This window comes from Nocardia sp. NPDC004711 (assembly GCF_053601595.1).
Genome location: NZ_JBSGCB010000040.1, coordinates 1 through 57671, shown reverse-complemented (window position 1 = coordinate 57671; position 57671 = coordinate 1). Strand labels below are relative to the sequence as shown.

The following is a 57671-nucleotide window of genomic DNA, read 5'->3' as shown; positions in this document are numbered from 1 at the left end:
TGGCCGAGTCGAGCAGCGCGGGATGCACACCGTAGCCCTGGGCCGAGGTCTGCTCGGGGAGAGCGACTTCGGCGAAAAGGTCCGCCCCGCGACGCCACAGGGCCGAAAGCCCTTGGAAGGCGGGCCCGTAGTGGTACCCGTTCTCCGCGAGTTCGTCGTAGGCCCCGTCCAACGGGACGGCCGTGGCGCCGGCCGGTGGCCACTGCACGAAGTCGGCCCAGCCGTCGTCGCCGGCCTCCTGGCCGGGGCTCACCGTGCCGTGCGCGTGGTGGGTCCACGAGAGCGACGGATCGTCCTCGTCCTTGCGCGAGTAGATGTCGAGCCCTCGGCGACCGGTCTCATCGCTATCGCCGACGATCACCTGGATCTGCACTCCGCCATGCCCGTGCAACACCAGCGGGGCCAGCAGTGTGAGCTCCTCGAGTTCCGGGCAGTCGACCTGGTCTCCGGCGTGCACGGCGAGTTCGACGAATCCGGTGCCCGGAAGCAGCACCGTGCCGAGCACGTCATGATCGGCCAGCCAGGGATGGGTGGCCGTGGACAGGCGGCCGGTGAACCTGACGCCGCCGCTCTCCGGCTGTGCCACCATCGCGCCGAGCATGGGGTGCTCGGTGGACCGCAGGCCGAGCGCGTGCGCCTCGCCGGTGTGCAGTGGGCCGGTGGCCCAGAAGCGGCGGTGCTGGAAGCTGTAGGTCGGGAGGTCGGTCTTCGTGCCACCGACTCCGGCGTAGTAGCTGGTCCAATCCACCGTCGCACCGGTGACATGCAGACGGGCGAGGCCCGTCAGCAGGGTCACGGGGCTCGCGTTGTCCCGACTGGTGAGGGCGATTGTGGTTGCGGTATCGAGGGTTTGGGCGATCATCGGGGTCAGCACCGCATCGGGACCGACCTCGGCGAACCTGGATACGCCGAGCTCGGCGGCCGTGGCGACCGCGTCGGCGAACCGGACGGTCTCCCGGACCTGACGCACCCAGTACGACGGATCCGACATCTCGTCGGTCACCCGTGCACCGGTCACCGTCGACACCAGCGGGATCCGGGGGCGGGCGAACGCCAAACCTTGTATCGCTGTGGCGAATTCGGCCAGCATCGGCTCCATGGACGCCGAATGGAAGGCATGCGAAACACGCAAACGATGCGTCCGCCAACCCTTTTGCGCACACCGCTCGACGACAGCGACGACATCGTCCTCAACGCCGGACAACACCACCGACGCAGGGCCATTCACCGCCGCGATCGACACCTCACCGGCCAGCAATGGCAGCACGTCGGCCTCGGACGCACCGACCGCGACCATCGCTCCGCCAGCGGGCAGCGCCTGCATCAACCGGCCACGCGCGGCCACCAGCACACACGCATCCGTCAGAGACAGCACCCCCGCCACATGCGCGGCAGCCACCTCACCGATCGAATGACCGGCCACGACATCCGCACGGACTCGCCAGGATTCGAGCAGACGGAACAACGCCACCTCGAACGCGAACAAACCCGCCTGCGCGAACACGGTCTGGTCCACGAGGTCAGCACTGGCCAACGCCGCATTCAACGAAACCTGCTGCCCCAGCAGCGGATCCAGCTCCGCGACAATCGCGTCGAACGCCTCGGCGAACACCGGGTACGCCGCACGCAAATCGGCAGCCATACCGGCCCACTGCGCACCCTGACCCGAGAACACCAGACCCGTCGAACCCGACGTCACGCGGCCGGTCACCACACCGGCGGCTTGCTCACCGGCAGCCAACGACCGCACGCCCGCGAGCAGACCATCGCGACTCTCGGCCACCACAACCGCGCGATGCTCGAAAACAGCACGCGTGGAGGCCAGGGAGAAGCCGACATCCGCCGGATTCAGGTCGCGATCATCGACATGGGACGCCAGGCGAGCAGCCTGACCGCGGAGCGCCTCGCCACTTCGTGCCGAAACCACCCAGGGCAGCAGTCCATCACCACGGTCCGTCGTCACCGGCGCCTGATCCACCGCCGGAGCTTGCTCGACGATGACGTGAGCATTCGTGCCACTGATACCGAACGAGGACACACCGGCACGACGCGGACGATCCACCTCCGGCCACGCGACTGCCTCGGTCAGCAACCGGATATGGCCTTCGCTCCAATCGACTTTGGTGCTGGGCGCATCGACGTGCAGGGTCTTGGGCAGCACGCCGTGGCGCATGGCCATCACCATCTTGATCACGCCACCCACACCGGCCGCGGCCTGAGAGTGACCGATGTTGGACTTCAACGACCCCAACCACAGCGGACGGTCCGCCGCACGGTCTTGGCCGTAGGTGGCCAGAAGCGCCTGGGCTTCGATGGGATCGCCCAGCGTCGTACCCGTGCCGTGGGCTTCCACCACATCGACCTCGACCGGCGAGATCCCGGCATTGGCCAATGCTTGGCGAATCACCCGGCGCTGCGAGGGACCGTTGGGCGCGGTCAGACCATTCGACGCGCCATCCTGATTCACCGCCGAACCGGCGATCACCGCGAGCACTCGGTGGCCGTTGCGCTGGGCGTCGGAGAGTCGTTCCAGCACCAGCATTCCGGCGCCTTCGGACCATCCGACACCATCGGCGGTGTCGGAGAAGGACTTACACCGCCCGTCGGGTGCGAGCCCGCGCTGACGGCTGAACTCCACGAAGGTCTCCGGGGTGGCCATCACCGCCACACCGCCGGCCAGCGCCAGGTCGCATTCACCCGACCGCAGCGACTGCGCCGCCAGATGCATTGCCACCAGGGACGACGAGCAGGCCGTGTCGACCGAGACGGCCGGGCCCTCCAATCCCAGGGTGTAGGCGATGCGACCGGAGACGAGACTGCCGGTCGCGCTGTTCCCGCTGCCCTGGGCGTAGTCGTGGTACATCACGCCGGTGAACACACCGGTCGAGCTGCCGCGCAGCACCGCCGGATCCACACCGGCGCGTTCCAGCGCCTCCCAGGTCGTTTCCAGGAGTTGCCGCTGTTGCGGATCCATCATCGTGGCTTCGTTGGGGCCGATGCCGAAGAAGTCCGCGTCGAATTCCGCAGCGGTGTGCAGGAATCCGCCTTCCCGGGTGTAGGACTTGCCCGCGCGGCCCGGTTCCGGATCGTAGATGCCGGTGATGTCCCAGCCTCGATCGGTCGGGAGGGTCGACACCGCATCCCCGCCGACCCGGACCAGTTCCCACAGCTCCTCGGGGGACGTGACGCCTCCGGGGTAGCGGCAGGCCATTCCGACGACGGCGATCGGGTCCGTGTCGACGGCTCTGCTGGCGGTCACCTCGACGTCGCGGCTGGTGCCGGCGAACTCGTCGGCCAGATATTCCGCCAGGGCCCGAGGTGTCGGGTAGTCGAACACCAAGGTCGCGGGCAGCTGCAACCCCGTGACAGCCTTGAGAGCGTTGCGGAACTCGATAGCGGTGATCGAATCGAAGCCCAACTCGCCGAAGGCTTTGTCCGCCGCGACCGCGTTCACGTTCTGATGACCGAGAATCGTGGCGACCTGCGCACGCACGATCTCCACGAGCACATCGAAACGTTCGCTCTCGGCAGTGTTCGCCAGCCGAGCCCGCAGCGCTGTGAAGGCGCCCGAGGCCGCTTTGCGGCGAGCCGGGATGAGGCCCGCGAAGAGCGCCGGCGCGGCAGTTCCCGCACTGCGGATGCTCTCGAAATCGAGACGGGCAAGAACCGGAGCCGCCACGTCGATCTCGAGGGCGGCATCGAACAGTGCGAGGCCCTGTTCCTCCGACAGCGGCAGCATGCCCGAGCGCGAAAGGCGTTGACGGTCAACGTCGCTGAGTTGCCCGGCCATGCCACCGTCCCAGAGACCCCAGGCCAGAGAAGTACCGCGGCTACCCGAAGCCCTGCGGTGTGCCGCCAGCGCATCCAGGCATGCGTTGGCCGCGGCGTAGTTGCCCTGGCCGGGGTTGCCGAAGGCACCGGCGACCGAGCTGAACAGCACGAACGCCTGCAATGGCAGTCCGGCGGTGAGTTCGTGCAGGTGCAGCGCGGCATCGACCTTGGGCCCCAGCACCGTGTCCATGCGCGCCGGGGTCAGCGAAGCGATCGCACCGTCGTCGAGGACACCGGCCAGGTGGAACACGCCCGTGAGCGGACGATCGGCGGGCACGCCTGCCAGCACCTCGGCGAGAGCGCCACGATCGGCGACATCACACGCGGCGAACTCGACCTCGGCACCCAGCTGCCGCAGCTCCGCCCCGAGTTCCGCAGCGCCAGGCGCGGATTCGCCGCGCCTGCTCAACAACAGCAGGCGACGGACGCCGCGGGCGGCGACCAGATGCCGGGCGAACATTCCGGCGAGCAACCCGCCCGCGCCGGTGATCAGAACGGTGTCGTCCGGATCGAAGGCGGGAGCGACGGTCGCCGCGGTGGCGGCCGCTCGGCCCAACCGCGCGATGTGCACCTGCCCGTCGCGCACGGCCAGCTGCGGCTCGGCGGCGGCCACGATGCCGCCGAGCAGCCCGTCGAGTGCGGAGTCGCTGTCGATCAACACGATCCGGCCGGGGTTCTCCGCCTGCGCGGCGCGGACCAGACCACCCACGGCGGCTCCGGCCAAGTTCGTAATGTCTTCCCCGGCAACCGAAACCGCGCCGCTGGTCCGAACGACCAGCACCGATTCGGTGAATCGCCGGTCCGCGATCCAGGACTGGAGGATCTCCAGAACGTCGTGCGCCGCAGCATGAATGGCGGCCAGATCGTCGCCCGTGGGGCACTCCAGCACGACCACCGGCGGGACCTGCTCACCGAGATCCGGCCACACTACCGCGGTGGCCTCGGTAGGACGCACCGTGATCGGCGTCCAGTCGATCTGGAACAGCCCATTGCCGATGACGGATGCGCCCATGGTCAGCTGCGCGGGATCGATCGGCCGGGAGGCCAGGTGCCGCACGGTCGCCACCGGAGCGCCGGTCGAGTCCGCCAGATCGATGGCAACGCCATGCTCGCCGGCACGGGTGAGCCGGACACGCAGGGCATCGGCGCCGGCCGCGTGCACGCTGACACCGGACCACTCGAACGGCAGCGCCAGCCCGGCGCCCGCCGCCGATGTGTCCTCGGCAAAACGCAACGCGTGCAACGCCGCATCCAGCAACGCCGGATGCAGACCGAACCGCTCCGCCTCGGCGCGGGCCGCCTCGGGCAGTTCGACCTCGGCGTAGAGCAGCCCGTCCGCGGCGCGCCACACCGACTTCAGCGCCTGGAACACCGGACCGTAGTGATAGCCCTGCGCATCGAGCGAGTCGTACGCACCATCGATGTCCACGGCGACCGCACCGGCCGGCGGCCATTGCACCAGATCGACAGGCGCACTGTCGATTCCGGGTGCGAGCACACCCTCGGAGTGCAAGGTCCACGCCGGCGCCGCATCGACGCCGTGCTCGGGGCGGGAGAAGATCCGCACCGCGCGACGGCCGGTCTCATCGGGTGCACCGGCCACGACGCGCACCGCGAGTCCCGCGGACTCCGGGAGTGCCAGCGGAACCTGGAGGACCAGTTCCTCGAGGGTCGAGCAGCCCACCTGTTCGCCGGCGTGCAGGGCGAGTTCGACCAGACCGGTGCCGGGGAACAGTACGGTGTCCATAACCGTGTGATCGGCGAGCCAGGGGTGTGCCTGCACCGACAGCCGGCCGGTGAGGGTCACCGCGTCGGAATCCGGTTGGGACACCACCACCGAGGCCAGGGGGTGTCCGGTGGCGGCGAGGCCCATGGCCCGGGCGTCACCGCCGGCGGCGGAGCCGTCGAGCATCCAGTAGCGGCCGCGCTGGAAAGCGTAGGTGGGCAAGTCGATTCGCCCGGCTCCGGTACCGGCGTAGAGGCCGGCCCAGTCGACGTGAGAGCCGGTCACGAACAGCCCGGCCACTCCGGCCAGCACGGCCGACGCATCCGCCTGACCACGACGCGCCAGCGCCACCACCGCGGCAGCACCGTCATCGAGAGTCTGGGCGACCATCGGGGTCAGTACCGCGTCGGGACCGACCTCGGCGAATCTGGACACACCCAGACCCGCCATCGCGGTGACCGCATCGGCAAAGCGGACGGTGTCCCGGACCTGATCCACCCAGTACGACGGATCCGACATCTCGTCACCGATCCGGGCACCGGTCACCGTCGACACCAACGGGATGCTCGGGCGGGCGAAGATCAAACCCTCGATCGCCGAAGCGAACTCGGCCAGCATCGGCTCCATCAACGCCGAATGGAAGGCATGCGAGACCCGCAACCGGTGCGTCCGCCAACCGTGTCCGGCACACCGCTCAGCGACCGCCACGACAGCGTCTTCGACGCCGGAGAGCACCACCGACGACGGGCCGTTGACCGCCGCGATCGACACCTCACCGGCGGGCACGTCACCGGCCGCCAGCAGCGCCCGAACGTCGGTCTCGGAGGCACCGACAGCGACCATCGCGCCACCGGTGGGCAATGCCTGCATCAAACGACCACGCGCGGCCACCAGCACACACGCATCCGTCAGAGACAGCACCCCCGCCACATGCGCGGCAGCCACCTCACCGATCGAGTGACCGGCCACGACATCGGCACGCATGCCCCAGGATGCGAGCAGACGGAACAACGCCACCTCGAACGCGAACAAACCCGCCTGCGCGAACACCGTCTGGTCGACCAAATCGGCGCCGGCCAAGGCTTCACTCAGCGAAACCTGCTGCCCCAGTAGCGGTTCCAGCTCGGCGACGATCGCGTCGAACGCCTCGGCGAACACCGGGTACGCCGCACGCAGCTCGGCAGCCATACCGGCCCACTGCGCACCCTGACCCGAGAACACCACACCCGTCGAGCCCGGCATCACACGACCGGACACCACAGCCGGAGTCGCTTCGCCGCGCCCCACCGCTCGAGTGCCGGCCCGCAGGCCGTCGTGCTCGGGGGACAACACCACGGCCCGATGGTCGAACAGCACCCTCGAAGTCACGAGCGAGAAGCCGATGTCGATCGGGTCGTGATCGTGGTCGTCCATATGGGACGTCAGGCGGGCAGCCTGCTCGGCAAGGGCCTCGTCGGTACGTGCCGAGAGCACCCACGGCAGCACTGCACCGGCCGGGGCGGTCTTGGCCACCGGAGCCGGGGCCGCTGCCGGAGCCAGTTCGACGATGAGGTGGGCATTGGTGCCGCTGATCCCGAAGGAGGACACACCGGCACGACGCGGACGATCCACCTCCGGCCAGGCGACGGCCTCGGTCAGCAGCCGGATATGACCTTCGCTCCAATCGACTTTGGTGCTGGGCTGATCCACGTGCAGCGTTCGCGGCAGCAGGCCATGGCGCATCGCCATGACCATCTTGATGACACCACCCACACCGGCCGCAGCCTGAGCGTGACCGATGTTGGACTTCAGCGAGCCCAACCACAGCGGACGATCCGCTTCACGGTCCTGCCCGTACGTCGCCAGTAGCGCCTGGGCTTCGATCGGATCGCCCAAAGTCGTTCCCGTGCCATGGGCTTCGACCACATCCACGTCGGCCGAAGTCACCCGGGCATTGGCCAGCGCTTGACGGATGACCCGCCGCTGCGAGGGACCGTTGGGTGCGGTCAGACCGTTCGACGCGCCATCCTGGTTCACCGCCGAACCGGCGATCACCGCGAGAATCTGGTGACCGTTACGCTGGGCATCGGAGAGTCGTTCCAGCACCAGCATTCCGGCGCCTTCGGACCAGGCGACGCCGTCGGCGGCGTCGGCGAAGGACTTGCATCGTCCATCCGGTGCGAGCCCGCGCTGACGACTGAACTCGAGGAACATGTCCGGGGTGGCCATCACGGCCACACCACCGGCCAATGCCAGATCGCACTCCCCCGACCGCAGCGACTGCGACGCCAGATGCAACGCCACCAGCGACGACGAACACGCCGTATCCACCGAGACAGCCGGGCCCTCCAATCCCAGCGTGTAAGCGATCCGGCCCGAGACCAGGCTGCCGCCGGTGCTGGCTCCGGTCCCGGTTCCCTGGGCGTAGTCGTGGTACATCACGCCGGTGAACACACCGGTCGAACTGCCGCGCAGCACCGCCGGATCCACACCCGCGCGTTCCAATGCCTCCCACGAGACCTCCAGCAGCAATCGCTGCTGGGGGTCCATCATCGTGGCTTCATTGGGGCTGATCCCGAAGAACTCCGCATCGAATTCCGCTGCGGAGTACAGGAATCCGCCCCGGCGCGTGTAGGTCCTGCCTGCTTTGCCGGGTTCGGGATCGTAGATGCCGTCGATGTCCCAGCCACGATCCACCGGCAACTCACCGGTGGTGTCGGCACCCGAGACGACGAGGCTCCACAGATCCTCCGGCGACATGACGCCACCCGGATAGCGACATCCCATCGCCACCACGGCAATCGGCTCGTCGTCGGCTCGGACCCGACTGGCCGCGAGCTCTTCGACGGCTCCGGTGCCGGTGAGTTGCGAACCGATGAACTCCGCGACGACCTGCGGATTGGGGTAGTCGAAGACGAGGGTGGCCGGTAGTTGCAGACCGGTCGCGGTATTGAGTTTGTTGCGGAACTCGACAGCGCTGAGCGAGTCGAAACCGAGCTGCTGGAAGGCCTGCCGGGGTTCCACAGCTGTCATGGAGGCGTGCCCGAGAATGTCGGCGGCAGTGGACCGGACGAGTTCGAGCAGCGCGCTGTCGCGATCACTGTCGGAGAGACCGGCCAGCTTTCGCAGGAAGGCCTGACCTGCCGCGGTGCGAGTCTGGCGGCGCACGGGCGTCGGGACGACCGAACGGAGGAGCGCCGGGATCCGCTCACCCTGGGTTCGCAGGATGGCCGGATCGACTCGCAGCGCGACCAGTTGGGCGTCGTCGGTGGCGATCGCCGCATCGAACAGCGCCAGGCCCTCGGCCTCGGTCAGCGGCGGGTAGCCCTGCCGCCGCATCCGGTCGAAGTCGCTCTCGGACAGCTCAGCGCCGAGCGCGGTGGACCGCGCCCACAACCCGTAATCGATGGATGTGGCGGGCAATCCCAGGCCGCGACGGTGGGCGGCGAGCGCGTCCAGGAAGACATTCGCGGCGGCGTAGTTGGCTTGGCCGGCGGCCAGCACCAGGCCACCTGCCGACGACACCAGCACGAACAACTCCAGCGACCGGTCGCGGGTGAGTTCGTGCAGATGCCACGCGGCGTCGACCTTGGGCCGGAACACCTGCTCGATGCGGTCGGGCGTGATCGATTCGATCAGGCCGTTGTCGGCGGTTCCGGCCGCGTGGATCACTCCGGCCAGGGGGTGCTGGTCGGAGATGGTGTCGAGCAGGGCGGCCAGCGCGTCTCGATCGGACACGTCGCACGCGGCGATGGTGACCTCGGCGCCGAGCTCGACGAGTTCGTCGCGCAGCTCGGTGGCTCCCGGCGCATCCGGGCCACGACGACCCGTCAGAAGCAGTTGGCGCACACCGTGTTCGGTCACCAGGTGCCGGGCGATCACCGCACCGAGACCACCGGTGCCGCCGGTGATCAGCACCGTGCCCGACGCTGCCGATCGAACAATCGTGCCCGAAGCGTGGCGGCTCAAACGCGGCACGAGCACCCTCGTGCCGCGGAGGGCAACCTCGGGTTCCGACGCGACAGCGGCGACCGCGGTTGCGGCAGCGAACGACTCACCGTCGCCATCCAGATCGAGAAGCTGGAAACGACCCGGGTGTTCGGCCTGCGCTGCCCGGACCAGCCCCCACACCGGGGCCTGATCCAGGCGCACCTGCTCCACATCGGCGACGGTCACCGCATGCCTGGTGAGCACCACCAAACGGGAACCGGCGAACCGGGATTCGGCCAGCCACCGCTGAACGGTATCCAGGGCGCCGGTGACAACCTGCCGTGCGGCCTCCGGCTCGCGGCCGAACCCACGGGGGCAGTCCAGCAAGACGATCTCAGGGACAACCGCATCGGGGTTCGCATCCAGATCGGCGATCAATGCCGCGAGATCACGGTGGCCCGGCACCCCGTCGGCGCCCTGATCAGAACCGAGGATCGCCAGCCGATCCGGCTCGACCGTCACCCCGTCCGACAACCCGGCGGCGACCCACTCCACGCCGAAAAGGGCTTCCGACGCGCGCCGGCCGCCGAGCCGATCGGCCGACACCGGCCGGGAGACCAGAGCGTCCACCGACAACACCGGTTGCCCTTGCTCGTCGGCGAGCTGGACGGCGAACCTATTGTCCTGCACCGCGATACGTACTCGCACTGCGGCAGCACCGACCGCGTGCAGCGCCACCCGGTTCCAGGTGAAGGGCAGCACCGGCGAATCACCGCCGCCGTTGCGACGGCCGTGCACGATTCCGGCATGCAGAGCGGCGTCGAACAGTGCCGGATGGATGCCGAAGCCGTTGGCTCCCTGCGGATCCGGGAGCGCGACCTCGGCGAACAGTTCTCCATCACGGTGCCATGCGGCCTGCAAACCCTGGAACAGGGGGCCGTAACCGTAGCCGAGATCGAACAGCTCGTCGTAGACGCCGTCGATATCCATCGGCTGCGCACCGGCCGGAGGCCACGCGGCAAGATCGAAATCCGCCGCCACCTCGTCCGGCGCGAGCACACCTTCGGCGTTCAATATCCACGATGACGCGGAATCGGCGCCACTGTCGGGGCATGAGAAGATCCGCACACCGCGACGACCCGCGCCGTCCGGGGCAGCGACCACCACGCGCACCGCGACCCCGGCCGACTCCGGAAGCACCAGCGGCGCTTGCAGGACCAGCTCGTCCAGGGTCGCGCAGCCGACGTGTTCTCCGGCCTGCAGGGCGAGTTCGACCAGTCCGGTGCCGGGCAGTAGGACGGTGTCCATGACCTTGTGATCGGCCAGCCATGGCTGGGTCTGGGCCGACAAACGGCCGCTGAGCGTGACCACCTCGGAATCCGGCTGCGAGACCACGGCCGAAACCAGCGGATGCCCGCTGGCCACGAAACCCATCGACCGGGCGTCGCCACTACCGGTGGACGTCGGGGCCATCCAATAGCGCCGGCGCTGGAAAGCGTAGGTGGGCAGGTCGATTCGCCGAGCACCGGAACCGGTGTACAGAGCGGCCCAATCGACCTGGGCGCCGGTGACGAACAACCCGGCCACTCCGCCCAGGAGCGTCGTCACATCGGCCCGATCGCGACGCGCCAGCGCGACCGCCGCGGCGGCACCGTCATCCAGGGTCTGGGCGACCATGGGGGTCAGCACCGCGTCCGGACCGACCTCGGCGAACCTGGACACGCCCGAATCAGCCATCGCCACAACGGCATCCGCGAAGCGCACCGACTCCCGGACCTGACCCACCCAGTACGACGGATCACACATCTCGCCGACGATCCGAGCGCCGGTCACGGTGGACACCAGCGGGATGTTCGGGCGGGCGAACGCCAAACCCTCGATCGCCGTGGCGAATTCGGCCAGCATCGGCTCCATCAGAACCGAATGGAAAGCGTGCGACACACGCAGTCGATGAGTGCGCCACCCCTGCTCGGCGCAACGATCGGCAACAGCCACGACATCGTCCTCGACGCCGGACAACACCACCGACGACGGGCCGTTGACCGCCGCGATCGACACCCGACCGGCCACCAGCAGCGGCAGCACATCGGCCTCCGAGGCGCCGACCGCGACCATCGCCCCACCAGTGGGCAATGCCTGCATCAACCGGCCACGCGCCGCCACCAGCACACACGCATCCGCCAGAGACAACACACCGGCCACATGCGCGGCAGCGACCTCACCGATCGAATGACCCGCCACCACATCGGCACGCACACCCCAGGATTCGAGCAGACGGAACAGCGCCACCTCGAACGCGAACAAACCCGCCTGCGCGAACACGGTCTGATTGACCAGATCACTGTCGACCAAAGCCTCGCCCAGCGAAACCTGCTGCCCCAGCATGGGATTCAGCTCGGCGACGATGGCGTCGAATGTCTCGGCGAATACTGGGTACGCGGCACGCAGTTCGTTAGCCATACCGGCCCACTGCGCACCCTGACCCGAGAACACCACACCGGTCGAACCCGACACCGGGCGACCGGTCACCACACCGGGTGCCTGCACACCGGTAGCCAACGACCGTAGTCCCGCGAGGAGACCTTCGCGCCCCTCGGCCACGACGACAGCACGATGCTCGAGCACAGTGCGCGTGGACGCCAGTGAGAAACCGATATCGATCGGATCGTGTTCGCCCACAGACGATGCCAAGCGAGCAGCCTGGGCGGCGAGAGCGTCACCGCCGCGCGCCGAAACCACCCACGGCAGCGCCGCCGGAACGGTCTCGATCACCGGCGCCGACTCCGCCACCGGAGCTACCGGGGCCTGCTCGACGATGAGGTGAGCGTTGGTGCCGCTGATACCGAAGGACGACACACCCGCACGACGCGGACGATCCGTCTCCGGCCACGCCACCGGCTCGGTCAGCAACCGCACGTGGCCCTCGGACCAGTCGACCTTGGTGCTGGGCTGATCAGCGTGCAGCGTTCGGGGTAGGACCCCGTGCTGCATCGCCATGACCATCTTGATCACGCCACCGACACCCGCCGCGGCTTGGGCGTGACCGATGTTGGACTTCAGCGACCCCAGCCACAATGGCCGGTCCGCATCACGATCCTGGCCGTAGGTCGCAAGCAGCGCTTGGGCTTCGATCGGATCGCCCAGCGTCGTACCGGTGCCGTGGGCCTCCACCGCGTCCACCTCGACCGGCGAGATCCCGGCATTGGCCAGCGCCTGGCGAATCACTCGCCGCTGCGAGGGACCGTTCGGCGCGGTCAGACCGTTCGACGCGCCATCCTGATTCACCGCCGAGCCGGCGATCACCGCGAGGACCTGATGGCCGTTGCGGCAGGCGTCGGCCAGTCGCTCCAGGACCAGCACACCGGCACCTTCGGACCAACCGACCCCATCGGCGGTGTCGGAGAAGGACTTACACCGACCATCCGGGGACAAGCCCCGCTGACGGCTGAACTCCACGAAGGTCTCCGGCGTGGCCATCACCGCCACACCACCGGCCAGCGCCAGGTCGCATTCACCCGACCGCAGCGACTGCGCGGCCAGATGCATGGCCACGAGCGAGGATGAACATGCCGTGTCCACGGTGACCGCCGGGCCTTCGAGCCCGAACACGTACGAGACCCGGCCCGAGACCAAGCTCCCGGTTGCGTTGTTCCCGGTTCCTTGCGCGTAGTCGTGGTACATCATGCCGGTGAAGACACCGGTCGAGCTGCCACGCAGTACCGCCGGGTCCACACCGGCGCGCTCCAGCGCCTCCCACGAGACTTCCAGCAGCAACCGCTGCTGGGGATCCATCATCGCGGCTTCGTTGGGGCTGATCCCGAAGAATTCCGCGTCGAATTCCGCTGCGGAGTAGAGGAATCCGCCCTGACGGGTGTACGTCTTGCCCGCGTGACCGGGCTCGGGGTCGTAGATGCCCTCGATGTCCCAGCCTCGATCCGTCGGCATCTCGCCGGTGGCATCGATGCCGGAGGTGACGAGCTTCCACAGGTCTTCGGGCGAGGCGACTCCGCCCGGATAGCGGCAGCTCATCGCTACCACCGCAATCGGCTCGTCGTCGACGGCCGCGCTGGCGGTGACCTCGGTCTCCCGGCCGGTGCCGGTGAATTCGTCGGCCAGATATCTCGCCAGCGACTGCGGTGTCGGGTAGTCGAATACCAGTGTCGCGGGCAGCGATAGGCCGGTGACGGCTTTGAGGGCGTTGCGGAACTCGACAGCGGTGATCGAGTCGAAGCCCAGCTCGCCGAAGGCCTTGTCCGCCGCGATCGCGTTCGTGTTCTGATGACCGAGGATCGCCGCGACCTGACCGCGCACGATCTCCACGAGCACGCCGAAACGCTCGCTGTCGGAAGTGTTGGCCAGCCGAGCACGCAATGGCGTCGCCGCACCCGAGGCCGCTCTGCGGCGTGCCGGGATCAAGCCGGAAAACAGTGCGGGCACGGCGAATTCGGCGCCTCGCAGGCTGTCCAGGTCCAGACGGGCGAGGATGGGGGCGGGCACGTCGCTCGCGGTGGCGGCGTCGAACAAAGCCACGCCCTGGTCCTCCGACAGCGGCAGCAGGCCCGAACGCGAAATGCGGTGCAGGTCAGCGTCGCTGAGCTGCCCGGCCATGCCCCCGTCCCACAGACCCCAGGCCAGGGACTGTGAGTGGCTGCCCGAGGCCCTGCGCAGGGCCGCGAGCGCATCCAGGCACGCATTGGCCGCGGCATAGTTGCCCTGTCCGGCATTGCCGAACGCACCGGCGACCGAGCTGAACAGCACGAACGCCTTCAGCGGCAGGTCGGCGGTGAGTTCGTGCAGGTGCAGCGCGGCATCGACCTTGGGTCCCAGCACCGCATCCATCCGGGCCGGGGTGAGCGACGCGATGGCGCCGTCGTCGAGGACGCCGGCCATATGGAACACGCCGGTGAGCGGATGTGCGGCAGGCACATTCGCGATCGCCTGCGCGAGGGCGTCGCGATCGGCGACATCACACGCGACGAACTCGACCTCCGCGCCGCGCCGCTGCAGCTCCGTGCGCAACTCCGCGGCGCCGGGAGCGGCCTCGCCGCGTCGGCTCAGCAGCAACAGGCGACGCACGCCATGGGTGTCGACCAGGTGCTGGGCGAACAGTCCACCGAGCAGACCACTCGCACCGGTGATCAGAACGGTGTCGTCCGGATCGAAGGGGTCGGTCGCCGACGCGGTCGCCGCGCTGGCCCGGCTCAGCCGCGCACCGTGTACCTGCCCGGCACGCAAGGCCACCTGTGGTTCCTGTGCGGTGAGAATCCCGCCGAGCAGCCCGTCGAGCGCGGAGTCGGTGTCCACCAACACGATCCGGCCGGGGTTCTCCGCCTGCGCGGAGCGAACCAGGCCGCCGACGGCAGCACCGGCCAGGTTCGTAATGTCCTCCCCGGCAACCGATACGGCTCCACTGGTCCGAACCACCAGCGTCGACTCGGCGAACCGAGCATCGGCGATCCAGGACTGAACCACCGCGAGAGTCGCATGGGTCGCGGCGTGGATGGCCGCGGCGTCGTTGCCCTCCGGGCAATCGAACACGACCGCGGCCGGAACCTCGTCACCCAGATCCGCCCACGACACCGTGCCGACTTCGACCTCACCGACCGAGATCGGCTCCCAGCCGATCTGGAACAGCGCATTGCCGACCGCGGATGCGCCGCCCGTGAGCTGCGCGGGATCGATGGGCCGGGAAGCCAGCTGCCGCACCGTCGCCACCGGGGTACCGGTCGGGTCCGCCAGATCCAGGGTGACCGCGTGCTCGCCGACGCGGGTGAGCCGGACGCGCAGCGCGCCCGCTCCGGTCGCGTGCACGGCGACACCGGACCACTCGAACGGCAAGGCCAGCCCGGCACCCTCCGCGGGCATGCCGTCGGCGAAGCGCAGGGCATGCAGAGCGGCATCGAGCAATGCCGGATGCACACCGAACCGCTTGGCGTCCGGACGGGCCTGCTCCGGCAGCTCGACCTCGGCATAGAGCAGCCCGTCGGTGCCCCGCCACACCGAGGTCAGCGCCTGGAACACCGGACCGTAGTGATAGCCCTGCGCATCGAGGGAGTCGTACACACCGTCGATATCGACGAGTGTGGCGCCGGCGGGCGGCCACTGCGCCAAATCCGCTGGCGCGCTGTCGAATCTCGATGTGAGCACGCCTTCGGCGTTCAATGTCCACAACGGCACCGCATCGACACCGTCATCGGGGCAGGAATAGACCCGCACCCCGCGTCGGCCCGCAGCGTCCTGAGCACCGACCACCACGCGCACCGCGACGCCTGCCGACTCCGGCAGCACCAGCGGCACCCGCAGGACCAACTCCTCGAGGGTCGAGCAGCCGACCTGCTCCCCCGCCTGCAAGGCGAGTTCGACCAAACCGGTGCCGGGGAACAGCACGGTGTCCATCACCCGGTGATCGGCCAGCCAAGGATGCGTCTGCGCCGACAGTCGGCCGGTGAGGGTGACCGCGTCGGAATCCGGTTGCGACACCACCACCGGGACCAGGGGATGTCCGGTGGCCGCCAGGCCCATCGCCCGGGCATCGCCACCGACAGCGCCTGCGGCGATCCAGAAGCGCCGATGCTGGAATGCGTAGGTGGGCAGGTCGATTCGCTGAGCACCGGAGCCGGCATAGAAACCGGCCCAATCGACGTCGGCACCGGATACGAACAGCGCGGCCACCCCGGACAGCACGGAGAACGAATCGGCCCGATCCCGGCGCGCCAAGGCCACCACCGTGGCGGCGTCGTCGAGAGTCTGGGCGATCATGGGGGTCAGCACGGCGTCGGGTCCGACCTCGGCGAACCGGGACACGCCCGAATTCGCCATCGCGGCAACCGCATCGGCGAACCGCACGGTGTCGCGGACCTGACCGACCCAATACGACGGATCGATCATTTCTTCGGCGATTCGCACGCCGGTGACCGTGGAAATCAACGGGATGGTGGGACGAGCGAACGCCAAACCAGCTATCGCCGTGGCGAACTCGGCCAGCATCGGTTCCATCAGGGCCGAGTGGAAAGCATGCGACACCCGCAACTTGTGTGTACGCCAACCACGCTCGGCACACGCCTCGACAACGGCGGCGACCGCGTCCTCGACACCGGAGAGCACCACCGACGACGGACCATTCACCGCCGCGATCGACACACCACCGGCCACCAGCAGCGGCAGCACATCGGCCTCCGACGCGCCGACCGCGACCATCGCCCCACCAGTGGGCAATGCCTGCATCAACCGGCCACGCGCCGCCACCAGCACACACGCATCCGCCAGAGACAACACACCGGCCACATGCGCGGCAGCGACCTCACCGATCGAATGACCCGCCACCACATCGGCACGCACACCCCAGCATTCGAGCAGACGGAACAACGCCACCTCGAACGCGAACAAACCCGCCTGCGCAAACACCGTCCGATCAACCAGATCAGCGTCCGCCAACGCCTCGCTCAACGAAACCGACTGCCCCAGCAACGGATCCAGCTCAGCAACGATCCCGTCGAATGTCTCAGCGAATGCCGGATATGCGGCACGCAGCTCGACAGCCATACCGGCCCACTGCGCACCCTGACCCGAGAACACCACACCCGTCGAACCCGACACCACACGACCGGACACGACGCCAGGAATGGTTTCGGTGCGGCCCAGCGCCCCGACTCCCGCCAGGAGACCATCGCGGTCCTCGGCCACCACAACTGCGCGATGCTCGAGAACAGCCCGCGTCGATGCCAGCGAGAAACCGAGATCGATCGGATCATGTTCGGCCGCATGCGATGTCAGGCGAGCAGCCTGACCGGCGAGAGCCTCGTCGCTGCGTGCCGAAACCACCCACGGGAGCAGCCCACCGGCCGGGACGGTCTTCGCCACCGGCGCCTGATCCACGGCCGGCTCGGTCACCGGGGCCTGCTCGACGATGACGTGTGCGTTGGTGCCGCTGATGCCGAACGAGGACACACCGGCACGACGCGGACGATCCACCTCCGGCCACGCCACCAACTCGGTCAGCAACCGGACATGGCCCTCGGACCAATCCACCTTCGTGGAGGGCTGATCCACATGCAGGGTTCGGGGCAGCACGCCATGGCGCATCGCCATGACCATCTTGATCACACCGCCCACACCGGCCGCAGCCTGAGCGTGACCGATATTGGACTTCAGCGAGCCCAACCACAATGGCCGGTCCGCGTCGCGCGCCTGCCCGTACGTCGCCAGCAGCGCCTGAGCTTCGATCGGATCGCCCAAAGTCGTACCGGTGCCGTGGGCTTCGACGACATCCACCTCCGCCGGGGACACCCCCGCATTGGTCAGCGCCTGGCGGATGACCCGTCGCTGCGAGGGACCGTTGGGTGCGGTCAGACCATTGGACGCGCCATCCTGGTTCACCGCCGAACCGGCGATCACCGCGAGAATCCGATGCCCATTGCGCTGGGCGTCGGATAGTCGCTCCAACACCAGAACACCGACGCCCTCGGACCAGCCGACCCCATCGGCGGTGTCGGAGAAGGACTTACACCGACCATCCGGAGACAAGCCCCGCTGACGGCTGAACTCCACGAAGGTCTCCGGGGTGGCCATCACCGCCACACCACCGGCCAATGCCAGATCGCACTCCCCCGACCGCAGCGAGGCAGCCGCGGAATGCATTGCCACCAATGAGGACGAGCACGCCGTGTCCACGGTGACCGACGGCCCTTCCAGGCCGAAAACATACGAGACCCGGCCGGAGGCAATGGATCCCGAGTTCGCATTGGCCGGATAGTCGTGGTACATCATGCCGACCCAGACGCCGGTCCGGCTGCCCTTCAGCGAGCCGGGGTCGACACCGGCCCGCTCGAACGCCTCCCATGAGGTCTCCAGCAGCAGGAACTGCTGCGGATCCATGAGCGCGGCTTCATTGGGACTGATATTGAAGAACGCGGGGTCGAATTCACCTGCGGAATGCAGGAATCCGCCCTCGCGGGTATAGGTGCTGTTCGGTGTCTCCCCGGTCGCGTCGTGGAGGCGATCGACATCCCAGCCACGATTGCCGGGGAACTCCGAGGTCGCGTCCGTTCCCTCCGCGACCAGATTCCACAGATCCTCAGGCGAACTGACCCCACCCGGGTACCGGCAGGCCATACCCACAATCGCGATCGGTTCGCGAAGAGCCGCGTCGAGCTTGCGATTGCGGGCACGCAACCGCTCCGTCTCCTTGAGCGAGACGCGCAATGCCTGAGCGAGCTTCTGAGTATTGTCTTCGGGCTTCGTCATTAGTGTGCTAGCTCTTCCTAAGGTCAGCGTGACTCGTCGGCGAATCGCGCCGTCAGTCTTCTGAGGAGTTGTTGTAAGCCAGGTCGATCAGGTCGTCGATATCGAGCTCGTCGATCGATTCCTCGGTGATGCTCTGCTCGATCTCGCCGGGGCTGTCCGGCCCGCCGGCGAGTTTCATGAGGGCATCCAACAGGCCCGCGTCGCGCAGGCGGGTGAGCGGAATCGTCTGGAGAGCTCGGCGAATATCGTTCTCCGACAGATCTGTCGATTGGCCGGTGGGACGCTCGTCGGTGAACTCGTCGGCCAGGTATTCGGCCAGCGCCTGCGGCGTCGGGTAGTCGAATACCAGCGTGGCCGGCAAGCGCAGGCCCGTCACGGTTTTGAGGGCATTGCGGAACTCGACCGCGGTGATCGAATCGAAGCCCAGGTCGCTGAAGGCCCGGTCGGCCGCGATCGCATTCGCGTTCTGATGCCCGAGTACCGCCGCGACCTGACCACGAACGATTTCAGCGAGCACACCGAGGCGTTCGCTCTCGGGAGTATTCGCCAAACGAGTCCGCAGTGCCGCCGGTGCGTCCGAGGCCGCTCTGCGGCGAGCGGGGACCAGGCCGGACAGCAGGGCCGCGGCGAACCCCGCGTTGCGGAGGCTCTCCAGATCGAGACGGGCGAGGATCGGAGCCGCCGTATCGAGTCCGGTGGCCGCGCCGAACAATGCCAGGCCCTGTTCTTCGGACAGCGGCAGCATGCCGGAACGGGCCATGCGCTGCCGGTCGACGTCGCTGAGCTCCGTGGCCATACCGCCGTCGGTGCCCCACAGACCCCACGCCAGCGACTGTCCGCTACGCCCGGATGCCCTGCGGTGCAATGCCAAGGCATCCAGGCAGGCATTGGCCGCGGCATAGTTGCCCTGACCGGGGTTGCCGAATGCGCCGGCCGCCGAACTGAACAGCACGAACGCCTTCAACGGCAGATCGGCGGTCAGCTCGTGCAGGTGCAGGGCGGCGTCGACCTTGGGCCGCAGGACCGTGTCCATGCGATCCGCGGTGAGTGAAGCGATGGCGCCATCGTCGAGAACACCGGCCGTATGGAACACACCCGTGAGCGGACGGTCCACCGGGATGGCGGCCAATACCTCGGCGAGCGCGCCACGGTCGGTGACATCGCAAGCGACGAACTCGACCTCGGCGCCGAGATGTTCCAGTTCCGCGCGCAGCTCGGCCGCGCCCGGAGCGGATGCACCGCGTCGGCTCAGCATCAGCAGGTGCCGGACACCCTGGGTGTCGACCAGGTGCCGGGCGAAAAGTCCACCGAGGAAGCCGCTGGCGCCGGTGATCAGAACGGTTTCGTCCGGACCGAGAGCCGAACTCGGCGCTGAGGCGCTCGACGCCGCCGCTCGGGCGAGTCGCGCGACATGCACCTGACCGCCGCGCACGGCGGCCTGGGGCTCCCCGGAGGCCAGGATTCCGCCGAGCAGCCCGTGCAGGTCGGAATCGGTGTCTACCAACACGATCCGGCCCGGGTTCTCCGCCTGCGCGGAACGCACCAGACCACCGACGGCGGCACCGGCCAGGTTCGTAATGTCCTCCCCGGCAACCGATACCGCACCACTGGTCCGAACCACCAGCACCGACCCGGTGAACCGGTGTCCGGCAGTCCAGGACTGAAGTACTTGCAGTACACCGTGAGTCGCGGCACGAACTCCGGCGGGATCATTACTCGCCGGGCAGTCCAGCACTACGGCGGCGGGAACCTCGTCACCGAGATCCATCCAGGACACGGTGCTGATCTCGGACGCAGATACCGAGAGCGGTGTCCAGTCGACCTGGAACAACGCGTTGCCGACGGTGGATGCGCCGGTGGTCAGCTGTGCGGGATCGATCGGACGGGAGGCGAGATGCCGCACCGTCGCCACCGGAGCACCGGTCGGATCCGCCAGCTCCATGGCCACCGCGTGCTCGCCGACGCGGGTCAGCCGGACGCGCAATGCGCCCGGTTCCGCCGCGTGCACGGTGACACCGGACCACTCGAACGGCAATGCCGGTCCGGTTCCCTCCGCGGACAGGTGGCCCGCCAGTCGCAGTGCGTGCAGCGCGGCATCGAGCAGAGCTGGATGCAGCCCGAAACCCTTGGCGTCCTGCGGATCCGGAAGGGCGACCTCGGCGAATACGTCATCGCCGCGCTGCCATGCCGCCTGCAATCCCTGGAAGAAGGGACCGTAGCCGTACCCGGCTTCGAGCAGCTCGTCGTAGACACTGTCGATGGGCAGGAGCTGCGCACCGACCGGAGGCCACGAGGTGAGATCGATGGGGGTCGCCACATCGTCCGACGCAAGTGCGCCTTCGGCATTCAGCGTCCACGACATCGCGGAATCGATGGCGCTATCGGGGCAGGAGTAGATCCGCACAGCGCGACGGCCGATCTCGTCTTCTGCCGCGACCACAATGCGCACCGCGACACCCCCGGACTCCGGCAGCACCAGCGGAGCTTGCAGCACCAAATCCTCCAAGGTGGTGTGGCCGACTCGCTCCCCGGCATGCAGGGCGAGTTCGACCAAACCGGTGCCGGGGAACAGCACGGTGCCCAGCACCCGGTGATCGGCCAGCCACGGATGGGTCTCCACCGAGAGGCGACCGGTCAGGATCACCGCGCCGGAGTCCGGTTGCGACAGCATCGCCGAAATCAGGGGGTGCCCGGTCGCCGCCAGACCCATGGCCCGGGCGTCACCGGTACCCGCGGACCCCTCGCGCATCCAGTAGCGGCGACGCTGGAAAGCGTAGGTGGGCAGGTCGATTCGCCGGGCTCCCGTCCCGGCGTACACACCGGACCAGTCGACGGGAGCGCCGGCCACGAACAGTGTGGCCACCGCAGTCAACACGGCCGACGCATCGGCATGGTCTCGACGTGCCAGCGCCACCACCGTGGCGGCCGAGCCATCCCCGTCATCGAGGGTCTGGGCGACCATCGGGATCAGCACCGCGTCGGGACCGACCTCGGCGAATCTGGACACACCCAGACCCGTCATCGCGGTGACCGCATCGGCGAAACGCACGGTGTCCCGGACCTGATCCACCCAGTACGACGAATCCGACATCTCGTCACCGATCCGGGCACCGGTCACCGTCGACACCAACGGGATACTCGGGCGGGCGAACGCCAAACCCTCGATCGCCGAAGCGAACTCGGCCAGCATCGGCTCCATCAAGACCGAATGGAAGGCATGCGAGACACGCAACCGATGCGTCCGCCAACCGTGCCCGGCACACCGCTCAGCGACCGCAAGGACATCGTTCTCGACGCCGGAGAGCACGACCGACGACGGACCATTCACCGCCGCGATCGATACTTCACCGGCCACCAGTAGTGGCAGCACATCGGACTCGGACGCACCGACAGCGACCATGGCCCCACCGGCGGGTAGCGCCTGCATCAAACGACCACGGGCAGCCACCAATACACACGCATCCGTCAGGGACAGCACACCGGCTACATGCGCGGCAGCGACCTCACCGATCGAGTGACCCGCCACCACATCGGCACGCACGCCCCAGGATTCGAGCAGACGGAACAGCGCCACCTCGAACGCGAACAAACCCGCCTGCGCGAACACGGTCTGGTCGGCCAGATCACTGTCAGCCAACGCCTCCCTCAGCGAAACCTGCTGCCCCAGCAACAGATCCAGCTCGGCGACGATCGCGTCGAATGTCTCAGCGAATGCCGGATATGCGGCACGCAGTTCGGTGGCCATACCGGCCCACTGCGCACCCTGACCCGAGAACACCACACCCGTCGAACCCGACACCACACGACCGGTCACCACACCGGGTGCCAACACACCCGCAGCCAGTGCCCGCGCTCCCGTGAGGAGACCATCACGGTCCTCGGCCACCACAACTGCGCGATGCTCGAATACGGCACGCGTCGATGCCAGCGAGAAGCCGATATCGATCGGACCATGTTCGGCCACAGCCGATGTCAGGCGGGCGGCCTGATCGGCGAGCGCCTCGTCGCTGCGTGCCGAGAGCATCCACGGCACTACGCTCGGCACCGCATCCACGGCAGCCTGTTCCACCGTGGGCGCAGTCGCCGGGGCCTGCTCGACGATGACGTGCGCGTTGGTGCCGCTGATCCCGAACGAGGACACACCGGCACGACGCGGACGATCCACCTCCGGCCACGCCACCGACTCGGTCAGCAACCGGACATGGCCCTCGGACCAATCCACCTTCGTGGAGGGCTGATCCACATGCAGGGTTCGGGGCAGCACCCCGTACTGCATCGCCATGACCATCTTGATCACACCACCCACACCGGCCGCGGCCTGGGCATGACCGATGTTGGACTTCAACGAGCCCAACCACAACGGCCGGTCCGCATCACGATCCTGCCCGTACGTCGCCAAAAGCGCCTGAGCCTCAATCGGATCGCCCAGCGTCGTACCGGTGCCGTGAGCCTCCACCGCGTCCACTTCGACCGGCGAGACACCGGCATTCGCCAGCGCTTGGCGAATGACACGCCGCTGCGAGGGACCATTCGGCGCGGTCAGACCATTCGACGCGCCATCCTGATTCACCGCCGAACCGGCGATCACCGCGAGCACCTGATGCCCATTGCGCTGCGCGTCGGACAACCGCTCCAATACGAGGACACCGGCGCCCTCGGACCAGCCCACGCCGTCGGCCGCGTCGGCGAAGGACTTGCACCGTCCATCCGGGGACAGACCCCGTTGACGACCGAACTCGAGGAACATGTCCGGGGTGGCCATCACAGCGACACCACCGGCCAATGCCAGATCGCACTCCCCCGACCGCAGCGACTGCGACGCCAGATGCAGCGCCACCAGCGACGACGAACACGCCGTATCCACGGTGACCGCAGGGCCTTCCAGGCCGAACACGTAGGACACCCGGCCCGAGACCAAACTGCCCGCGGCACCGCTACCGGTGCCGGTCGCCTGGGCGTAGTCGTGGTACATCACGCCGGTGAAGACACCGGTCGAACTGCCGCGCAGCACCGCCGGATCCACGCCGGCGCGCTCGAGCGCCTCCCATGAGACCTCCAGCAGCAACCGCTGCTGCGGATCCATCACGGTCGCTTCATTGGGACTGATCCCGAAGAAGTCCGCATCGAATTCCGCTGCCGAGTACAGGAATCCACCCTGGCGGGTATAGGTCTTGCCCGCCTTGCCGGGTTCGGGATCGTAGATGCCCTCGAGGTCCCAGCCGCGGTCCATCGGCATCTCGCCGGTGGTGTCGATGCCCGAGGTGACCAGCCCCCACAGGTCTTCGGGCGAGGCGACGCCACCGGGGTAGCGGCAGCTCATCGCCACCACCGCGATCGGGTCATCGCCGGTTCGGACCCGGCTGACCGCGACCTCCTCGACGGCTGCGCTGCCGGTGAGCTGGGAGTCGATGAACTCGGCGACGATCTGCGCGTTGGGGTAGTCGAAGACGAGCGTCGCGGGCAGCTGCAGACCGGTCGCGGCATTGAGTTTGTTGCGGAACTCGATGGCGCTCAGCGAGTCGAAACCGAGCTGCTGGAAAGCCTGCTGGGGTTCGACAGCTGCCATGGAGGCGTGCCCGAGGATCTCGGCGGCCACTGATCGGACGAGGTCGAGCTGAGCGGTCTTGCGATCGGCGTCCGACAGTCCGGCCAGCGTACGCAGGAACGCCTGGCCCGCCGCCGGCGTCCGGCGGCGGACCGGGGCCGGTACGAGCGCGCGGACCAGGGCGGGAATCTGCTCGTCCCGGGTCCGGAGCACGGCCTTGTCGACCCGCAGCGCCACCAGCTGGGCGGTATCGGTCGATATCGCCGCATCGAACAGCGCCAGACCCTCGGCCTCGGAGAGCGGTGGGAAACCCTGTCGGCGCATCCGGTCGAAGTCGTCCTCGGACAGTTCGGTCCCGAGTCCGCTCGAGCGCGCCCACATTCCGTAATCCAGGGACGTGGCAGGCAATCCCAGGCCGCGGCGATGCGCCGCCAGCGCATCCAGGAAGACATTCGCCGCGGCGTAGTTCGCTTGGCCGGCAGCCAGCACCAGGCCGCCCGCCGACGACACCAGCACGAACAATGACAGCGAGAGGTCGCGAGTGAGCTCGTGCAGATGCCACGCCGCGTCGACCTTGGGCCGGAAGACGCCGTCGATGCGATCCGCGGTGATCGACTCGATCACGCCGTTGTCGGCGGTTCCCGCCGCGTGCACCACACCCGTCAGCGGATGCTGCTCCGAGATGCTGTCGAGCAGTGCCGCGAGCGCGTTTCGATCGGAGACGTCGCACGCGGCGACGGTGACCTCGGCACCGAGTTCGGCCAGCTCCTGACGAAGCTCGACAGCGCCGGGCGCATCCAGGCCACGCCGAGAGGTCAGAAGCAGATGGCGCACACCGTGTTCGGCCACGAGGTGCCGTGCGATCACCGCGCCCAGACCGCCCGTGCCTCCGGTGATCAGGACAGTGCCCGGTGTGGTCGATCGATCGATCGTGCCGGGTGCGTGACCGGTCAGACGCGGCACGAACACGCTCGTGCCCCGGAGGACCACCTCCGGCTCCGACGCGACCGCGGCGGCCACGGCCGCCACGGCGGACGGATCACCGTATTCATCCAGATCGAGAAGCTGGAAACGACCCGGGTTCTCCGCCTGCGCGGCACGCAGCAAGCCCCAGACCGGCGCCTGCGCCAGATCGATATCCTCGGAATCATCCACGGACACTGCGTTTTTGGTGAGCACCACCAGACGAGAACCGGCGAAACGAGTGTCGGACAACCAACCCTTGACGGCGTCGAGGACGCTGGTCGCGACCTGCCGTGCGGCTCGAGGCGGCACATCGTCGAAGTGCGGGCACTCGAACAACACGATCTCGGGAACGACCGAATCGGGATCGGCATCCAGATCGGCGATCAATCCCGCGAGGTGACGATGATCGACGGTCGTCGGCGACGGCGCGACAGGGACCCAATCCACCCCGAAGAGGGCTTCCGACACCCGGTCCGTGCCCAGGCGTTCAGCCGATACCGGCCGAGAGACCAAGGCCCCCACCGACATCACCGGCCGACCCTGCTCATCGGCGAGCTGGACAGCGAACCGGCCCTCTCCACGCACGATGCGCACCCGCAGCGCGGGAGCACCGGCCGAGTGCAACACGACCCGGTTCCAGGTGAACGGCAGCACGGCGGCGCCACCGTCACGGCCGTGAACGATCCCGACATGCAAGGCGGAGTCGAACAGTGCCGGATGAATACCGAACCCCTTGGCGTCCTTCGGGTCCGGCAGCGCGACTTCGGCGAACAACTCATTGCCGCGCTGCCAGGCCGCCCGCAATCCTTGGAAGAACGGGCCGTAGCCATACCCGATGTCGAGCAGCTCGTCGTACACGTCATCGACGGGCAACGGCTGCGCACCGGCCGGAGGCCAGGCGGTGAGGTCGAACTCGGCCACCACCTCGCCCGGGGCGAGAACACCTTCGGCGTGGAGCGCCCACGGGCCCTGTGCCGTCTGCTGCGAATGGACGGTCAGCCGACGACGACCGGCGTCGTCGGCCGCGGCCGCCACCACCTGCACTGCGACACTGCCGTCGGCCGGCAGCGTCAGCGGGGTGTGCAGCACGAGCTCCTCCACCACCGCGCAACCCAGCAGACCGCCGACGTGGCCGGCCAGCTCGACGAAACCGGTGCCCGGCAGCAGCACGGTGCCGAGCACGCTGTGGTCGGCCAGCCATTCGACGGAGTCCAGCGACCAGCGGCCGGTGAAGCTCACCGCACCCGAATCCGGGTGCGGCACCAGAGCACCGAGCAGAGGATGGTCCACCGCGTCGAGACCGACCGCGGTGACTCCGCCCAGTTCGGCGCCGAGCCACGACTGGGCCAGCATCTGCCGGGCATCGAGCCAGAAGCGCTCGTGCTGGAAAGCATAGGTGGGCAGGTCGATTCGCCGCGCCGCGGTGCCGGTGTAGAAACCGGCCCAGTCCACCTCCGCGCCGGAGACGAACAGCCCGGCCACCGCACTGACGACGGTCGTGGCGTTCGCGTTGTCACGCCTGGTCAGCGCGATGGCGGTTGCGGTATCGAGAGTTTGGGCGACCATCGGGGTCAGCACCGCATCGGGACCGACCTCGGCGAACCTGGACACGCCCAGGCGGGCCATTGCGGTGACCGCGGCGGCGAACCGCACCGTGTCCCGGACCTGACCGACCCAATACGACGGGGCCGACATCTCCTCGCCGATCTCGTCGCCGGTCACCGTCGACACCAACGGAATACGCGGACTGCCGAAGGTCAAACCCGCTATGGCCGTGGCGAATTCGGCCAGCATAGGTTCCATGAGGGTCGAGTGGAAGGCGTGCGAAACGCGCAGTCGGTGTGTCCGCCAACCCTGCTCGGCACACCGCTCGACGACAGCGGCGACGTCGTCCTCGATGCCGGAAAGCACCACCGACGCAGGGCCGTTGACCGCCGCGATCGACACCTCACCGGCCAGCAACGGCAACACATCGGACTCGGACGCACCGACCGCGACCATCGCCCCACCAGCGGGCAATGCCTGCATCAACCGGCCACGCGCCGCCACCAGCACACACGCATCCGCCAGAGACAACACCCCGGCCACATGCGCGGCAGCGACCTCACCGATCGAATGACCCGCCACCACATCGGCACGCACACCCCAGCATTCGAGCAGACGGAACAACGCCACCTCGAACGCGAACAAACCCGCCTGCGCAAACACCGTCCGATCAACCAGATCAGCGTCCGCCAACGCCTCGCTCAACGAAACCGACTGCCCCAGCAACGGATCCAGCTCAGCAACGATCCCGTCGAATGTCTCAGCGAATGCCGGATATGCGGCACGCAGCTCGACAGCCATACCGGCCCACTGCGCACCCTGACCCGAGAACACCACACCCGTCGAACCCGACACCACACGACCGGACACCACTCCGGCAGCCGGTGCGCCCGCGGCCAATGCCCGCACACCTGCCAGCAGACCATCGCGGCCCTCGGCCACGACCACCGCACGGTGCTCGAAAACACCGCGCGTCGACGCCAGTGAGAAACCGATGTCCGCCGGATCCTGGTCACCCGCAAGCGATGTCAAGCGCTCGGCCTGAGCGGCGAGGGCCGCGCTACCGCGCGCCGAGACCACCCACGGCAGCACTCCACCAGCCGGGACGGTCTCGACCACAGCCGGAGCCGGGTCCGCCGCCGGAGCCTGCTCGACGATGACGTGAGCATTCGTGCCGCTGATCCCGAACGAGGACACACCCGCACGACGCGGACGATCCACCTCCGGCCACGCCACCGCCTCGGTCAGCAACCGGACATGGCCCTGGGTCCAATCGACTTTGGTGCTGGGCTGATCGACATGCAGCGTCTTGGGCAGCATGCCGTGGCGCATCGCCATCACCATCTTGATCACGCCACCTACGCCCGCGGCGGCCTGCGCATGACCGATATTGGACTTCAACGACCCCAGCCACAGCGGGCGATCGGCATCCCGGTCCTGCCCGTAGGTGGCCAGCAGCGCTTCGGCCTCGATCGGATCACCCAGTGTCGTGCCGGTGCCGTGGGCCTCCACCACATCGACGTCGGCCGAGGACACCCCCGCATTCGCCAGCGCTTGGCGGATCACCCGCCGCTGCGACGGACCGTTCGGCGCGGTCAGACCGTTCGACGCGCCATCCTGATTCACCGCCGAACCGGAAACCACCGCGAGTACGTCATGACCATTGCGGCGGGCGTCGGACAGTCGCTCCAGCACCAGCACGCCGGCGCCTTCGGACCAGGCGACACCGTCAGCGGTGTCGGAGAACGACTTGCTCCGCCCGTCCGGGGCCAGCCCGCGCTGGCGGCTGAACTCCACGAACGTTTCCGGCGTGGCCATCACCGCGACACCACCGGCCAACGCCAGATCACACTCCCCCGACCGCAGCGACTGCGCGGCCAGGTGCATCGCCACCAGCGAGGACGAGCACGCCGTATCCACGGTGACCGCCGGGCCCTCCAGCCCGAACACATACGAAACCCGGCCGGAGGCAATGGATCCCGCGTTCGCGTTGACCGGATAGTCGTGATACATCATGCCGGTGAACACCCCGGTCGAACTGCCGCGCAGTTCCGCCGGATCGACACCGGCGCGCTCCAAGGCCTCCCACGAGGTTTCCAGCAGCAGGAACTGCTGCGGATCCATCACCGCGGCTTCATTGGGGCTGATGCCGAAGAACGCGGGATCGAATTCGCCTGCGGAGTGCAGGAATCCGCCCTCGCGCGTGTAGGTGGTGTGCGGCGTCTCGCCGGTGGGGTCGTACAGACGGTCGGTATCCCAGCCTCGGTTCACCGGGAACTCCGAGGTCGCGTCGGTCCCGTCCGCGACCAGATTCCACAGCTGCTCGGGAGAACTCACCCCGCCCGGGTACCGGCACGCCATGCCGACGATCGCAATCGGTTCGTCGTCGGCGGTCCTGGTGGCGGTGACGGCGATGGCGCGCCCGGTGCCGGTGAGCTCGTCGGCCAGGTAGGCGGCCAGGGTGCGCGGTGTCGGGTAGTCGAAAACGACTGCGGCCGACAGTGACAGGCCGGTGGCGGTCTTGAGCCGGTTGCGCAGTTCGACCGCGCTCAGCGAATCGAATCCCAGGTCCTGGAAGGCGGAATCGGGTTCGATCGCGGAGGCACCGTCGTGACCGAGCACGGCCGCGATGTGGGTGCGCACGGTCGCGAGTACCGCCTGCCGCTGCTGATCGGTATCCAGACCGGCAAGTCGTTGCCGGAGACCGGATCCCGCCGCCGAGGTCGTCGCCGCTGGACGCCGGGGCACGGCCGGCGCGAGTTCCCCCAGCAGTGGCGGCAGGAGTCCCGCCTCGGCGCGAGCGCGAATCGCGGTGGTGTCCACCGCTGCGATCACCGCCAGCGCCGTGTCCTGTGCGAGCGCCGCGTCCCATCCGGCCAGTGCCTGCTCGTCCGGCATCGCGGTGAAGCCGCCGCGGCTCATCCGGGCCACATCGGTCTCACCCAGGTGCCCGGTCATGCTGCTCGAGCGTGCCCACGGACCCCAGGCCAGCGATTGCCCGGCCAGTCCCCGTGCACGCCGGTGCGCTACCAGGGCGTCGAGGAAGGTGTTCGCGGCCGCGTAGTTGGCCTGTCCGGGTCCGCCGATCGTGCCGGACACCGAGGAGAACACCACGAACGCAGCCAGATTCAGATCCGCGGTCGCCTCGTGCAGGTACCAGGCGGCATCTGTCTTCGGCGCCAGGACCGTGTCCAGCCGCTGCGGGGTCAGGGACGCGATGATCCCGTCGTCGAGCACACCCGCGGCGTGGATCACGGCGGTCAACGGCTCGGGTGCGTCGGCCAGGAGTCGTGCCACCGCGTCGGCGGCGGTGACGTCACAGGCCGCGACTCGCACCTGTGCGCCCAGGTCGGTCAACTCGTCGCAGAGCGCTGGCACGCCCTCGGCCTGCGAACCGCTGCGGCTGACGAGCAGCAGCGACCGGACGCCGTGCTCGACGACCACGTGCCGGGCCACCACGGCACCCAAACCGCCTGTGCCGCCGGTGATCAGCACCGTTCCCGCGCCGAAGGCGGAAGCTTCGTCACCGCTTGCGGAAGACACGGGTGTCGGCCGGGTGAGTCGAGCGGTGTGGGTGACGCCGGCGCGCACGACCACCTGGGGTTCGTCCACGGCCAGGACGGTGGCCGCGAGTCGCTCGTCGAGGCCGGTGTCGGAGTCCACCAGGACAATTCGGCCCGGGTCCTCCGTCTGCGCGGTACGCACCAGGCCCCACACGGCGGCGCCCGCGAAGTCGGTGAGATCTTCGCCGGGCAGGGCGACCGCGCCGCGGGTGGCGACCAGCAGGGTGCTCGAGGCGAACCGGTCCTGATCCAGCCACGCCTGCACCACCTCGAGGATTCGTGCGACCTCGGTGTGGGTGGTGGTCACCACGTCGGTGCCGGTGTGTTCGTTCCAGCCGGACCCGGCCTCGACGACCACCACCGGCGGTACCGGTGACTGCGGATCCAACCGATCCCACTGGCCCACAACGGCATCCGCCGCCACGGGCTCGGACGTGGTCGGCGACCACACCAGTTCCAGCAGCGGATCGGCCGCGCCGGTCGCTCCGGCGGCGGCCAGCTGCGCCAATGGCATCGAGCGGGGCGTCACCGAACCCGACAGCACAGGTTGTCCCTGCTCGTCGCCCGCCCACACCGATACCGACGATCCGGTCGTGGTCAGACGCACGCGCAGCACCGACGCTTCGGCCGCGTACAGCGACACCGACTCCCAGGAGAACGGCAACACCACCTGGCCCGCCGCTACCGTGAACGGTGAATCCGGCTGTCCCGCAGCGTCTTCGGACACCCCGGCAAGCAGTCCCGCCTGCAAGGCCGCGTCCAGCAGTGCCGGATGGATTCCGAAACCCTCGGCTCGCATCCCGGAGTCCGTATCGATGGCGACCTCGGCGAACACCTCGTCGCCGCGTCGCCACAGCGCCCGCACACCCTGGAACGCCGGGCCGTAGTCGTAACCACGTGCCAGCAGCGCCGTGTAGGCGGCCGAGACATCGAGACCGGTCGCCTCGGCAGGCGGCCAGGTCTGCGATTCGGGTTCGGTGGCGTCGTCGCGAGTGGTCAGCAGACCCCGCGCGTTGAGTACCCACTCTCCGTCGCGATCCTGTTCGGCGCGAGAGTAGATCGATACCGGCCGTTGCGTGAGTTCATCTTCCGGCCCGCCGACAACCACCTGGATCTGGACACCGCCGGACGCGGGCAGGACCAGGGGCGCCCGCAGCGTGAGTTCCTCGATCGCCGGGCACCCGGCTTCGGCGCCGGCGCGCAGCGCCAGCTCCACGAAACCGGTCCCGGGCAGCAGGACCGACCCGGCCACCGCATGGTCGGCCAGCCAGGGATGGGTCGCCACCGACAACCGGCCGGTCAACAACACGCCACCGGATTCGGGTTCCGAGACCACCGCGCCCAGCAGCGGATGCTGCACCGCACCCAAACCCGCGGACTCGACACCGGCGGTACTCTGTGCAGCGTCGAGCCAGTAGCGGCGGCGCTGGAAAGCATAGGTGGGCAACGACACTCGCGATACCGGCCGACCGGCGAAGAACGCCGTCCAGTCGACCTCGAGGCCGACCGTGTGCGCGTGGGCCAGGCAGGTGACGAACTGTTCGACCTCGGCTCGGCCTCGGCGGGCTCCGGCGATCACCGACGACTGGGATTCGAGGTCCTCCGGCAGGCATTGCCGGGTCATGGCCGTCAGGACCGCATCGGGACCGATCTCCAGGAACCGGCGCACACCCGAGGCCGCGAGGGTCTCGACGCCCCGGGCGAACTGAACGCTCGCCCGCACCTGCTGGACCCAGTACGCGGGCTCGAGTACCTCATCACCGGCGATCCGGCCGGAGAGATTCGAGACCAGGGGAATCTGCGGGCGGCGATAGATCACTTCCCGTGCGACAGTGGCGAACTCGGCCAGCATCGGGTCCATCCGGTGGGAATGGAACGCGTGCGACACCCGTAGCCGCGAGGTCTTGCGGCCACGGTCGGTGAACCACTGCTCGAGCGTGGTCACCGCGTCCTCGTCACCGGAGACCACCACGGCCGCAGGCGAATTCACGGCGGCGATGGACGCGCGGTCCGCATGGTCGGCGAGCGCCTCGGACACCTCGCGCTCGGTGGCCGCGACGGCCAGCATCGCGCCGCCCTCGGGCAGCCGGCCCATGAGGCGGCCGCGCGCCGCGACCAGCCGGCACGCGTCCGGGAGCGACCACACACCGGCGATGTACGCGGCGGCCAGCTCACCGATCGAATGGCCGATCAGGAAATCCGGTGTCACACCGAAGGATTCCAGGAGCCGGCACAGCGCGACTTCGTAGGCGAACAGTGCGGGCTGGGTGAACTCGGTCCGATCCAGCACGGCGGCATCGGCAGCGCCGACCTGCCGGCCGGTGAACATCACCTGCTTCAGCGATCCGCCCAATAGCGGGTCGAATTGCGCACACACCTCGTCCAACGCGGCGGCGAACGCCGGAAACGCCTCGGCCAGTTCACGTCCCATTCCGGCCCGCTGTGCGCCCTGCCCGGTGAACAGGAAGGCTGCCTTGCGCGTGACCGCCTGCGCCGCCGTCACGCCCGCGGCGGTGCTCGCCGATCCGTGTTCGGCCAGCGCTGCCAGTCCGGCCAGCATGGCGTCCCGGTCGCCGGCGACCACCGTGCCCCGCCAGTCCAGCCGGGCGCGGGTCGTCAACAGCGAATGGGCGATCTCGTCGGTGGTCAGGTCGGGGTGTTCGGTCACCCACTGTCGCAGTTTGCCCGCCTGCGCACGCAGGCCGTCCTCGGTCTTCGCCGAGACCAGCCAGGCGGAGACATCGGACGCCACGGTCTGCGCACCCTGATCGGGGGCCTGGTCCGCTGGTTCGGCGGCGGCCTCCTCCGGAGCGGGGGCCTCTTCCAGGATCAGGTGCGCGTTGGTGCCGCTGGCGCCGAAGGAGGACACACCGGCGCGACGCACCCGCTCCCCCGCCGGCCACGGTTCGGCCGTGGTGAGCAGCCGCACCGAGCCCGCCGACCAGTCCACGTGCGGGGTCGGAGCATCGACATGCAGTGTGGCGGGCAGCGTTTCGTGCCGCAGCGCCTGCACCATCTTGATCACGCCGCCGACACCGGCCGCGGCCGAGGTGTGCCCGATGTTCGACTTGAGCGAGCCGAGGCGCAGCGGAGCTCCGACGCGACCGCGACCGTAGGCGGCGATCAGCGCCTGGGCCTCGATCGGGTCGCCGAGGGTGGTGCCGGTGCCGTGCGCTTCGACCACATCGACGTCGCCGGGCGTCAGACCGGCATTGGCCAGGGCCTGCGCGATCACCTTTTCCTGCGACGGACCGTTCGGTGCGGTCAGGCGATTGCTGGCGCCGTCCTGGTTGATCGCGCTGCCGCGGATGACCGCGAGGACAGGGTGGCCGAGACGGCGGGCATCCGACAGTCGCTCCACCGCGAGCATGCCGAGGCCCTCGGAGAATCCGGTCCCGTTCGCCGCCGCCGCGAAGGCCTTGCACCGCGCGTCCGGGGACAGCGCGCGCTGGCGGCCGAAGGCGATCAGCAGGGCCGGATCGGACATCACGGTGACGCCGCCGACCAGGGCGAGCGAGGTGTCGCCCTGCCGCAGCGCCTGGCACGCGAGGTGCAGGGCGACCAGCGACGACGAGCACGCGGTGTCCACCGAGAGCGCCGGCCCCTTGAAACCGAAGGTGAAGGCGACCCGGCCGGAGAGGATGCTGGAGGAAACACCCAGGTAGGCATGGCCTTCCGCCTCGGCGGTCAGGCCCGGCGAACCCACGCGGGGGCCGTAGTCCTGATGGATGACACCGGCGAAGACCCCGGTGTCGCTGCCGCGCAGCGACACCGGATCGATGCCCGCATCCTCCAGGGCCTCCCAGGCTGCTTCCAGGAACAGGCGCTGCTGCGGATCCATCGCCAGGGCCGCGCGCGGGCCGATCCCGAAGAATCCGGCGTCGAAATCGCCTGCCGCATCCAGGAATCCGCCTTCGCGGGTGTAGATGGTGCCCGGCGTATCGGGGTCGGTGTCGAACAGCCGCTCGAGGTCCCAGCCGCGGTCGGCCGGGAAGGGCCCGATGGCGTCGGTGCCCGAGGCGACCAGATCCCACAGCTGCGCCGGAGTTTCGACCCCACCCGGATAGCGGCAGCTCATGCCGACGATCGCGATCGGCTCGCCGGCCCGGTCCTCCAGATCCTGAATGTGCTTCTTGGCGGCGCGGAGGTCTCCGGTGAGCTTGCGCAGATACCGGCTGAGCCGTTCCTCGTTGCTGGTGCCGGGGTTGCTCATGCTGGGCCAAACTCCTCGTCGATCAGATCCAAGAGCTCACTGTCGGATAGCGCAGTGTCGGAATCGAATTCGAGATCGTCGTAGCCGCTGCGCGACCACGTACCGCCCAGGTGGGCGACGAGGCGCTCGTTGACGCCCCGCAATCCGGTGACGATCTCGTCGTTGTCGCTGCTGTTGGCGATGATTCGCTCGAGCAGTGCCTCGAGCCGCGCCAGGTCGTCGGCCGTCGCCGACGGCGGTTGCGCCGGCGCGGTCACCACGGTCTGCGCCAGCAGATGGTCGGCGACATCACCCGCCGTCGGATAGTCGAACACCAGGGTCGAGGGCAGCGACAGCCCCGTCACCTTCGCCAGCCGGTTTCGGAACTCGACGCCGCCGAGGGAATCGAAACCGAGTTCGTTGAAGCCCCGATCGGCTCCGATGTCGTCGGCCGAGCCGTAGCCCAGGACCGCCGCCACGTGTTCCCGCACCAGGTCCAGGACGAACCCGCGGCGCTTCGCTTCCGCCACACCGTGCAGGCGGTCTCCGAGTGACTGCGCACTGCTCGGCGCTGTGACCGACCGGGCCCGGGTGCGAACGAATCCGCGCAGCACCGCGGGCACCGGACCGGAATGCGATTCCATACGCAGTTTGTCGGTGTCCAGCCGCGCCAGCACCGGCACCGGTTCCGCCGTGGTCAGCGATTCGTCGAACAGGCGCAGGCCCTCGGCACGATCCAGCGGGGCCAGGCCCAGTCGCTCCAACCGGTTCATGGCGGCACGATCCAGGACGCCGGTCATACCGATGTCCTGCTGCCACGGCCCCCAGGCGAGCGCGAGCGCCGGGAGTCCCGCGGCGCGGCGCTGCACCGCGAGGGCGTCCAGGAAGCTGTTCGCGGCAGCGTAATTCGCCTGCCCGGCCGAACCGATCACGCCGGCGATCGACGAGAACATCACGAACGCCGACAGCTTCAGGTCGAGGGTGAGCTCGTGCAGAGTCCACGCCGCATCGGCCTTGGGGGCGAACACCCGGTCGATCCGGTCGCCGGTGAGCGTGTGGAACGCGCTGTCGTCGAGCACGCCCGCGGTGTGGACGACACCGGTCAGCGGATGCTCCGCAGGCACGGCGGCCAGCAGGTCCCGAAGCGCGTCGCGGTCGGTGACGTCGCAGGCGGCGATCCGTACCTCGGCACCGGATCGCGTCAGTTCCGCCGCGAGTTCTGTTGCACCGTCGGCACTCTCGCCGCGGCGTGAGACCAGTAGCAGGTGCCGGACCCCGTGTTCGGCGACCAGGTGGCGGGCCAGCAGCGCACCCAATCCCCCGGTACCGCCGGTGATCAGCACCGTCCCGGGACCGAACGACACCCGCTCGGCCGCCGAGGATGCCAGCGCCTGTAGTCGCGGCACCAGGACACCATTGCCCCGCACCGCCGCCTGCGGTTCTCCGGTCGCGATCACGGCTCGGATCGAGTCGGCCGAAAGGTGCTGCACACCAGCGGATTCCTCGGCGTCGAGCAGTACGATCCGCCCCGGATACTCGGTCTGGGCGCTGCGGATCAGTCCCCACACCGCGGCCGATCCGGTGTCCGGTGTCTCTTCGGGCAGCGCTGCCGCCCGGCTGGTCACCACGACCAGCTGCGACCGCGCGAATCGCTCGCCGGCCAACCAGTCCCGCACCGTAAGCCGGGCGGTATCGACCCGATCGCGTGCGGATGGCTGCGAATCATCGTGCGGCGCTGCGGCTTCGGACCACACCACGACGCCCGGAACGATCGGAGCCGAGGCGAGTGCCGCCAGATCCGGGTACTGCTCGTCGATTCCGGCCACCTGCCCGGCCCCGAGCACGGCCATGCTCCCGGCCGGGACGTCGGCGAGCACCTCCGCCGGGGCCCAGCGCAACCCGTACCGTGCCGCGCGGCCGCCGGGCAGCGCCGCCCGGAACTGCTGGACGTCGTAGGAGCGCATGAGTACTTCGTCGATGCTGACGACCGGGTTGCCGTCCTGGTCGACGGCCACGACGGAGATCGCCTCACTGCTGCGCTGGATGGCCATCACCCGCAGCCTGGTCACCGTGGACGCGGTGTGGAATTGCGTTCCGCCCCAGCGGAACAGCAGCTTGCCCTCGGACGCGTCTCCCTGGTGGTCGGGCCAGATCAGGCAGGCGAGTCCGGCATGCATCACCATGTCGAACAGCGCCGGGTGCAGCCGGAACCGGTCGGCCGGGGTGTCTTCGGTCAGGGCGACCTCGGAGAAGACCGTGTCGCCGCTGCGCCACGCGGCCTCGATGCCGAAGAACGCGGGTCCCCATTCCAGTCCGGCGGCACGCGCCACCTGGGCCGGAATCCATTCGGGGTCCACCGGTTCGGCATCGGCGGGCGGCCAGGAAGCGGCGCGCATCATGTCCACCAGCCCGATGTCGATCAACTGCCGGGCGCTGAGCACACCGCTGGCATTGCGGGTCCATTCGCCGTCGGCGGCATCGCCGGTCAGGCGGTAGTGGAAGGTGAACGATCGGCGGCCCTCGGCGTCCGGTTCGCGCACCAGGACCTGGAGTTCGACCTCGCCCTCCGCCGGCGGCAGGATCGGCGCCTCGAGGGTGAGTTCTTCCACGGCGTCGCAGCCGATCCGCCGACCGGCGACCAGCAGCATCTCCATGAGCGCGGCGCTCGGGACGAGCACCACGCCGTAGGTGGTGTGGTCGGCGATCCAGGGCTGGGCGCGCAGCGACAGCCGTCCCGTGAACAGCCACTCGTCACGGTCGGCCACCCGCACCACATCGGTGAGCAGCGGGTGTTCCGAGGCAGCGCCGCGGTGCTGCTCCGGACCGGGTTCGAGCCAGTACCGCCGATGGTCGAAGGCGTAGGTGGGCAGGGTGATTCGCGCCATCGGGCGGGCGGTGAACAGCTGGTTCCAGTCGACCGTCACCCCGGCGTTGTGCGCCTGGGCGAGCATCGTCAGGAACTGTTCGACCTCGTCGTGGTCCCGGCGGGCGGCCGCGGCGACCATTGATCGGGCCTCGGCCTCCGCGGGGAGTGTCTGCCGGGTCATCGCCGCCAGCACCGCGTCGGGGCCGATCTCGAGGAACCGGCGCACGCCCGACGCCGTCAGCGTCTCGACACCGTCGGCGTAACGCACCGCGGCACGCACCTGGGACACCCAGTACCCGGGCGCCAGGATCTCGTCGCCCGCGATCCGGCCGGAAACGTTCGACACCAACGGAATTCGCGGTGCATTGAACGTTGCGCGCGCGGCGAGGGTCTCGAACTCGGCCAGCATCGGCTCCATCCGAGGCGAATGGAATGCGTGCGACACCCGCAAGCGGTTCGTCTTGCGTCCCTGCTCGGTGAACCGACGGTCGATCTCGTCGACGGCGTCCTCGTCACCCGAGACCACCACGGCCGCGGGCGCATTCACCGCGGCCACCGCTACCCGGTCACCGAATCCGGCGATCATGGCAGCGACCTCGGTCTCGGTCGCGGCGACGGCCAGCATCGCACCGCCCGCGGGCAGCGCCTCCATCAGTCGTCCGCGGGCCGCGACCAGCTCGCAGGCGTCGTCCAGGGACCACACACCGGCCACGTACGCCGCCGCCAGCTCGCCGATCGAGTGCCCGACCACCAGGTCCGGGGCCAGGCCGAAGGACTCCAGGAGCCGGTACATCGCCACTTCGAACGCGAACAGCGCGGGTTGCGTCAGTCGGGTCCGATCCAAGGTGCCGGTCTCGGCGGCGACGCCGTGATCGTCGATCAGGTGTCCGGTGAACATCACTTGCCTCAGGGAACATCCGAGCAAGGGATCGAACCGGGCACATACCTCGTCCAACGCCGCGGCGAACACCGGGAAGGCGGCGGCGAGACCCGCGCCCATGCCGACCCGCTGCGCGCCCTGACCGGTGAAGAGGAAGGCGGTCTTCCCGGAGCCGACCGTGCCGGAAACCACTCCGGCAGAGTCGGATCCGGCGGCCAGCTTCGTCAGCCGCGCCATCAGTTCGTCGCGATCACCGCCGAGGACCGCTGCCCGCCACTCGTGCCGGGCACGTGTCGTGACGAGCGAGTAGGCCACGTCCGCCGCGTCGGCGTCGGGGTGATCGATCAGCCACCGGTGCAGTTTCGCCGCCTGTGCGCGCAGGGCGTTCTCGCTCTTGGCCGACACCAGCCACGGCAGCACCGTGCGCGGGCCGTCGGCGGCCGGTGACGAGACGACCGGTGCGGTGGGCGCTTCCTCCAGGATCAGGTGGGCATTGGTGCCGCTGACTCCGAACGACGACACACCGGCCCGGCGGGCCATTCCCCCGGCAGGCCAGGGTTCCGGACGGGTCAGCAGGCGCACCGCCCCGGCCGACCAATCCACGTGCGGGGACGGTGTTTCCGCGTGCAGGGTCGGGGGCAGGGTCTGGTGGCGCAGCGCCTGCACCATCTTGATCACGCCGCCGACACCGGCGGCCGCGACGGTGTGACCGATATTCGATTTGATCGATCCCAGGCGCAGCGGCTCGCGGTCGCCGCGATCCTGCCCGTAGGCGGCGATCAACGCGTTGGCTTCGATGGGATCACCCAGCGGAGTGCCGGTCCCGTGCGCTTCCACCGCATCCACGTCGGCGGGCGTGAGCCCGGCATTGGCGAGGGCCTGCGCGATCACGCGCTCCTGCGACGGGCCGTTCGGCGCGGTCAGGCCATTGCTGGCGCCGTCCTGATTGACCGCGCTGCCGCGAATGACGGCCAGGATGTCGTGGCCTTGACGCCGGGCGTCCGAGAGCCGCTCCAGGACCAGGACGCCCACGCCCTCGGCGAAGGCCACGCCGTCCGCCGTGGCGGAGAACGCCTTGCAGCGGCCGTCCGGCGACAGTCCGCGTTGCCGCGCGAAATCCACGGAGAGATACGGGGTTGCGGCCACGGTGACGCCGCCGGCCAACGCCAGCGAGGTCTCGCCCTGACGCAATGCCTGGCACGCCAGGTGCAGCGCGACCAGTGAGGACGAGCAGGCGGTGTCGATGGTGACCGCCGGTCCCTCGAGACCGAAGACGTAGGCCACGCGGCCGGAGACGACGGAGTGGGTGGTGCCGGTCAGCCGGAATCCCTCCAGGTCGCCGGTGACATTGTCGACATAGCCCGAGGCGCATGCGCCCGCGAACACGCCGGTATCGCTGCCACGCAACGTGATCGGGTCGATACCGGATTCCTCCAGTGCCTCCCAGGAGGCTTCCAGCAGCAGCCGCTGCTGCGGGTCCATCGCCAGGGCCTCGCGCGGGCTGATTCCGAAGAAGCCCGCGTCGAAATCTGCTGCGTCGTCGAGGAATCCGCCTCCGCGGCTGTAGACCGTTCCGGGCTTGTCCGGATCCTGGTCGATCAGGCGCTCGAGATCCCAGCCGCGATCGTCCGGGAATTCCGTGGTGGCATCGGTTCCGGACCGGACCAGATCCCACAACTGCTCGGGAGTGCGGACGCCGCCGGGGAATCGGCAGCTCATGCCGACGATCGCGATGGGCTCGTCCATGCGGGCGCGGCGCGAGACGCGGGTCGGTTTGGAACCGGATTCGGTTCCCTCGATCTTGCTGTGCAGCAGGGTGGCGACCGCCGCGGCGGTGGGGTGGTCGAAGACCAGGGTGGACGGCAGTTGGATACCGGTGGCCTTCGCCAGCCGGTTGCGGAATTCGACGCCGCCGAGCGAGTCGAATCCCAGAGCGTCGAATCGTTCGGTGGGACTGATGTCTTCGGCCGAACCGTGTCCGAGCACGGCTGCGGCGTGCTCGCGAACCAGGTCGAGCACCACCTCGGCACGGTCGGCCTCGGGCACCCGGCTCAGGCGCGCGCCCAGCGAACTCGACGGGGCGGCAGCCTGAGTCGTGGTGCGGGGCAGGAACCCGCGGAGTACCGACGGCACGGCACCGGTGCCCGCTTCGCGGCGCAGTTCGGCCGGGTCGAACCGGATCGCCGCCAGGTGCGCGGCGGCTCGGCCGGTCGCCGCATCGAACAGCCGCAGGCCTTCGTCGTGCGCGAGCGGGTGCAGGCCGAGCCTTTCCCAGCGGGCGAGGGCACTGCGGTCCAACCCACCGGTCATGCCGCCGGCGGACTTCCAGGGCCCCCAGGCCAGGGAAATCGCCGACAGCCCTGCGGCGCGGCGACGGTGCGCCAGGGCATCGAGGAAGGCGTTGGCCGCCGCGTAGTTGCCCTGTCCCGCCGAACCGATCGTCGCCGCGACCGACGAGAACAGCACGAAGGCGGACAGGTTCCGGTCACGGGTGAGATCGTGCAGGTGCCAGGCGGCGGCCTTCGCGGTGAACACGCGCCGCAATTGCTCGGCGGTCAGGCCCGCGAGGGTGCCGTCGTCGAGGACGCCCGCCGCGTGGATCACGGCGGTCAGCGGATGATCGGTGTCGAGGGAATCCAGCAGCGAACCGATGGCCTCCCGATCGCCCACATCGCAGGCCGCGACGCGGACGGAAGCACCGGCTTCCGACAACTCATGCACCAATTCGGTTGCGCCGTCGGCGGTTTCGCCGCGCCTGGACACCAGCATCAGATGGCGGACGCCGTGCGCGGTGACCAGATGCCGAGCCAGCAGTGCGCCGAGGCCACCGGTGCCGCCGGTGATCAGGACGGTGCCGGTACCGAAGGAGGATCCGGGCTCGGCGTCGTGGTCGGCTCGCGTCTTCGCCAGCCGGGGCACGAGCAAGGCTCCGGCGCGCACCGCGACCTGCGGTTCGCCGGTCCCGATCACTGCGGCGACCATCGCCTGGTCGACGGCGGGCGCGTCGGCCGACGAGTCGGTGTCGAGGAGAACGAATCGGCCCGGGTATTCGGTTTGGGCGCTGCGCATCAGGCCCCAGACCGCTGCCGCGGCGAGATCCGGTGTCTCGCCGGTCAGCGCGGCGCCGTTCGAGGTCACCACGACCAGTCGGGTGTCGGCCAGACGCGGTTCCGCGAGCCACGACTGTACCGTCGCCAGTACCGATTCCAGGTAGCCACCGACGGCCGTGGGATCGCCGGCCGCGGCGGCGTCTTGCGGAAGCCAGGTCACGAAATCTGGAATCGATTGTGCTGCAGCGAGTTCCGAGGGGGTCGGCGCGTGGGTGGCGATACCGGCGACCGGCGCTGAACCGAGCACAGCCATCCGGTCCGCGGCGGGACCCGGTGTCGCCGCTGCCGTCGGCGTCCACTGGATGTCATAGAGGTCGGCGTCATCCGCGGCGAGAGTGCCGCGCATCTGTTTCACGTCATAGGGCCGCATGACGACGGCATCGACGGAGACCACGGGCCGCCCCGAATCGTCAACGGTCGCAACGGAGATGGTCTCCGGGCCGCTCTCGACCGCGATGACCCGCAGCGTCGTCGCCTTGACCAGCGGTTGATGTAGTCGCGCGCCGCCCCAGCGGAACAGCAATCGACCGGTGTCGGGGTCACTGTCCTGATCGCGCCAGATGAGCCCGGCCAGCCCGGCGTGCATCACCAGGTCGAGCAGGGCCGGATGCAGATCGAATCGCTCCGGTTCGGGCGCGGCGGCCGTGTTCAGGGTGATCTCGGAGAAGACGGCTCCGTCCCGCTGCCAGGCGGCGTCGACACCGAGGAATGCCGGGCCGTATTCGAGTCCGGAACCCTTCGCGATTCGCTCGGGAATCCATGCGGTATCGAGGGTTTCGGCGTCGGCCGGCGGCCATGCCTCGGCGCGCAGCTGGTCCAGCAGGACGTCATCGCCGTCCCAGGCGGGGGCCAGGACACCGCTGGCGTTGCGGACCCATTCGCCCGCGCGGCCGGCCTTGCGGAAGTAGAAGCTGAACTGGCGTCGGCCGGTCGGGTCCGGCTCCTGCACCGATACCTGGAGTTCGACCTCGCCGGTTTCCGACGGGAGGATCGGAGCCTCCAGGGTCAGCTCCTCGACGACGCCGCAATCGATTCGGCTGCCTGCGACGAGCAGGAATTCGATCAGGGTCGCGCTGGGCAGTACCACGGTGCCGTAGGTCATGTGGTCGGCGACCCACGGGTCGGTGGGCAGCGAGAACCGGCCGGTGAAGACGAACTCGTCCTTACCGGCTACCGGGAATACACCGGTGAGCAAGGGGTGAGCTTGGGGGTCGCCGGTGGCTTCGCGACGCGGTGGCAGCCAGAATCGCTGATGCTGGAAGGCGTAGGTGGGCAGGGGAATTCGCCGGGCCGACCGGCTACCGAGCAGGGGTGTCCAGTCCACCCGCACACCGGCGGTGTGAGCGTGTGCCAGCATCGTCGAGAACTGTTGGGGCTCATCGTGATCCCGGCGCGCGGCCGCGGCCACCACCGACGCGGACTCGGCGTCCTCGGGCAGGGTCTGCCGGGTCAGCGCCGCCAGCACCGCGTCGGGGCCCACCTCCAGGAATCGGCGCACCCCCGAGGCGATCAGCGTCTGGATGCCCGGCGCGAATCGCACCGCGCCCCGCACCTGGCGAACCCAGTAGGCGGGCTCCATGATCTCGTCCCCGGCCAGCTGACCGGAGACGTTCGACACCACGGGAAGCCGAAGCGGGTTGTAGGTCAAATCCTGTGCAACAGACTCGAATTCGGCCAGCATCGGCTCCATTCGATGCGAGTGGAAGGCGTGGCTGACCCGCAGCCGTGACGTCTTCGCACCACGATCGGCGAACAGCGCCTCGATCTCGGCGACGGCGTCCTCGTCACCCGAGACCACCAGGGCCTGTGGCGCATTCACCGCGGCGACCGAGACGCGGCCCGGATAGCCGGCGGCAACCTCGTTCACCTCGGATTCGGGCGCTCCGACGGCCAGCATCGCGCCGCCCTCGGGCAGCGCGCCCATGAGACGGCCGCGCGCTGCCACCAATCGGCAGGCGTCCTCGAGCGACCACAGACCCGCGACGTATGCGGCCGCGATCTCGCCGATCGAATGACCGATCACCACATCCGGGGTGACGCCGAACGACTCCAGCAAGCGGTACAGCGCCACTTCGAAGGCGAACAGGGCGGGCTGGGTGAACTCCGTGCGATCCAGGACAGCGGTACCGCCATCGGCGGAACCGTCGAACATGACGTCCCGGAGCGAGCACTCCAGCAGCGGATCGAAGTGGGCGCACACCGAATCCAGCGCGTCGGCGAACACCGGGAAGGCCTCGTACAGCCCGGCTCCCATGCCGATCCGCTGGGCACCCTGCCCGGTGAACAGGAAGGCCGTCGTCCCCGCGCCGATGACACCCGTGACGACACCGGCGCCGGTTCCCGATTCGGCGAGATTCGCCAGCCGCTCGAGCAACTCGGCGCGATCGCGACCGAGGACCACAGCGCGTGAATCCAGCTGCGACCGCGAATTCGCCAGCGCCTCGGCCGCATCCGCGATGTCGATGTCGGGGCGCTCGGACAGCCAGGCACCCAATCGGGCGGCCTGCGCGCGCAGGCCCGCCTCGCCCTTACCCGACACCAGCACTGGGATGGGCGGTGCCACGCTGTCCGGCTGCGTCTCCGCACAGTCACTCTCGGCGGGCGCCACCGGTGCGGCGCTGCCCGGCTGTGCCTTCGCAGTGTCGCCCGCGGCAACCGGTGCGGCAGGCGCTTCCTCGAGGATGACGTGCGCGTTGGTGCCGCTGATCCCGAACGACGACACACCCGCCCGGCGCACCCGGTCGCCCGCGGTCCACGGTTCGGCGTCGGTCAGCAGGCGCACCGCGCCCGCGGCCCAATCCACGTGCGGCGACGGCGTTTCGGCGTGCAGTGTCCGCGGCAGGCGCTCGTGCCGCAGCGCCTGCACCATCTTGATCACACCCGCTACACCGGCGGCGGCCACCGCATGGCCGATATACGATTTCAACGAGCCGATCCGCAGCGGTTCCCGCTCGCCGCGATCCTGGCCGTAGGCCGCGATCAACGCCTGGGCCTCGATCGGATCGCCCAGGGCCGTGCCGGTTCCGTGCGCCTCCACGGCGTCCACGTCGACCGCGGTGATGCCCGCATTGGCGAGGGCCTGGGCGATCACTCGCTGCTGTGACGGACCGTTCGGCGCGGTCAGGCCATTGCTCGCGCCGTCCTGGTTCACGGCGCTGCCGCGGACCACGGCCAGGACATGGTGTCCGAGCCGCTGGGCGTCCGAGAGTCGCTCGAGGACGAGCACACCCGAGCCCTCCGACCACGCCACACCATCGGCGGCCGCCGAGAACGCCTTGCACCGGCCGTCCGGCGCCAGGCCGCGCTGGCGGGCGAAGTCCACGTACAGGTACGGGCTGGCCGCGACGGTCACGCCACCGGCGAGCACCAGCGAGCTGTCGCCCTGGCGCAGCGCCTGGCAGGCCAGATGCAAGGCCACCAGCGAGGACGAGCACGCCGTATCCACCGTCACCGCCGGGCCCTCCAGGCCGAACGCGTACGCGACGCGGCCCGAGATGACGCTGTGCGAGGTGCCGGTCAGGCGGAAGCCCTCCAGGTCGCCGGTCACCCGGCCGGCGTATCCGGACGAGCAGGCGCCGGCGAAGACACCGGTGTCGCTGCCCCGCAACGACACCGGGTCGATGCCCGCGTCTTCGAGTGCTTCCCAGGAGGTTTCGAGCAACAGTCGCTGCTGCGGGTCCATCGCCAAGGCTTCGCGCGGGCTGATGCCGAAGAATCCGGGATCGAAATCGCCTGCACTGCTGAGGAATCCACCGTGACGGGTGTAGACCTTGCCCGGCTTGTCGGGGTCGGGGTCGAACAGCCGGTCCAGGTCCCAGCCGCGATCCTCGGGGAATGCACCGATCGCGTCGCGGCCCGCCGCGAGCAGGTCCCACAGGTCCTCGGCGGAACGCACACCGCCGGGGAATCGGGCGGCCATGCCGACGATCGCGATCGGTTCGTCCGTATTCGCGCGCCGCGAGACCCGGCGCTCGCCGCGATCGGTCCCGGTGACCCGGGCCTGCAGGAGCGCCACCACCGCATTCGCGGTCGGGTGGTCGAAGATGAGCGACGACGGCAGGGGCACACCGGTGGCGCGCGTCAGGCGGTTCTGCAACTCCACGCCGCTGACGGAGTCGAAGCCGAACTCGGTGAAGGGCAGGTCTGGATGGATGGATCGGGCCGACTCGTGGCCGAGGATGGCGGCGGCCTGCTCACGGACCAGGTCGAGAACGACGGCGCCGCGCTGATATTCGGGGGTCGCCTGCAATGTGCGTGCCAGCGGGCTGTCATCCCACGCCTGCTCACCGCTCTCGGGCGTGCGGTCCTCGGGGACCTCGGCGATGTCGGTCGAGCCGCCGGAAATGGCCGGCGCGCCGGCCCAGAAGTTGCGACGCTGGAATGCGTACGGCGGCAGGTCGATCCGCGCCCCGCCGGAGACCAGCGCACTCGGATCCACCTGCACGCCAGCGCAGTGCGCCTGTGCCAGCGATGCCAGGAAGCGGTCCGGGCCGCCCTCGCCACGCCGCAACGAGCCGACAACGGCGACGCTCTCAGCCGCACCGGCGGCCTCGGCGGTCACGCCGATGCCCATCGTGAGCACCGGATGCGGACTCGACTCGACGAATCCGTTGATACCGTCGGCGATCAGCGCCGTGACGGCATCGGCGAATCGGACCGGTTCCCGCAGGGATCGATACCAGTATTCGGCGTCCAGTTCCGCGGTATCCAGCCGGTCGGCGGAGACCGTGGAGAAGAACAACACCGACCCGGATTGCGGGCGGATGGGCGCCAGTTCCGCGAGCAGGCGATCACGCAGCCGCTCGACCGCCTTCGAATGCGAGGCGTAGTCCACCGGAATCGGGCGGGCCCACACGCCGTCGCGGGCGCAGGCGGCGAGGAAGTCCTCCATCGCGGCGACATCGCCGGCGATCACGGTCTGCGCCGGACCGTTCACGGCCGCGAGCGAGAGCCGATCCCCATACACCGCCAACCGTTCCCGGACCGCATCGGCGCCGAGGCCGATCGAGGCCATACCGCCCTGACCGGCCAGTTCCTCGGCGACCGCGCGCGATCGGAGCGCGACCACGCGCGCCGCATCGGGCAGCGAGAGTCCGCCCGCGATATAGGCGGCGGCGATCTCGCCCTGAGAGTGGCCGATCACCACGTCCGGCTCCACGCCGGCCGCTCGCCACATCCGGGCCAGGGAGACCATCACCGCGAACAGCACCGGCTGCACCACGTCCACGCGATCCAGCGGGGGCGCGCCGGCCTCGCGGCGCAGTACCGCGGTCAGCGACCAGTCCACGTACGGCGCAAGCGCGGCTTCACAATCCGCGATCGACTCCGCGAACGGCCCACCCGCGTCCAGCAGGCCCAGCGCCATACCCTCCCACTGGCTGCCCTGCCCGGGGAAGACGAACGCGATGCGGCGCTGCTCGGCCCGCCCGGTGGCGGGCTCGATCGCCACGGCGGGCGCGGTCGGGTCGGCCAGGGCCGCCAAACCGGCCAGCAGCTCGGAGCGATCCCGGCCGACAACGCTTCCGCGCCACTCCATCTGGGCGCGCGTGGCCAGCAGTGAGTACGCCACATCGACCGTGGCCGAATCGGGATGCCGGAGCAGCCACTCCCGCAGCCGGGCCGCCTGCGCACGCACACCGGCCTCGCTGCGGGACGACACCACCCACGGCACCGCACCGGGCTCACCAGCGGCTGCGGCGGACCCGACGGCGGGCGCCTCCTCCACGATCACATGGGCATTCGATCCGCCCATGCCGAACGACGACACAGCTGCCCTGCGCACATCGGTCACGGGCCAGTCCTCGGTGCCCGTCACCACCCGTAAACCCATGTCCGCGAGCGGAATTCGCGGATTCGGCGTCTCGAAGTTCAGGCTGGCCACCAGTTCCTGACGGCTCAGGCAGAGCACCGTCTTGATCAGGCCCGCGATACCGGAAGCGCCTTCCAGATGCCCGATATTCGTCTTGACCGATCCGACGGCCAGCGGGGCGTCCTGCGCCCGGCCCGCACCGTAGGTCTCGCCGAGCGCGGCGGCCTCCACCGGATCACCGGCGGGCGTGCCGGTGCCGTGCAATTCGACGTACTGCACCGACGCCGCCTCGACGCCCGCCGCGGTCAGGGCATCGCGAATCGCCGCGGCCTGCGCATCCCGGCTCGGCGCGCTCAGCACTCGGCGTTCATTGCCGGTGTTGATCGCGCTGCCACGGATGACGCCATGAATACGGTCACCGTCGGCGATTGCCTGCGCGAGAGGCTTCAGCAGCACCATGCCGCCGCCCTCGCCACGCACGAACCCGTCGGCCCGCGCATCGAAGGTGTAGCAGGCGCCGAGCGCCGACTGCGCGCCGAACTGCTCGATCCGCTCACCGCTCGTCGGCGACAGAATCAGGTTCAGGCCGCCGGCCAGGGCCACATCGCTCTCGCCGCTGCGCAGGCTCTCACAGGCCAGATGCACCGCGACCAGCGACGATGCCTGGGCGCTGTCGACCACGATGCTCGGGCCGCTGAAACCGAAATAGTTCGAGATGCGGTTCGCGATAATGCCGCGCCCGACACCCCACAGCGAGTGGCGGCTGACCCCCGGGCCGCCCCGCGAGGCCAGAATCTCGGCGAAATCGCTTCCAGTGCAGCCGAGGAACACACCGCACCGCCGGGCCTCGCGCGCCGTGGCGGCCAGGCCCGCGTCCTCGAGCGCCTCCCAGCTCAGCTCCAGCGCCAGCAGCTGCTGCGGATCGAGTGCCCGCGCCTCATTCGGCGAAACCCCGAAGAAATCCGCGTCGAACTCCCCTGCGGTGCCGACGAATCCGGCTCGCTCGGTAATACTCCCCCGGCTCTCGGGAGCCGCGCCGATCGCGGCGCGCCCCTCCGTGAGCAACTGCCAAAAACTGTCGAGATCGGCCGCCCCCGGCATCCTGCAAGACATACCCACGATAGCGACGGCAAACGCCGATCCGGTCACCTCTGCAAATCCTTCCTCATGGCACGCACCCACCGCGCGCCCTCATCCACCGCCGGACAGCCGAAGACGACCGCGGCCAACAAGTTCCGTTCTTCTACCCTGGCCAACCCGTGGCCAAACACCATCGCACCAAGCGCGCAACGTCCGGATCCAGTCGACAGCATGCCGACGACACAGATGATTCCTCTTTCGACACAACGGATTTCGATGCGACAGCGACCTAGAGAAGAGCCCGCATGATATGGGGTGCCTCCACAGGGACCCTGGCCGAGGAGATGTTTCAGACCAGGTCAACTGACCCAGCTGTGCCGCCAGGATCAGTGCAACAATTGATCAGCAACGGATGCTGAAGACTGCCACGCTACGTGGCCATGCCAACCCAATGAGGCATGTGTACCAGGGGTTTTCGAGCGGCGGTGGTCATCGTACTGAACAGTAGTTCGAGCGATCTTGACTTGTCAATCGTCCAACTGCCCCCGAAACCACCGGCAGCACAGCCGAGGCAACCCACCCCACCCGGACCCTGCGAGCGGCAATGAAAACCGCACCCTTTTGCACTTTATTACCCTGCGGCACAAACGATTTCGAACATGTATCGAAACTATTGCCGTCCCATGACCGCCGCCGCAGGAACGCAGGTTCCGGCCGGCACATCGACCACCTATGCCGCACCCCTCCGGCACATGGAACCGACACCTTCGCGAAGGCGTCCAACCACCTCGCCGGCGAGGGACCGTGCGCCACACACGAAGCGTCAGATCACCCTCTGGTCGGTCATCGCCCCGGATGGCCTCGGAGTCGGGCGGGCACAGGACCACGCGGTGCGCGCAGCCCGAGCACCAGATGGCCCAACCCCGCGACGCACTCGACCCCAGCCAAGTGCGTCCGCTTTACCCCTGCCACACGCCGAGTACCAGCCGATTTGGATGTTCAGGGGGGTCCTGGGGTAATCTCATCGAGCACAAGCGAGAGCGAATGCAACGGGCTGTGGCGCAGCTTGGTAGCGCACTTGACTGGGGGTCAAGTGGTCGCAGGTTCAAATCCTGTCAGCCCGACCAAGAAAAACCCCTTCCGACCAGGGTCGGAAGGGGTTTTCTGTTACTTGACCAATCGGAGTTGGGGACCATCTGGGGACCGATTTGGTGCTCGGAGGTGAATCGACAGAAGGTTGCCGTCATGCTGGAGCGCCTTCTTGTCCGGGTGTAGGTACCGCTGGGTGATGCGAGGGTCGGTGTGGCCGGCGATCTGCTGGAGCCGATGTACCGGCACACCCGAGTCGGCGAGCCATGTGAGGCCCGTGTGCCGGAGGCTGTGCCTGCGCAGGTGCTCGTATCCGAGCTTGGCGACCACCTCGTCCCAGTGGGTTGCGCGCCGCAATACGGTGACCTGAATCCGCCCTCCGCGCGGCCCGACGAACAGCCGGGCATCGGGCTTCTTGCCAACGGCCGCAATCCGCTTTTCCACCAATGGCTGCAGCTGTTCAATAATCGGGATCGAGCGGGCGCGTTTTCCCTTCGTCCCTTTGTCCTGCAGCCCGCCCGGTCCGGGCGTTGTTTGGCGCCGTAGCGTCCACAGCCATTCCCCGGTATCGATATCGCCGACTCGGCAGCCGGAGACCTCGCCGATTCTCGTCGCGGTACACGCGGCGAAGATAACGACGTCGCCCCAGCCCTGGTATTCGTCGGACGAGGCGGCGACCAGCGCGCCCGCGATGTCGGTCAGCGTTTGCCAGTCTGGCAATGCGAGGGCCCGAGGGTTGTCCAGCTCATCCTCGTAGCGCTCGTACTGCCGCTGCCACCCGGTGACGTCGACGCGGTTGCGGTCTATTACCTCGTCGCGAACGGCCTGATCCATGACCCGTCCCAGCGCGGCCAGGGTGTTCTTGACGGTCGACTTGCTGTGCCCGTCGGCAATCCACCGGACGACCGCACGATCGGCGACACCTGTGGTGATCATCGTGACCGGTAGATGCCCGAGGGTGGGCACGATCCGCTGGCGCCAGCCGGCCCGGTACGGGTCCAGCGTCTTGGGTTCGAGACCACGCATGGCCATGTCCCAGTTCGTGTTCCCGTAATCCTTCAGGGTTGCGGTGGCGATTTTCGGGTCGACTCCGCGGGCGGCAGCTTGCTTGATCTTGTCGATCCAGTCCTGCGCGTCCTCCCGAGTCAGGAAGGCTTCGGACTTGGAGCCGCGGCTCTTTGTAGCCGGGTCCGTCCACCGCACACGTGCCCGAAAGGGTTTGGCTCGCTTGCGCTCCTCGATGTCTCCCCTGACTTCAACCCCGAGTGGGATGAGGGTGACCTCGTCGCCCATCACGCGACCGCCGGATCCACACGCTTACGCATCAAGTAGGCGATGACGTCCGCACCTCGGTATCGGGTCACGCGGCCGGAGATTTGGACGAATGCCGGGCCCTGTGGCGGCCTGGCCGTTCGCCATCTCCGTAAGCTGGACGGGTCGATCTTCAGCATCGAAGCGACCTCCTCGGTTGTGTACCAGCTGGATTCGAGAATCTCGTCCGGAGTCCATCCAGTAGCGGTCATGACGCGGTTTCCTCACCGTTTGCAGGAGTTTGGATCAGTCGCAATCCCGACAGGGTGTCGCGGGTGGTGTCGCTGCCGCCGTAGCGTGCGACGACTCGCGCGACAGTGGAGTGATGGACACCGATTTCGTCTGCGATCTCGCGTGTGGAACGACCCGCGGCATGCAACGCCAGGATGCGCTCGTCGCGCGCAATCGGATCGTCGCTGTCGCGGGCTGTCGCAGGACTGTCGCTTGGTGTCGCGCCCGTCGCATCAGGCTGTCGCGGCGTCGCATCCTGGTGTCGCGCAGGCAATTCCGACCCGAGGACATCCCCAGCAAACGCTTCAGGGCTGTCATGGTGGCTTACCGCGTTGACGGATGCGGCGGACGGTTCGCCGACCTCCGCAGCCGGAACGCTGCCGGGCGCGGTGTGCGCGGGAACATCGACCACAACCGCAGGAGTGCGTGCGGTATCCCTACCGGTGGCGGGGGAACTGGATTCGGAGAGCAGGGCAAAGCCGCAGGCGACCATCAGCCCGTCCAGCACCAGCGGGCCGACGGCGGAGCCGACGGTGCCGTACTCCCAGCTTTGCAGGACGTCGTGGACGTGGCCGTAGGAGATGAGTGCCGAGCCGGCGGCGACGGTGCCGACACCGCCGTAGCGGGCCAGCGACCATGCCAGGCCGACCCTCCACCGTACGCGTGAGAGCGCTTCGACGGCCAGCAACAGCGTGACAGGCCATACGGCGGAACCGATTTGCGGCCATACCCCCGGCGACCAGCCGTGCGGTTTCGATGCCGCGGGCAACCATGTGTGCAGCCAGTTCATCACGATCGACAGCACCGATCCGAATATGAATCCGGCCCATGCGACGACCTTGCCGCCGCGGTCTGTCGCATCGGTGTCGCGTATGCGACGGGTGTCGCGCGGCTGCTGCGACACGCTGTCGCGGCTGTCGCGGGCGGTGGTCATGATCGCCTCCTCACGGAAGGTCCTGAGCGCCTCGCCTGGCTGAGGGAGGGGCGCGAATGGGTGGTGTCGCGTTCGCGCTGGCTGGTTGCTGGTGGTGCGACAGTGTCGACGCGGGGTGCGCCGTGGGGCGCAACGGCATTGGTGCGCCCCACGATCGATCCGGCGTCGTTGCCGGTCACCTGCCACCGCCGTTGCCGACGGCGGGGGTGTACTTGGCGGTGTAGAGGCGGGCCTTGTCGTTGTCGGGGTCGGGCCCGGTGTAGGTGACCGACAAGGTGGCACCGGAATCGAAATCGGTGACCCCAGCGGCGTTCATCGCCTGTCCGATGGCCTGTTCCATGCGGCTGGTCGGGTACAGGTTGCGTGGCCCGTTGGGGGTGTCGATGGTGATGAACAGCTGCATGATCGGGTTGCCGTGCTCGTCGGTGTCGACCTCGCCGGGGGCGCCGCCGTACTTGAGCTTGGGCTGCTCGGCGATCGTGGTGATGCGCCCGTAGACGGTGGTGCCGGGGGTGGTGTTCTTGCCGAACGCCGAGGGGATCTTCGCGGCGGCGCGGGTGAATCGCTGACCGAAATTGGTGCTGGCCATGACGGTTTTCTCCTTTGTGGTCGATCAGGGATAGATGGGTCAGCGGCTGCGGGTGACGTGCCGCTGTTGGGTTCGGGGTTGGCGGTAGTGGCGGTCGAGGTAGGGAACCATTTCCAGGTCGGCGAAGTCGTGGCCGGCGTCGAGGTGGTCGGACAGGTCCTTGCCCGCGGCCGCTTGGAGCACGCGGACTTCGCCGACGCGGCCGTGCAGGGTGTCGGCGACCTTGGCGGCGTGCATGTAGCCGGGACGATCGCGGTCGGCGACCACGATCACCCGCCCCGCACCCTGCAGCCATCGCGCGTGCTCGGCGGTCCAGGAGCCGGTGCCCATGGCGTTGCAGGTGGCGATCTGCCCGGCCTCGATCGCCCGCGTCACGTCCTTCTCCCCTTCGCACACATAGATCTCGCGCCCGCTGCGGAGGCCGTCGAGGACTTCGCGCAGCCGGTACGGGATGGGCGCGAATCCGGTGGGTTCCCAGTCGGTTCCGTTCCAGTGGGCTTGGGTGAACGACTTCTTGTCCCCGTACTCGTGCGGGGTCGTCCTGCGGGTGACCGCACCCTCGACGTGCCCATCAGAGGACCGGTAGACGTAGGTGCACACGGTTTCCGTCGGCCCGATCGCTTCTCCGAGATCGGGTTTGGACGGGATCGGCAACCGCGCGTAGTCGATCGCCTTGTCCACCAACGACACCCGCTCCTGATGCGCCCGCGCACCACCCGACGGCGGCCGCCGCTGCCCACGCTCCTCTCTCTGGTGCGGGGTGCGTTCGGGTAGCCGGTCCCACATGTCGCGGACTCGGAGCCCGACGGCGTCGAGGACGTCTTTGTCGTCGCAGTGGGCGAAGCATCGGACGATGGTTTTGCCCTGGGTGGGGTCGTAGCGGACGCCGAGGGAGGGGGTGTGGTGTTGTCCGTCGGCCTCGTGGACCGGGCACAGGAACACTGTCCACCGTGCCCGGTCCCGGCCCGGACCCACGACGGCGGTCAGGGCAGCGGTGATCAGCTGCCACGAACGCGCCTGAGCCGGATCGTGATCCATGACCGATCAGCGCTCCCGCTGGATCCGGCCGCGCGGGCGTACCCGGTGCGGCTCGGTCAACTCGCGGGCCTGGTAGAGGCTGCGCCGCTGCACCTCGTCCACGCCGAAGTCCTCGCCCTTGGCCCGGTTGAACTCGATGTTGTCGATGAACCGGTCCATGGTGTCGGGAGCGTCGCGCCAATCGGCGTACGCATCCGACAGATACCGCCACTGATCAGCGTGCGGCCCCGAGTTCCACCGGTCATCGATCTGCCGGGTCTTGGCATAGATCTCATCGATCTGGGCTTCGGATACGTCCGGCTGATAGCCGGACAGCTGCAGCGCGGTCCGTTCCCGGAAGTCCGACCGCATGGCTTCCTCGTGCTCGGCTTCCATGACTCACCGCCCCCACTGCATCGGCTGCCGCTGGGCCACGGGCTTCAATGCTTCGATGGCGCAGCGTTCCTCGCGGGCGATGTTGCGGGCCTGGTCCAGGCTGCGCGACTGCACCTCGGTGAGCCCGTGGTCGGCGTACATGCCCGGGTTGGCGCGCACGTCTTCGACCAGCTTGGCCATCGCCAGCGGGTGGTCACGCCAGTCGGTGTAGGCGGCGTCCAGGAACGCCCACTCCTGCGCGTGCGGTCCCGACAGCCACCGCTGGTCGAATTCGCCGACACGGCGGTAGATTTCGTCGGCCTGGCCGTCGGTGAGCCCGGGTGCCAGAGCGGTCAGGCTGACCGCGACGCGTTCGGAGAAATCCGAGCGCATCGCTTCCTCGTGTTCGCGGTGCATGATCACCGCTCCCGCTGCAGGGGCGGACGCTGCTGGCTGACACCGTTGGCCGGCGGGACGGTCGAATCGGTGCCCTGCTGCTCGCGGGCGATCCGTTCACTGCTGCCGTAGCGGTCCTGCTGCGGGGTCGCTTGGGCGAGCTTGCGCACCGCCTCGTCACGCTCCCCGCGGTAGCGGTCACGTTCAGCGGTGGCGGTGTCACGTGCGCTGCGGGCCTCGCGCAGCTCCTGATTGGTTCGCAGCTGGGTGTTCTTCAACCCCTCCAGCTCCGCCCGGACCGCGTCGATCTGGTTCTTGTACTGGTCACGATCGGCGGTGACCGCGTCCAGGCCGCGCTGCAACAGCAGCACCCGACGCTCCAGATCCTCCGAACTTGTTGCGGCGGAACTGTTCTCCCGGGTTCTGTCCTGGTCGGGAGGCTGCGTCTGCTCCCGGGTGGTCACGCGCTGCCACTCGCTGGTGCTCTGGCCGACCTCGACCTGATTGCCCTCGGCGACGTAGAACGGGTGCCGGCGCCCGGTCTCGCGCGCCCGCACACTCAACGTGGTCCCGGCCTTCCACTCGTTGTGGTGCACCACATCCCGCGTCCATGCGGCGGCCTCGGCCTCGGACGGGTGGTAGGCGCGCATCAAGTGCTGGGCGCCGTCGGGGGAGCTGGAGCCCACGGTGACCTGGCAGCGGGAGTTGGTTTCGGCGTTGGCGAACTCCCACCGAATCTCCTCGGTCGACATTCCCGCCTTGGTGGCCAGCTCGGCGGCCCACCGCCGCGACAGACCCGCACGCGCGTTCGGTGTGCCGTGCGCCTGGTCCCGCAGCCACGTGTACTGGGCGTGCCGGATCGCCTGCACCGCATTCGTGCGAGCCAGATCGCGATCCAGCACCGCTTCCTGCTCGACCGCCGACAACGACTGCGGCACCACCGATTCCCCGCGCCGGCGGTTCTGGGTCTGTGTGTCGGTCCGGGGCGTGGGCTGGTGCAGGGTCATCGATGCGACCTGCTGGTCGAGTTCGCGGGTGCGGGTGGTGACCCACTGTTCGGATTCGACGGCAGCGGCGCGGGCTTCGCGCATCTGCTCGGCGTCCATCACCGGGAACACGGCCTCGAAGGTCGGGTTCATCTGGTAGGGGTGGCGGCCGGCGCGGTCCAGTGCCATCACTACCTGCCCGCGGTGCTCGATCCGCAGCGGCGAGGTGCCCAGGCTTTCCTCGATCCGCAGCCGCATCGCGTCCAGACGCTCCACATCGGAGGCGGCGTCGTGGTCGGTGTAGAACGGGTCGCACTCGCGCCGGAACTGGGCCATCACGTGTTCGGTGCGGTAGTCGGCGACACGTTTGGTGTACCAAGCGCCGGTGACCTTTTCGGCCTTGACCTGGGCCATGATGTGCTCGCCCAGCTCGCGACGCTGCTTGCGAGTCAACCGGCCCGTGTGGCCGTCGTGGCTGCGCAGGGTCCGCAGCCACTGCCCGGCCACGGTCAGCACGTCGCGGAAGGTGCGGCCGGTGTCGCGGGCGATCTCGTCGATTTCAGACATGAGGGTAGGGATTCCTTTCGGTAACAGGGGTTTTCGTCACTCGGGCTGCTCGGCGGTCGCCGTGCAGGTGGTGGTCAGGTCCTGGATTTCGGTGTCGGTGGGCTCGTCGAATCCGTGCACGGCGGTGTAGGCGGCCTGCCAGCGCAGCCGGTCCAGCCGCGACAGGGATCGGCCTGCATCGGAGTTGCGGCGGTCGAATTCGCTGCGCAACGCGTCGAGGTGATCAGCCCACCGGGCCTGCACGGCGTAATCGCGTCGCCCGGTCTGCGGATCGACGCCGAATCCACCGGCGAAACCGGCCCGGGCGTAGAGGATTTCGGTGATCAACTGCGGCAACGTCAACGCGGTCAGCTCGCTGTCGACACTGGTGAGCAGGTCGCGGCAGAACTTCGACCGCTTGTCGCGCCCGGTCTTCTCGCGACGCGCACGCCGCTGTTCGTCCTGACGCGCCAGCAGAGCCTTGGTCGCATCCAGGGCGATGCGCTCATCGGGGGTCATCTGCCACCGCGTGATGGCCTCAGCCACACGGGAATCGAGATCCCACTCGTCGACCGCGATGATCGTCGCGATAACCGCGACCCCGGCCACGATGCCGGCAACGGCACCGAGACCGATCACCCGGGAGGTGTTGGTGGACATAGTGTTTCCTTTCCTTGAGGGTTGTGATGGAGGTGGTCAATGGGTGTCGCGCTGGGCGCGGGCGACGCGGTGTTCGGTGAACGCGGCCAAAGCCAGCGCCGGTGACGGGCGTCGCGCGGCGTTCCAGGTCAGGTAGGCGATCCAGCCCAGCCCGTAGACGGCGACGGGGACACCGACCTCGGCGGGCTGTCCCCACGCCGCGCTCGCGGCGAGACCGACCACAACGAATGAGCCGGCCGCGCTCGCACGCCAGATCTGGCCCCGGGTATGCGGCTTGACCGCCGGTACCGGTGCGGGTTCGCCGGTATCCACGGCCGCGGCCGCTGTGGCCTGCTCCGGTGCGGTGAGCGGCGGGACCAGCCGCAGGGTCGGTGTGGTCTGTGGGTGCTGTTCGGCGGCGTCGGAGAGGAAGTTGGCGATCTCGTCGGCCAGCAGGTCGGCTTGGGCAGTGATCTCGTCTCGGCCGAAGCTCTTACCGGGCTGTTCGTCGTCGTGATCGTCGTGGTCGTCGGCGTGGTCGCGGAAGATGCGCATAGCGGTTGTGCTCCAATCGGATTCGCGCATGCGGAAAAGGGGTTATGCGGTGGCCGGCGTCGGATCGTCGCCGGTGCGCGGGGCGGGGGCGGGTGAGGTGCCGGGCAGGCGGGACTGTTCGGCCTTGTTGAGGGGCACGACGCGGCCGAAGCGGGCGTGGCCCTTCTTGAAGAACACGAAGTCACCGGTGTCGAACTGGCGGACCCGGTCGGGGTCGACCAGCCACTTCTCACCCACCGACACCTGGCCCTCGTCGCCGTGGCGCTGGCCCTTGATCAGGTGCCGCGACGGCAGCATGACCGGGATGGAACCGGCGTGTTTGCACAGCTCGCCCGCGTTTTCCAGGTAGCCCAACAGGACTCCGCCGGCGCAGGTTTTGAGGAGTCGTCCCAGCGACCAGGCGTCGGGGGCCACCGATTCCGGGGACTGGCCGCAGAAGACCATGGCGATCTTCTGGGACCGGCCGCGCTCAGCGATGTCCTCGACCCCGATCGACCCCTTCCTCGTGGTCAACGCCGAGAGCTCGTCGATGAACAGGATCACGCTGCGCCGCAAGTCCTTCGCGGTCCGCCCGGCCCGCTCCAGCAGCAACTGCAAGGTGGTCGCGACCTGGGCGCGGGCAGCGTCCTTGTCCAGGGCGGGCACGGTCATGAACAGCACGTCGAGGTCGTTGATGTCATGGCCGCCGTCGAACACCATCCGCCCGCTGGTGTCCTTGAGGTTCTCGAACAGGTTGGT

At 68.8% G+C, this 57671-nt stretch carries 14 protein-coding genes and 1 tRNA gene (1 of these 15 running past the window's edge); 1 reads left to right on the top strand and 14 read right to left on the bottom strand.

What is annotated here, in order from left to right; translation table 11 throughout:
* The 3 genes in view from ACWEKS_RS33410 to ACWEKS_RS33400 are tightly spaced (at most 52 nt apart) and all read right to left on the bottom strand, a layout consistent with a single transcriptional unit that may run on beyond the window.
* A protein-coding gene (locus tag ACWEKS_RS33410) for an SDR family NAD(P)-dependent oxidoreductase (protein ID WP_452343787.1) crosses the window boundary here: on the bottom strand, positions 1–18709 show its 5' portion. Its footprint begins 2651 nt before the window's first position; the window shows 18709 of its 21360 coding nt (coding positions 1–18709); the start codon lies at positions 18707–18709; the stop codon falls past the left edge of the window.
* 52 nt (positions 18710–18761) lie between these two features.
* Positions 18762–34541, bottom strand: a complete 15780-nt coding sequence (locus ACWEKS_RS33405) for an SDR family NAD(P)-dependent oxidoreductase (protein WP_452343786.1) — start codon at positions 34539–34541, stop codon at positions 18762–18764.
* Positions 34538–48334 carry a type I polyketide synthase gene (locus ACWEKS_RS33400; RefSeq protein ID WP_452343785.1) on the bottom strand — a complete coding sequence of 4599 codons (13797 nt, stop codon included), beginning with the start codon at positions 48332–48334 and terminating at the stop codon, positions 34538–34540. The genes ACWEKS_RS33405 and ACWEKS_RS33400 overlap by 4 nt, the downstream gene beginning before the upstream one ends.
* A 981-nt stretch (positions 48335–49315) precedes the next feature.
* Between ACWEKS_RS33400 and ACWEKS_RS33395 the strand changes: the two genes are divergently transcribed.
* Positions 49316–49392, top strand: a tRNA-Pro gene (locus tag ACWEKS_RS33395).
* Positions 49393–49432: 40 nt separating this feature from the next.
* Here ACWEKS_RS33395 and ACWEKS_RS33390 read toward each other — a convergent pair.
* The 11 genes from ACWEKS_RS33390 to ACWEKS_RS33340 all read right to left on the bottom strand — a co-directional run.
* The gene (locus ACWEKS_RS33390) at positions 49433–50647 is read right to left on the bottom strand and encodes a site-specific integrase (RefSeq protein ID WP_452343819.1); all 1215 of its coding nucleotides are present in this window, start codon (positions 50645–50647) and stop codon (positions 49433–49435) included.
* Positions 50647–50877: a helix-turn-helix domain-containing protein gene (locus ACWEKS_RS33385; protein ID WP_452343784.1), complete on the bottom strand. Its 231-nt coding sequence runs from the start codon at positions 50875–50877 to the stop codon at positions 50647–50649. Before ACWEKS_RS33385 ends, ACWEKS_RS33390 begins: the two co-directional genes overlap by 1 nt.
* Positions 50874–51830: a helix-turn-helix domain-containing protein gene (locus tag ACWEKS_RS33380; protein WP_452343783.1), complete on the bottom strand. Its 957-nt coding sequence runs from the start codon at positions 51828–51830 to the stop codon at positions 50874–50876. The genes ACWEKS_RS33385 and ACWEKS_RS33380 overlap by 4 nt, the downstream gene beginning before the upstream one ends.
* 175 nt (positions 51831–52005) lie before the next feature.
* The gene (locus ACWEKS_RS33375) at positions 52006–52419 is read right to left on the bottom strand and encodes a hypothetical protein (protein ID WP_452343782.1); all 414 of its coding nucleotides are present in this window, start codon (positions 52417–52419) and stop codon (positions 52006–52008) included.
* Between the two features lie 39 nt (positions 52420–52458).
* Entirely contained in the window at positions 52459–53457 is a 999-nt protein-coding gene (locus ACWEKS_RS33370) for a toprim domain-containing protein (RefSeq protein WP_452343781.1), read from the bottom strand.
* Between the two features lie 6 nt (positions 53458–53463).
* Positions 53464–53832, bottom strand: a complete 369-nt coding sequence (locus ACWEKS_RS33365; RefSeq protein WP_452343780.1) for a hypothetical protein — start codon at positions 53830–53832, stop codon at positions 53464–53466.
* 3 nt (positions 53833–53835) lie between these two features.
* Positions 53836–54228, bottom strand: coding sequence for a hypothetical protein (locus tag ACWEKS_RS33360; protein WP_452343779.1), 393 nt, complete (start codon positions 54226–54228; stop codon positions 53836–53838).
* A gap of 2 nt (positions 54229–54230) precedes the next feature.
* Positions 54231–55760 (bottom strand): hypothetical protein, encoded by a 1530-nt coding sequence (locus tag ACWEKS_RS33355; protein WP_452343778.1) that lies wholly within the window; start codon positions 55758–55760, stop codon positions 54231–54233.
* A 36-nt stretch (positions 55761–55796) separates the two neighbouring features.
* On the bottom strand, positions 55797–56399 hold the full coding sequence (locus ACWEKS_RS33350) for a hypothetical protein (RefSeq protein ID WP_452343777.1): 603 nt from the start codon (positions 56397–56399) through the stop codon (positions 55797–55799).
* A 36-nt stretch (positions 56400–56435) separates the two neighbouring features.
* The gene (locus ACWEKS_RS33345; protein WP_452343776.1) at positions 56436–56933 is read right to left on the bottom strand and encodes a hypothetical protein; all 498 of its coding nucleotides are present in this window, start codon (positions 56931–56933) and stop codon (positions 56436–56438) included.
* Positions 56934–56975: 42 nt separating this feature from the next.
* Positions 56976–57671 (bottom strand): hypothetical protein (locus ACWEKS_RS33340; protein WP_452343775.1); only part of this gene is annotated, 696 nt, incomplete at its 5' end.

Bases quoted from the DNA above. Each gene is read 5' to 3' on its own strand.
- ACWEKS_RS33360 (WP_452343779.1), bottom strand. From the start codon at position 54,228: ATGCACCGCGAACACGAGGAAGCGATGCGCTCGGATTTCTCCGAACGC.
- ACWEKS_RS33350 (WP_452343777.1), bottom strand. From the start codon at position 56,399: ATGTCCACCAACACCTCCCGGGTGATCGGTCTCGGTGCCGTTGCCGGC.
- ACWEKS_RS33380 (WP_452343783.1), bottom strand. From the start codon at position 51,830: ATGACCACCGCCCGCGACAGCCGCGACAGCGTGTCGCAGCAGCCGCGC.
- ACWEKS_RS33370 (WP_452343781.1), bottom strand. From the start codon at position 53,457: ATGGATCACGATCCGGCTCAGGCGCGTTCGTGGCAGCTGATCACCGCT.
- ACWEKS_RS33390 (WP_452343819.1), bottom strand. From the start codon at position 50,647: ATGGGCGACGAGGTCACCCTCATCCCACTCGGGGTTGAAGTCAGGGGA.
- ACWEKS_RS33405 (WP_452343786.1), bottom strand. From the start codon at position 34,541: ATGAGCAACCCCGGCACCAGCAACGAGGAACGGCTCAGCCGGTATCTG.
- ACWEKS_RS33365 (WP_452343780.1), bottom strand. From the start codon at position 53,832: ATGGAAGCCGAGCACGAGGAAGCCATGCGGTCGGACTTCCGGGAACGG.
- ACWEKS_RS33385 (WP_452343784.1), bottom strand. From the start codon at position 50,877: ATGACCGCTACTGGATGGACTCCGGACGAGATTCTCGAATCCAGCTGG.
- ACWEKS_RS33345 (WP_452343776.1), bottom strand. From the start codon at position 56,933: ATGCGCATCTTCCGCGACCACGCCGACGACCACGACGATCACGACGAC.
- ACWEKS_RS33355 (WP_452343778.1), bottom strand. From the start codon at position 55,760: ATGTCTGAAATCGACGAGATCGCCCGCGACACCGGCCGCACCTTCCGC.
- ACWEKS_RS33375 (WP_452343782.1), bottom strand. From the start codon at position 52,419: ATGGCCAGCACCAATTTCGGTCAGCGATTCACCCGCGCCGCCGCGAAG.